This is a genomic window from Mesorhizobium hunchu (genome assembly GCF_040081975.1).
GTDB lineage: Bacteria > Pseudomonadota > Alphaproteobacteria > Rhizobiales > Rhizobiaceae > Mesorhizobium > Mesorhizobium hunchu.
This window is the reverse complement of sequence record NZ_JBEBMG010000002.1, coordinates 613,985-668,277: the sequence shown is the minus strand read 5'-3', so window position 1 is coordinate 668,277 and position 54,293 is coordinate 613,985. Positions and strand designations below refer to the sequence as shown.

Annotated in this window: 46 protein-coding genes, 1 tRNA gene, 1 pseudogene and 1 riboswitch (1 of these 49 cut by a window edge); of the genes and pseudogenes, 31 read left to right on the top strand and 17 right to left on the bottom strand. The window is 64.0% G+C overall.

What is annotated here, in order from left to right:
• The coding region (locus ABMA46_RS06715) for a hypothetical protein (protein WP_348998557.1) at positions 1 to 365 on the top strand (365 nt) is incomplete at its 5' end.
• A 14-nt stretch (positions 366 to 379) separates the two neighbouring features.
• Here ABMA46_RS06715 and ABMA46_RS06710 read toward each other — a convergent pair.
• Positions 380 to 742, bottom strand: a complete 363-nt coding sequence (locus tag ABMA46_RS06710; RefSeq protein ID WP_348998520.1) for a hypothetical protein — start codon at positions 740 to 742, stop codon at positions 380 to 382.
• Between the two features lie 222 nt (positions 743 to 964).
• Between ABMA46_RS06710 and ABMA46_RS06705 the strand changes: the two genes are divergently transcribed.
• The 13 genes and pseudogenes from ABMA46_RS06705 to ABMA46_RS06645 form a co-directional block, all read left to right on the top strand.
• Positions 965 to 1,843: a helix-turn-helix domain-containing protein gene (locus ABMA46_RS06705; RefSeq protein ID WP_348998519.1), complete on the top strand. Its 879-nt coding sequence runs from the start codon at positions 965 to 967 to the stop codon at positions 1,841 to 1,843.
• A gap of 151 nt (positions 1,844 to 1,994) precedes the next feature.
• Positions 1,995 to 4,193 (top strand): TonB-dependent siderophore receptor, encoded by a 2,199-nt coding sequence (locus ABMA46_RS06700; RefSeq protein ID WP_348998518.1) that lies wholly within the window; start codon positions 1,995 to 1,997, stop codon positions 4,191 to 4,193.
• A gap of 68 nt (positions 4,194 to 4,261) precedes the next feature.
• The gene (locus tag ABMA46_RS06695; RefSeq protein WP_348998517.1) at positions 4,262 to 5,050 is read left to right on the top strand and encodes an ATP-binding cassette domain-containing protein; all 789 of its coding nucleotides are present in this window, start codon (positions 4,262 to 4,264) and stop codon (positions 5,048 to 5,050) included.
• The gene (locus tag ABMA46_RS06690) at positions 5,047 to 5,925 is read left to right on the top strand and encodes an ABC transporter substrate-binding protein (protein ID WP_348998516.1); all 879 of its coding nucleotides are present in this window, start codon (positions 5,047 to 5,049) and stop codon (positions 5,923 to 5,925) included. The genes ABMA46_RS06695 and ABMA46_RS06690 overlap by 4 nt, the downstream gene beginning before the upstream one ends.
• A complete protein-coding gene (gene fhuB / locus ABMA46_RS06685) occupies positions 5,918 to 7,891 on the top strand; it encodes a Fe(3+)-hydroxamate ABC transporter permease FhuB (RefSeq protein ID WP_348998515.1) in 1,974 nt (657 codons plus the stop codon). The genes ABMA46_RS06690 and fhuB overlap by 8 nt, the downstream gene beginning before the upstream one ends.
• The gene (locus tag ABMA46_RS06680; protein WP_348998514.1) at positions 7,884 to 8,987 is read left to right on the top strand and encodes a DUF2218 domain-containing protein; all 1,104 of its coding nucleotides are present in this window, start codon (positions 7,884 to 7,886) and stop codon (positions 8,985 to 8,987) included. Before fhuB ends, ABMA46_RS06680 begins: the two co-directional genes overlap by 8 nt.
• A gap of 135 nt (positions 8,988 to 9,122) precedes the next feature.
• Positions 9,123 to 9,734 carry a hypothetical protein gene (locus ABMA46_RS06675; protein WP_348998513.1) on the top strand — a complete coding sequence of 204 codons (612 nt, stop codon included), beginning with the start codon at positions 9,123 to 9,125 and terminating at the stop codon, positions 9,732 to 9,734.
• A gap of 4 nt (positions 9,735 to 9,738) precedes the next feature.
• Positions 9,739 to 10,527: a cobalamin-binding protein gene (locus ABMA46_RS06670; RefSeq protein ID WP_348998555.1), complete on the top strand. Its 789-nt coding sequence runs from the start codon at positions 9,739 to 9,741 to the stop codon at positions 10,525 to 10,527.
• Between the two features lie 34 nt (positions 10,528 to 10,561).
• Positions 10,562 to 10,764: riboswitch (cobalamin riboswitch) on the top strand.
• Positions 10,722 to 11,225, top strand: a complete 504-nt coding sequence (locus tag ABMA46_RS06665) for a DUF1636 family protein (RefSeq protein WP_348998512.1) — start codon at positions 10,722 to 10,724, stop codon at positions 11,223 to 11,225. It overlaps the preceding riboswitch by 43 nt.
• Complete coding sequence (locus ABMA46_RS06660; RefSeq protein WP_348998511.1) at positions 11,222 to 12,007, top strand: ABC transporter ATP-binding protein; 786 nt, start codon at positions 11,222 to 11,224, stop codon at positions 12,005 to 12,007. The genes ABMA46_RS06665 and ABMA46_RS06660 overlap by 4 nt, the downstream gene beginning before the upstream one ends.
• A 19-nt stretch (positions 12,008 to 12,026) precedes the next feature.
• Entirely contained in the window at positions 12,027 to 12,977 is a 951-nt protein-coding gene (locus tag ABMA46_RS06655) for an ABC transporter substrate-binding protein (protein WP_348998510.1), read from the top strand.
• A 29-nt stretch (positions 12,978 to 13,006) separates the two neighbouring features.
• Positions 13,007 to 13,999, top strand: coding sequence for a FecCD family ABC transporter permease (locus ABMA46_RS06650; RefSeq protein ID WP_348998509.1), 993 nt, complete (start codon positions 13,007 to 13,009; stop codon positions 13,997 to 13,999).
• Between the two features lie 84 nt (positions 14,000 to 14,083).
• Positions 14,084 to 14,398: pseudogene (locus ABMA46_RS06645) on the top strand (homocysteine S-methyltransferase family protein); the annotation flags it as partial.
• Positions 14,399 to 15,546: 1,148 nt separating this feature from the next.
• On the opposite strand, the gene ABMA46_RS06640 reads toward ABMA46_RS06645, so the two are convergent.
• The 3 genes from ABMA46_RS06640 to ABMA46_RS06630 all read right to left on the bottom strand — a co-directional run bounded on the left by ABMA46_RS06640 (position 15,547) and on the right by ABMA46_RS06630 (position 20,942).
• Entirely contained in the window at positions 15,547 to 18,744 is a 3,198-nt protein-coding gene (locus ABMA46_RS06640; protein WP_348998508.1) for an efflux RND transporter permease subunit, read from the bottom strand.
• A 130-nt stretch (positions 18,745 to 18,874) separates the two neighbouring features.
• A complete protein-coding gene (locus ABMA46_RS06635; protein WP_348998554.1) occupies positions 18,875 to 20,086 on the bottom strand; it encodes an efflux RND transporter periplasmic adaptor subunit in 1,212 nt (403 codons plus the stop codon).
• Between the two features lie 49 nt (positions 20,087 to 20,135).
• Positions 20,136 to 20,942, bottom strand: a complete 807-nt coding sequence (locus ABMA46_RS06630; RefSeq protein WP_348998507.1) for an alpha/beta hydrolase — start codon at positions 20,940 to 20,942, stop codon at positions 20,136 to 20,138.
• Positions 20,943 to 21,161: 219 nt separating this feature from the next.
• Between ABMA46_RS06630 and ABMA46_RS06625 the strand changes: the two genes are divergently transcribed.
• Positions 21,162 to 22,079, top strand: coding sequence for a LysR family transcriptional regulator (locus ABMA46_RS06625; protein ID WP_348998506.1), 918 nt, complete (start codon positions 21,162 to 21,164; stop codon positions 22,077 to 22,079).
• Between the two features lie 677 nt (positions 22,080 to 22,756).
• On the opposite strand, the gene ABMA46_RS06620 is transcribed toward ABMA46_RS06625, so the two are convergent.
• The 6 genes from ABMA46_RS06620 to ABMA46_RS06595 all read right to left on the bottom strand — a co-directional run bounded on the left by ABMA46_RS06620 (position 22,757) and on the right by ABMA46_RS06595 (position 28,403).
• Positions 22,757 to 23,746 carry a substrate-binding domain-containing protein gene (locus ABMA46_RS06620; RefSeq protein WP_348998505.1) on the bottom strand — a complete coding sequence of 330 codons (990 nt, stop codon included), beginning with the start codon at positions 23,744 to 23,746 and terminating at the stop codon, positions 22,757 to 22,759.
• 59 nt (positions 23,747 to 23,805) lie between these two features.
• Positions 23,806 to 24,855, bottom strand: a complete 1,050-nt coding sequence (locus ABMA46_RS06615; protein ID WP_348998504.1) for an ABC transporter permease — start codon at positions 24,853 to 24,855, stop codon at positions 23,806 to 23,808.
• Positions 24,855 to 26,372, bottom strand: coding sequence for a sugar ABC transporter ATP-binding protein (locus ABMA46_RS06610; RefSeq protein WP_348998503.1), 1,518 nt, complete (start codon positions 26,370 to 26,372; stop codon positions 24,855 to 24,857). Before ABMA46_RS06610 ends, ABMA46_RS06615 begins: the two co-directional genes overlap by 1 nt.
• On the bottom strand, positions 26,369 to 27,367 hold the full coding sequence (locus ABMA46_RS06605; RefSeq protein WP_348998502.1) for a LacI family DNA-binding transcriptional regulator: 999 nt from the start codon (positions 27,365 to 27,367) through the stop codon (positions 26,369 to 26,371). Before ABMA46_RS06605 ends, ABMA46_RS06610 begins: the two co-directional genes overlap by 4 nt.
• A gap of 491 nt (positions 27,368 to 27,858) precedes the next feature.
• A tRNA-Glu gene (locus tag ABMA46_RS06600) sits at positions 27,859 to 27,933 on the bottom strand.
• 92 nt (positions 27,934 to 28,025) lie between these two features.
• Positions 28,026 to 28,403, bottom strand: coding sequence for a fimbrial protein (locus ABMA46_RS06595; protein ID WP_348998501.1), 378 nt, complete (start codon positions 28,401 to 28,403; stop codon positions 28,026 to 28,028).
• 24 nt (positions 28,404 to 28,427) lie between these two features.
• Here ABMA46_RS06595 and ABMA46_RS06590 point away from each other — a divergent pair, with 24 nt between their 5' ends.
• Together ABMA46_RS06590 and rpoH are read left to right on the top strand one after the other, a co-directional pair.
• Positions 28,428 to 29,465: an RluA family pseudouridine synthase gene (locus tag ABMA46_RS06590; protein ID WP_348998500.1), complete on the top strand. Its 1,038-nt coding sequence runs from the start codon at positions 28,428 to 28,430 to the stop codon at positions 29,463 to 29,465.
• A gap of 221 nt (positions 29,466 to 29,686) precedes the next feature.
• The gene (rpoH, locus tag ABMA46_RS06585; protein ID WP_348998499.1) at positions 29,687 to 30,598 is read left to right on the top strand and encodes an RNA polymerase sigma factor RpoH; all 912 of its coding nucleotides are present in this window, start codon (positions 29,687 to 29,689) and stop codon (positions 30,596 to 30,598) included.
• A gap of 234 nt (positions 30,599 to 30,832) precedes the next feature.
• On the opposite strand, the gene ABMA46_RS06580 is transcribed toward rpoH, so the two are convergent.
• The 3 genes from ABMA46_RS06580 to ABMA46_RS06570 all read right to left on the bottom strand — a co-directional run bounded on the left by ABMA46_RS06580 (position 30,833) and on the right by ABMA46_RS06570 (position 32,324).
• Positions 30,833 to 31,492 (bottom strand): peroxiredoxin, encoded by a 660-nt coding sequence (locus ABMA46_RS06580; protein ID WP_348998498.1) that lies wholly within the window; start codon positions 31,490 to 31,492, stop codon positions 30,833 to 30,835.
• A gap of 181 nt (positions 31,493 to 31,673) precedes the next feature.
• Positions 31,674 to 32,039: a cell division protein ZapA gene (locus ABMA46_RS06575; protein ID WP_348998497.1), complete on the bottom strand. Its 366-nt coding sequence runs from the start codon at positions 32,037 to 32,039 to the stop codon at positions 31,674 to 31,676.
• A 12-nt stretch (positions 32,040 to 32,051) separates the two neighbouring features.
• Positions 32,052 to 32,324, bottom strand: coding sequence for a DUF4164 domain-containing protein (locus ABMA46_RS06570; protein ID WP_348998496.1), 273 nt, complete (start codon positions 32,322 to 32,324; stop codon positions 32,052 to 32,054).
• A gap of 254 nt (positions 32,325 to 32,578) precedes the next feature.
• Here ABMA46_RS06570 and tkt point away from each other — a divergent pair, with 254 nt between their 5' ends.
• The 6 genes from tkt (at position 32,579) to ABMA46_RS06540 (ending at position 41,145) form a co-directional block, all read left to right on the top strand.
• Positions 32,579 to 34,567 carry a transketolase gene (gene tkt / locus ABMA46_RS06565; RefSeq protein ID WP_348998495.1) on the top strand — a complete coding sequence of 663 codons (1,989 nt, stop codon included), beginning with the start codon at positions 32,579 to 32,581 and terminating at the stop codon, positions 34,565 to 34,567.
• 191 nt (positions 34,568 to 34,758) lie between these two features.
• On the top strand, positions 34,759 to 35,769 hold the full coding sequence (gene gap, locus ABMA46_RS06560) for a type I glyceraldehyde-3-phosphate dehydrogenase (RefSeq protein WP_348998494.1): 1,011 nt from the start codon (positions 34,759 to 34,761) through the stop codon (positions 35,767 to 35,769).
• A 200-nt stretch (positions 35,770 to 35,969) separates the two neighbouring features.
• Positions 35,970 to 37,889, top strand: coding sequence for a potassium/proton antiporter (locus tag ABMA46_RS06555; RefSeq protein ID WP_348998493.1), 1,920 nt, complete (start codon positions 35,970 to 35,972; stop codon positions 37,887 to 37,889).
• Between the two features lie 113 nt (positions 37,890 to 38,002).
• Positions 38,003 to 39,199 (top strand): phosphoglycerate kinase, encoded by a 1,197-nt coding sequence (locus tag ABMA46_RS06550; RefSeq protein ID WP_348998492.1) that lies wholly within the window; start codon positions 38,003 to 38,005, stop codon positions 39,197 to 39,199.
• 148 nt (positions 39,200 to 39,347) lie between these two features.
• A complete protein-coding gene (locus ABMA46_RS06545) occupies positions 39,348 to 40,241 on the top strand; it encodes a fructose bisphosphate aldolase (RefSeq protein ID WP_348998491.1) in 894 nt (297 codons plus the stop codon).
• Positions 40,242 to 40,410: 169 nt separating this feature from the next.
• Positions 40,411 to 41,145 (top strand): DUF899 domain-containing protein, encoded by a 735-nt coding sequence (locus ABMA46_RS06540; protein WP_348998490.1) that lies wholly within the window; start codon positions 40,411 to 40,413, stop codon positions 41,143 to 41,145.
• A 60-nt stretch (positions 41,146 to 41,205) separates the two neighbouring features.
• Here ABMA46_RS06540 and ABMA46_RS06535 read toward each other — a convergent pair whose 3' ends face one another.
• Entirely contained in the window at positions 41,206 to 41,544 is a 339-nt protein-coding gene (locus tag ABMA46_RS06535; RefSeq protein ID WP_348998489.1) for a hypothetical protein, read from the bottom strand.
• 201 nt (positions 41,545 to 41,745) lie between these two features.
• On the opposite strand from ABMA46_RS06535, the gene ABMA46_RS06530 reads away from it, so the two are divergent.
• The 8 genes from ABMA46_RS06530 to ABMA46_RS06495 all read left to right on the top strand — a co-directional run bounded on the left by ABMA46_RS06530 (position 41,746) and on the right by ABMA46_RS06495 (position 52,716).
• Positions 41,746 to 45,417, top strand: coding sequence for a PAS-domain containing protein (locus tag ABMA46_RS06530; RefSeq protein ID WP_348998488.1), 3,672 nt, complete (start codon positions 41,746 to 41,748; stop codon positions 45,415 to 45,417).
• Between the two features lie 244 nt (positions 45,418 to 45,661).
• Positions 45,662 to 46,723: a phosphate ABC transporter substrate-binding protein PstS gene (gene pstS, locus ABMA46_RS06525; protein ID WP_348998487.1), complete on the top strand. Its 1,062-nt coding sequence runs from the start codon at positions 45,662 to 45,664 to the stop codon at positions 46,721 to 46,723.
• An 83-nt stretch (positions 46,724 to 46,806) separates the two neighbouring features.
• On the top strand, positions 46,807 to 47,784 hold the full coding sequence (gene pstC / locus ABMA46_RS06520) for a phosphate ABC transporter permease subunit PstC (protein WP_348998486.1): 978 nt from the start codon (positions 46,807 to 46,809) through the stop codon (positions 47,782 to 47,784).
• 14 nt (positions 47,785 to 47,798) lie between these two features.
• Positions 47,799 to 48,656, top strand: a complete 858-nt coding sequence (gene pstA / locus ABMA46_RS06515) for a phosphate ABC transporter permease PstA (protein ID WP_348998485.1) — start codon at positions 47,799 to 47,801, stop codon at positions 48,654 to 48,656.
• The gene (pstB, locus tag ABMA46_RS06510) at positions 48,653 to 49,459 is read left to right on the top strand and encodes a phosphate ABC transporter ATP-binding protein PstB (protein WP_348998484.1); all 807 of its coding nucleotides are present in this window, start codon (positions 48,653 to 48,655) and stop codon (positions 49,457 to 49,459) included. The genes pstA and pstB overlap by 4 nt, the downstream gene beginning before the upstream one ends.
• A gap of 29 nt (positions 49,460 to 49,488) precedes the next feature.
• A complete protein-coding gene (gene phoU, locus ABMA46_RS06505; RefSeq protein WP_348998483.1) occupies positions 49,489 to 50,184 on the top strand; it encodes a phosphate signaling complex protein PhoU in 696 nt (231 codons plus the stop codon).
• 17 nt (positions 50,185 to 50,201) lie between these two features.
• Positions 50,202 to 50,891: a phosphate regulon transcriptional regulator PhoB gene (phoB, locus tag ABMA46_RS06500; RefSeq protein WP_348998482.1), complete on the top strand. Its 690-nt coding sequence runs from the start codon at positions 50,202 to 50,204 to the stop codon at positions 50,889 to 50,891.
• 202 nt (positions 50,892 to 51,093) lie between these two features.
• Positions 51,094 to 52,716, top strand: a complete 1,623-nt coding sequence (locus ABMA46_RS06495) for a CHASE domain-containing protein (protein ID WP_348998481.1) — start codon at positions 51,094 to 51,096, stop codon at positions 52,714 to 52,716.
• Between the two features lie 131 nt (positions 52,717 to 52,847).
• On the opposite strand, the gene ABMA46_RS06490 is transcribed toward ABMA46_RS06495, so the two are convergent.
• The 3 genes from ABMA46_RS06490 to ABMA46_RS06480 all read right to left on the bottom strand — a co-directional run.
• On the bottom strand, positions 52,848 to 53,096 hold the full coding sequence (locus tag ABMA46_RS06490; RefSeq protein ID WP_348998480.1) for a YMGG-like glycine zipper-containing protein: 249 nt from the start codon (positions 53,094 to 53,096) through the stop codon (positions 52,848 to 52,850).
• Between the two features lie 83 nt (positions 53,097 to 53,179).
• Positions 53,180 to 53,527, bottom strand: coding sequence for a hypothetical protein (locus tag ABMA46_RS06485; RefSeq protein WP_348998479.1), 348 nt, complete (start codon positions 53,525 to 53,527; stop codon positions 53,180 to 53,182).
• A 92-nt stretch (positions 53,528 to 53,619) separates the two neighbouring features.
• On the bottom strand, positions 53,620 to 54,293 hold the 3' portion of the coding sequence (locus ABMA46_RS06480; protein ID WP_348998478.1) for a sensor histidine kinase. Its footprint extends 355 nt past the window's final position; the window shows 674 of its 1,029 coding nt (coding positions 356-1,029); the start codon falls outside the window, past its right edge — the gene reads right to left on this strand; it ends in the stop codon at positions 53,620 to 53,622.

The window sequence follows — 54,293 nt, the reverse complement described above, 5'->3', positions numbered from 1 at the left end:
ACAGTCCCGTGCGCCGCGCAATCTCCCGGATCGAATGTCCATCTCGCAGATGCCAGCGTCGGATAACGCTCAGTAACGCCATGTCTATCACTCCAATGTCCCCTGCAATCAGCCAGCAGGGGTGGGTTCAAACATGGGTCACTTCTCAATGGAAAAATCCCTCAATCCCGGGTCAGTTCTCGGCGGAAATCAACATGCCGGGCATTGTTGTTCGCGAAATAGAACGTCCTATCGCGGTTGCTGACGACGAACAGCTGAAGGAAGCACAGGATTGTCTTCGTGTAGCCGTTCCCCGGATCGTTCTTGTACTCGACGATCTGCTCCATGGCGCGTCGCGGGCTTATACCAAGGGTTTTTATGAGTAACGAAAATGATGAGATCAGAAATTTGCAGGAGACGTCAGTACTTTCTGCGCGGCGGGCGTGACCGTTCCTTCGTTCAGTCCCATGACATCTGCAAGGCTAAGCAAGCCGTTGGCGATACCGTTGGTCATGCGCGTACACCATGCTTCAGCTGCCTTCTCCACCGGAACGCCCATGAACTGGGCGGCTCCGGCCGGGTTGTCGCCGATACCTTGTTTGATGCAGGTCGCAATCGCGCTCTGACGCTCCGCATCGTCGGCCTTGAGAGCGGCCGCCATTTGCTGAAATTCCTGTTCGTCGGCCGCGATCTGTGCCCATGTCGGACCGGCCGACAGGCAGCCGAAAACAACAAGGCCGGCAGCAATCGATTTCTTGGACATAGCTTCCCCCACGCTCCCGAGCGTCCCTCATAGGGCGTTTGGGGTCAACCGATTGTCGTCATGATCCAAGAATTCCTTGACGCTTCATCCTCAAACGAACCAGGAATCTTTCCTGATTTCGAGGTAGGCAGTTCGACGGCCGCGGGCTGATGCGGATTGGCGGAACTCGCTCCGTATACGGACTTGCTGTAATCGTGCACGACGCACGGAAGGAACGGAAGCGTGAATTTCAACCCACGCATGGAAAGCCGCATCAGCGGATTCACGGTCGTCGGCGACCTGCGGTGGCGTGTCTGGAACGGCGTGGTCGCCGATCTGTGGGATGTCGCCTGCGATAGCTGCGCAGAAGGGTTCTACGTCTCGCCGGATCCGCGCCTGTTCGTTCTTCTGGAGTTGAAGGGAGCGAATGGCCGCTTCGAAGTCGGCTGTCCCGGTGAAAACGCCTGCCGCCTCGTCGCCAATTCGATGAGCTTCGTGCCGGCCGGCATGCGTCTGATCGCACGGGCTTCCGGTCTTTCCCGCATCCGGCATCTCGACCTGCATTTCTCCGAGAACGCAGTCAGGCAGCGCTTCGGCCGCGCGCTGGACCACGCGTTGCTGACGAGGCAACGCCTGAGGTTCGACGACGACCGGATTGCATCGGTCGCCAGGTTGATCGCCGACGAGTGCACGAATCCCGGCCCTCGCCATCAAAGATATGGTGAGGGGCTTGTCGACGCATTGCTGACACTGCTTTTCGATGTGCGGCCGGAACGCACGAAGCGGCGTGCCGAATTATCACGCCGTCAACTGGCGCGGGCCATCACCTTCCTCGAAGCGCATTGCTTTGAGACGATACGCTTGGCCGACCTCGCCGCTATGATCGACCTGTCGCAGACGCATTTCAGTCATGCCTTCAAGGCATCGACCGGAATGCCTCCGCACCGGTGGCAGATGCACTCGCGAATCCGCAAGGTCCAGACCATGCTGACGACGAGCGACATGACACTGATCGAAGTTGCGAACATCGCTGGCTTTGCCGACCAGGCGCATTTTACCCGCGTTTTCAAAAGCCTTGCCGGAATTACGCCCGCCGAATGGCGCCGCAAGAACCTGCCGTGACATTTCTGCACTGCCCGGTGGCTTTCGGGTGAAATCGGCCAAAAACAGACAAGGCGAGTCAAAAACGTCCAATCACCCGCACAAAACTTGATGTATTAAGTCAAGTTAATGGGCCGCTCCATCGGCCCGGGCGTTGCGGGGATCCATCGACATGAGACTGACCGACTACCGGATATTGCTGGCGACTGGCGCGGCAAGCGTCGTACTGCTCCAGACCCTGCCGGCCACGGCCCAGAGTGAAACCGAACTCTCCCCGGTGGTCGTCAATTCCGGCGCGGGCACCGGCGCCGAAGATGCCAGCGGCAAGGGTAAGGTCAAGGGCGTCGTCGCCAAGAAGACGACGACCGGCTCCAAGACCGCCACCGACATCACCGAGATACCGCAGTCGGTTTCGGTAGTCGGGCGCGAGGAAATCGACGCGCAGGGTGCGCAGAAAGCGGACGAGGCCCTGCGCTATACGGCCGGCGTCTTCACTCAACCCTTCGGTTCTGATACCGACACCAACTGGATGTTCATCCGCGGCTTCCAGGCAACGGCCGACGGCGCCTATCTCGATGGCCTGCAACTTTACAGCTACGCTTTCGGCGGCTTCTACGTCGATTCCTTCGGCCTCGAGAGGGTCGAGGTATTGAAGGGCCCCGCTTCCGTCCTCTACGGCGGCAGCAATCCGGGCGGCGTCATCAACTACGTCAGCAAGCGTCCGACATTCGAGCGTCGGCACTACGCGGAAGCCGGCGTCAACGATGCGGGAACGGCCTATCTCGGCTTCGATGTTCAGGACACCGCGAACAACGACACCGTCGCCTATCGCATGACCGGGAAGGTCGCTGGCGGCAACGGTTACACCGATTATCAGGATGGCTGGCGCGGCATCATTTCGCCGAGCATCACCTGGAAGCCCGACGAGCAGACCTCGCTCACCCTCCACGCGAACCTCACCTATATCGACGAGAACCATAACGGTGACAATTTCCTGCCCTACGAAGGCACGGTCGTGGATCGGGCCGTCGGTGGCGTGAACTACGGCCGGATCAAGCCGGGAACCAATCTTTCCGAGCCGGATATAGATTCCTACAAGCGCCAGCAGGGATCGATCGGCTACGAATTCGAGCATACGTTCGACAACGACTGGACCGTCCGTTCGAACGCGCGTTTCATCGGGACCAAGAACAAGGAAGTCTCGGTCTACGGCAGCGGTTGGGCACCCGGTCTCGCGCCAAACCAGTTGTCGCGCATCAACTGGGATGCCGACACGACCGCCAGGTCGTTCGCCATCGACAACCAGATCGAAGGCAAGGTCGAGACCGGCCCGATGGAGCATACGCTTCTGGCCGGACTCGAATACAAATACTACAATATCGACAACAAGCAGGCCTACAACCTGTTCGACGGAAACGCCAATCCGATCGATCCGTTCGATCCGGTCTATGGAACGCCGCTGTCGCCACGGGAACTGCAGACCAACGAGAACCTCACCCTCAAATCGCTCGGCGTCTATGTTCAAGACCAGATCCGCTTCGGCGACGGTTGGCTGACGACGCTCAACGGGCGCTATGACCGCGCATGGCTGGCGCTGGACAACGGTCCGACCTATTGGGGGACCAGTCCCGATCTCAGCACCAGCTACGGACAATTCTCTGGCCGCGCCGGCCTCGCCTACGAATTCGACAACGGCCTGACGCCCTATGCCAGCATTGCGACATTCTTCAACCCGATCGTCGGAAAGAACGGCGTGACCGGCGAACTGTTCGAGCCCGAGACCGGGACGCAGTACGAGGTGGGGCTGAAATACAGGCCGACCTTTGTTGACGGCCTCTTCACGTTGGCGCTGTTCGATTTGACCCGCCAGAACGTTCCCACCTACAGTGGCCCATTCACGCAAATTCAGACCGGCGAAATCCGCTCGCGCGGCTTCGAGGCGGAGGCCAAGATCAATGTCACGGAAGACTTCAGGCTGACGGGAGCGCTCACGGCCTACGACGTAGACATCACCAAGGCGGATCCCTACAGCGTGGCTACGGTCGGCAAGACACCCGCCATCGTTCCCGAAGTACAGGCCTCGCTCTCGGCGGACTACACGTTCCGGGGCGATGCCTGGTACGACGGCGTCTCGATCGGCGGCGGCCTGCGCTATATCGGCAAGAGCTGGGCCGACAACGAGAACACGCTGCCCGTCCCTGCGGTAACGTTGGCCGACCTCAAACTAGGCTATGAAAAGAACAATTGGGGCATCGACTTCAACGTCACCAACCTGTTCGACAAGACGTATGTTGCCGCCTGCCAGTCTCCCACGGCCTGCTATTACGGCGAAGGGCGCTCGTTCAAGCTGAAGTTGCACACCACCTGGTAGTCGGCGATCCACGGAGCTTCATTCGGGGACAGGCGACACTGTTCCCGAATTCGTTTTGAAAGTCTGCGATGTCGGATGACCGCACTCCCCTTTTCGAGCTGGAGGCCGTTTCGTTCCGGATCGGCGCGCGCGTCATCGTCCACCCGTTGACATTATCCCTGCGGCAGGGGCGTATCTACGGCCTTGTCGGCCCGAACGGCTCGGGCAAGAGCACGCTGGTCAAGATCATGGCGCGCCAGCAGGTGGCCTCGAGCGGATCCGTGACTGTGCTCGGCAAATCGCTGGCGGGTTTCGCCGACCGCGCGTTTTCGCGCCTCGTCGCCTACATGCCGCAGTTCACCCCGCCGGCGGACGGCCTCACGGTCCGCGAGCTGGTTTCGCTCGGCCGCTTCCCTTGGCACGGCGCGCTCGGCCGGTTCAGCGACGAAGACGCGGCGAAGGTCGAGCAGGCGCTCGACCAGACGGACCTGCGATCCTTCGCGGCGCGGACGGTTGACAGCCTGTCCGGCGGCGAGCGCCAGCGCGTCTGGCTGGCCATGATGCTGGCGCAGGACACGCGCTGCCTGCTCCTCGACGAGCCGACATCCGCCCTCGACGTCGCGCATCAGGTGGAAATCCTCGCGCTCGTCAGGGACCTGAGCCGCGAGCGCGAAATGGGCGTGGTCGTTGTGCTGCACGACATCAACATGGCGGCGCGCTATTGCGACGAGATCATCGCGCTGCGTGAGGGTGAACTGGTCGCGCAGGGGACGCCGGACGAAATCCTGGACGGCGCGGTGCTGGATCGCATCTACGGCCTGCCGATGGGCATATTGGCCCATCCGCGGACCGGCGCGCCGATCAGCTACGTCCTATGACCGGGCGAATCGACAGGCGCCGCCTGCTGTCGCTTGTCGGCGGCCTCCCCTTTCTGCCCGCCGGTGCGGCGGCGGCCGAGACGAAAGTCGCGGTGATCGACTGGGGCCTCTTGGAAACGGTGCTGGCGATCGGCGCGGTGCCGGCTGCAGCCACCGAACTCGTCCAGTTTCGCAAGATTGCTGTCGAGCCGACGGTGCCGGACGGCGTGACCGATCTCGGCCTGCGCGGCTCGCCGAACTTCGAGCTCCTGCGCATTATCGAGCCCGACCTGATCCTGATTTCCGGCTTCTACGAATATCAGCGCCCGTCGCTGGAGCGCATCGCCCCGGTCCTCTCGCTGCCGGTCTACGAGGCCGGCAAGCCGCCCTATCCGCTGGCGGTGGCCTCCACACTGGCGCTCGGCGAGCGGCTGGGCCGGACGACGGAATCTGGAACCTATGTGGACGAAACAGAGCGGCTTCTGCGCCGCGCGCGCGACACCCTCGCACCCGTGGCGCATCGCCCCTTCTTCGTCATCAGCCTGGGCGATTCCCGGCATTTCCGAGCCTTCGGCGCCGACGCCATGGCCGGCGACGTGCTCGGCCGGCTGGGACTCGACAATGCCTGGACCGAAGAGACCAGCTACAGCGCGGCGGCGCCGGTCGGCATCGAGGCGCTGGCCCGCGTGCCTCAGGCCTGTATCGTCGTGATCGGCCCGCTGCCGCCCGAAGTCCGGCGTGGCCTCGCCGGAAACGCTTTGTGGAACGCGCTGCCTGCAGTGCGCGAGCGACGGGCGATCTTCCTCGATCCGTTCAATCATTTCGGCGCCCTGCCTTCGGCACGGCGCTTCGCCAGACTGCTGGTCGACGGCGTGCACGGGCTGGCGCATGGCTGACCGTTCTTTCCTGCCCGCGGCATTCTGGGGGACGCTCGCGCTCGTCGCGGCCATGCTGTTCGGCCTGCGGCTGTATGATCTCTGGCCGGCGGCCGCGTCGAGCGCGGATGGCACGGATCTCTCCCGCGTCATCTTGGTCTACAGCTTCCTGCCGCGCGCGGCCGTGGCGCTCGTCGCGGGCGCGGCACTCGGCCTGTCCGGTCTGCTGCTCCAGCACGTCCTGCGCAATCCGCTCGCCGAGCCGTCGACGCTCGGCATCTCGGCCGGCGCCCAGCTCGCCATGGCGGCGGCGCAGATCTATGCGCACGGCCTGATGGAATTTTCCGCCGGCACGGTGGCTTTCGCCGGCGGCGTCGCCGCCGTGGCGCTGATCCTCGGCCTGACATGGCGGCGCGGTCTCGAACCCGTTGCGGTGGTGCTTGCGGGCATGATGGTCGCGCTGACAGCAAACTCGCTCAGCGCCGCCCTCATCCTGGCCAACGGCGAGTATCTCTTCTCGCTGTTCATCTGGGGCGGTGGCTCGCTCGTCCAACAAAGCTGGGAGCCGACGGTCTCGATTGGCCTCAGGCTGGTTCTGGGGCTGCTCGCGGCCGGACTGCTCCTGCGCCCGCTGGCGATCCTCGGCCTGGACGACCAGTCGGCGCGCAATCTCGGCGTTGCCGTCCATACCAGCAGGTTCCTCGTCATCGTGCTGGCCGTTTGGATAGCGACCACAGTGGTGGCGGAGGTCGGGATCATCGGCTTCGTCGGCCTCGCCGCGCCGGCGCTCGCCACGCTGTCCGGCGCGCGTTCGCTGCGCCAGAAACTGGTCGCGACACCGCTGGTCGGCGCCATCCTGCTGTGGCTGACCGACGGGCTGGTGCAGGTCTTCTCGGGACCGGGCGGCGAGCGCGTGCCAACGGGCGCCGCCACCGCGCTGCTTGGCGGACCGCTGCTCCTATGGCTGCTGCCGCGGCTGAAGATGTTCGAATGGCCCTCCATGGGCGCGCAAGCCGACACCGCAAGACGGTCGCCCAGACCGTGGTCCCTCATTCTCCTGACCGCAGCGGGCGTCGTGGCGGCAGCGGCCGTCGCCCTGTCGGTCGGCATCGGTCCGCGCGGCTGGCAGATCGCCTCGGGCGACGTGCTGCCGGATCTGCTCGAATGGCGCGCGCCGTGCGTCGCCGTGGCTGCGGCAACCGGCGCGATGCTGGGTGCGGCCGGCGTGGTCATCCAGCGCGTGACCGCAAACCCGCTGGCAAGCCCCGAGGTTCTCGGTGTCGGAGCCGGAGCCGGAGCCGGCCTTGCCATCGCGCTGATGCTTGGCGCCGCGCTGGGCCTGCAACTGGCGGCTTCGGCGACCGGCGCGCTCGCCGTGCTCCTCGTCATCCTCTCGATCGGCGCGCGCGGCGGCCTCGGTCCGGAACGGCTGCTGTTTGCCGGCATCGCCATGAACGCGCTGTGCAGCGCGGTGCTGACGGCCATGATTGCGCTCGGCAACCAGCAGTCCTACACGCTGCTGCGCTGGCTGAGCGGCTCGACCAACGACGCGGTCGCGTTCGACGCCTGCATCGCACTGTCCGGCGCGATCCTCCTCGTCGCTCCGCTTTTCCTCCTCACGCGCTGGCTCGACCTGCTGGCGCTCGGCGCACCGAGCGCAAAAGCGCTCGGGCTGAGCGTCGGCCCGTCCCGCCTCGTCGTCATCGGGCTTGCCGCATTGATGACAGCGCTCGCCGCGACCTATGTCGGCCCGCTGAGTTTCGTCGGCCTGATCGCGCCGCATCTCGCGCGCCTGCTCGGCCTCGGCCGCGCGCGCGAGCAACTTGCGGGAGCCGTAGCACTTGGCGCGTTGCTGATGGTCCTGGCCGACTGGCTTTCGCGCATTGCCGTCTTTCCATACCAGCTTCCGCTCGGTCTGTTCGCCTCGCTCGTCGGCGGACCGTATTTGATCTATCTGCTCGCAAAGGGAGTGCCGCGCCATGGCTGAGATGCCGCGAACCTTCACCGCCTCGGCAGAGGTGCGGCTGGCCTCTCCGAAGCCGGTGATGGAGCGCCTGTGCGCCCATTTCCGCGAATTCGGCGAGGTGACGGTGGATGGTCTGTGCAGCCGCATCGACACCGGCTTCGGCGTGGCCGGCCTGGAAGCCTGCAAGGGCTGCCTGAGGATTTCGGCCGAAGGCAAAGACGCGGTCGCTCTCGCCTATGTGAAGCTGGCGCTGGCGGAGCATCTGTTGACCTTCGCCATCGACGAGCGGCCTGAGATCGTCTGGCAGGGCGACGGCGCGGCGGGCTCGCCCCTGCCCTATTTCCGCCAGATGCGCGTCGTCCGCACGATGCAGGTGACGCCGCGAATGCGCCGCGTCACGCTGGCCGGCGACGACCTGCAGCGCTTCGCCTCGGGCGGCCTGCATGTGCGGCTTCTGTTTCCGAAGCGGCGCGGCGTGCCACCGGTCTGGCCGACGACCGGCGCCGATGGAAGGCCCTGCTGGCCCGAGACCGCCGACCGTCCGGACGTACGCATCTACACGATCCGAGCCATCGATGTGGCGAAAGGTGAGATCGACATCGATTTCGTCCTGCATGAGGGCGAGGCAATGCCGGGCGCCCGTTTCGCGGCCGATGCCCGGCTGGGCGATATCGTCGGCATGACCGGCCCGGGGGGCGGTAGCATTGGCGAGGCGGACTGGTATCTGCTCGCCGGCGACGAGACGGCGCTGCCGGCCATCGCCCGCATCCTGGAAGAACTGCCGGCCGGGGCGAAGGCGGTGGTGCGCATCGAGGTGGCGGATGCGGCCGAACGGCAGGACCTGCGCTCGGCCGCCAAACTCGACCTGCAATGGCTCTGCCGGGACGGCGCACCGGCCGGAACGACAGACAGGCTCGTACGGGCCGTGCGCGATGTGGCCATGCCCTCGGACGGCCGACCCGTTTTTGCGTGGACCGGATGTGAGCACGCAGCCTTCCGCTCGATCCGCAAATATCTGCGCGAGGACTGCCGCCTGAGCCGCAACGAGCACCTTGCCGTCGCCTACTGGCGCCGCGGCTTCTCCGGCGATACCGCGAGAAAGGAAGTCAGCCAGTAGCCTCGGCTGCCCACACCGCGCCTTGCCGATGACGGACTGGCCGTCGTCTTCACCACGCACGCGCCCGATCACGCCTATCAACTGGCCGACCGGACCCTCGTGCTGTTACGTGGCCGCCCGCCCGAGATCGGCATCATGCTGGCGGCGTTGAAACGCCAGGCAGGTCGCGATATGACTCGCGTCATGAACATCGCCGTGATGCATGATGGCTCCGCCAGCCTGCGCCAGGGCTGCTGGGTGGTCTTTGTCGCCGCCCTCAGCGTCGTGTTCAGCTTCGCGCTTGCCTGTGCCATGCCATTCGCGGCGATCGCAACCGTTGCCGCTGCCAACATGCCGCGGCGCGGCGCGCTAATGCTGACGGGCGTCGCATGGCTCACGAATCAGACGGTCGGCTACCTGGCGCTCGGCTATCCGAGGATATGGGACAGCTTTGCCTGGGGTGCGGCGATCGGCGTCGCGGCCGCGCTCGCAACCGGTGCCGTGTCCTTGTTAAGCGCCAGGATCCGGTCCGGGCCTCTGGTGCTCGTCGCGGGGTTTACGGTCGCGTTCGCCGTCTACGAACTCGCCCTGTTCTCGGCGACCGCAGTCTTGCCGTCCGGAGATGACGCATTCTCGCTTCCTGTCATCCTACAAATCCTCTGGCCGAACATGCTGGCGCTCGCGGCCCTGGCATCGCTTCACAAGCTTGCCCTCTCCATCGGTTTCCTTGCACGTCCGGAAGCCGGGCGTGACGGCGCTTACGCCTGAGCGGATGCGCTTTCCTCCCGAGCGCATCGTCTGCCTGACGGAAGAGACGGTGGAGACGCTCTATCTGCTGGGCGAGCAGGACCGCATTGTCGGGGTTTCCGGCTATGCCGTCCGCCCGCCGCAAGTCCGCCGCGAGAAGCCGCGCGTCTCGGCCTTCACCTCCGCCGATATTCCGAAAGTGCTGGCGCTCGAGCCGGACCTGGTTTTGACCTTCTCCGACCTTCAGGCCGACATCGCGGCCGAGCTTGTCCGCGCGGGCGTCGCGGTCCACGCCTTCAACCAGCGCGACATAGCCGGAATCTTCGCCATGATCCGCACGGTCGGCGCTCTCGTCGGAGCGGCCGAAAAGGCGGAGACGCTGGCGCGCAGCTATGAAGAACGGCTTCGCGGCATAGAGAAGTCGGTCCGGGGGCTACAGCGGCCCCGCGTCTACTTCGAGGAGTGGGACGAGCCGATGATCAGCGGTATCGGCTGGGTGTCGGAACTTGTTGGTATCGCAGGCGGCGACGACGTGTTTCCCGGCAAGGCGAAGGAGAGGGCTGCCAAGGACCGGATCGTTTCCTCGCTAGACGTGGTTGGCACCAGACCCGACATCGTCCTGGCCTCATGGTGCGGCAAGAAAGTGGTTCCCGAAAGGATTCGCTCCCGGCCCGGATGGGAGGCTATCCCGGCCGTCCGCAAAGGCCATACCGTCGAGATCAAGTCGCCGCTGATCTTGCAACCGGGACCGGCCGCCCTGACGGACGGGCTCGACGCGATCCTTGTCGCGCTCGGGACGTGGCGAGATCGGTAGCTCGCCGTCCGGATTGCCATTGGCCGCGGCAGATCCTATGGTCCCCACCGATGGTTCCCGGTCCGCAAGGCCCGGGATGAAAAGGGAACGCGGTGAGGCTCCAGAGCCAATGCCGCGGCTGCCCCCGCAACTGTGAGCGGTTAGCGACGTCCGACATGCCACTGGCTTCACGGCTGGGAAGGTAGGACCGAGCGGTGACCCGCGAGCCAGGAGACCTGCCATCGCGACGAGTTGACCGGACGGGGTGTTCCGGGAGGACGCTTCGAGAGCGGTTGCCACCGCGATCCGGACATCCTTCCGCCCCCATTTCGAGATGGCGGTTTGCAGTGGCGGCGACCAAGCACACTATTCACGTCTGCACCCGGTGCCGTGGTGGGAACGGTCAGCCTGGGTTGCTATTGCTGGGCCGGCTCCAAGACCTTCTTGCCGCCCGGACGACGTGCGATCTCGTTCTCGGCGGCGTTGGCTGCATGGCCGGCTGCGACCGTCCCTTGACAGTCGGCTTCTCGGCGCCGGGCAAGGCAAGCTACCTTTTTGGGGATATCGACCCGGACTTGCACGCGCAGGCGCTGCTGGAGTTTGCGGATCTTTATACCTCATTGTTGGGCGGCTGGTGCAACGAAGGTCAGCGCCCGGCGGGCCTTGCCGGCAAGATCATCGCACGCATACCCGCCCCCGCGGAGCACAGCCTCCAATGACAGCGGCCCTCGTCGAATGCGCTGATCTGGGCTTCCGGACGAAGGATGGACTGGAACTGGTCAGTTCGGTCGCATTGCAGGTTCACAAGAACGAACGCCTCGCCATTGTCGGCCCGAACGGTGCGGGTAAGAGCACCCTCCTGCGCATGCTGGCGGGTTTGCTGCGACCGACAAGCGGGGAGGTATGGCTGGATGGCAGACCTCTTCGTCGGCTGTCCCCTGCGGAACGGGCACTGCGTATCGCGGTGGTCGGCCAGAGCGACGTGCCAGACCCGCGGCTGGCCGTCATCGAATATGTCGAACTGGGTCGCGTGCCGCACCTAGGCCTCCGCGGAAGAAGCACGGACCGCGACATCGTCGTGGACTCGCTGCGGCGCACCGGCATGCTGAAGGTGCTCGGTCGCACCATCGGCTCCCTGTCGGGAGGCGAACGGCAGCGGGTGCAGCTTGCCCGGGCGCTGACCCAGGAGCCAAAAGTGCTTTTCCTGGACGAGCCCACCAATCACCTCGATCCGCGCGCCCGTGGCGAACTGGTCGAGCTGGTGGCCGGCCTGGACATAGCAGTTATCGCCGTCCTGCACGACCTGTCGCTCGTAGCGCCCTTCGCCACCCATGTCGCCATCATGGATGCCAGCCGGCTCAAGGCGTATGGCCCGCCGCGGCAGACGTTGAACGCCGCCCTTGTCCGCGATGTGTTCTCCATCGACGTGCTGCGGCTCCCGCATCCCGTGGAGGACCGCGAACTCACCGTCTTCGACATACCCCTTCGTCTTTCCCGCTAAACCTATAGGAGACCATTCAATGCTCAGGCGCGTCGCCTTCACGCTTATCCCGGCCCTTCTGGCCTTTCCGGCCTTCGCCTATCCGATTACGGTGGACAGTTGCGGTACGCCGCTGACCTTCGATGCCGCGCCGAAGCGGGCGGTCGTCCATGACATCAACATGTCCGAGATGGCCTTCGCCCTCGGGTTGCAGCCTTCCATGGTCGGCGTCACCGGCATCACCGGCTGGTACAAGCTCACGCCCGAGTTCATCAAGGAACAAGGTTCCATCCCGGAACTCGCGCCGAAATATCCGACGATGGAGAACCTTCTTTCCGCGAACCCGGACTTCTTCTTCGCCGGCTGGTACTACGGCATGAAGCCGGGCGGCGACGTCACGCCGGATACGCTTGCCCAGCATGGGATCAAGACGCTGGTGCTGACGGAGAGCTGCGTGCACTTGGACAAGAACCGGCCCGCCGCGTCGATGGACCTCCTCTACGGCGATATCGAAAAGCTCGGCAAGATCTTCGACAAGGAAACGGAAGCCGGAAAGCTGGTGTCGGGCTGGAAAACCGAACTTGCCGGCATCGAGGAAAAGGTCGGCGACCGCAAGGGCACACGGGTGTTCCTCTACGATTCCGGCGAGGACAAGCCGTTCACGGCGGGCAAGTTCGCCATGCCGACTGCGATGATCGAGGCGGCTGGCGGCGTCAACATCATGGCCGACATGGAGACGAGCTGGGGCAACACGGATTGGGAAACGGTCGCCACCCGCAATCCGCAGTTCCTCATCCTGCTCGACTACCAGGACGGCGGCGGCGCACAGAAGCTGATGGAGTTCCTCAAGGCGCACCCGGCCATGAAGGAGACGGATGCGGTGAAGAACGGGCGGTTCGTGCCGTTGCGCTATGAGGAGCTGACGCCCGGGCCGGCCAACATCGCCGCGATCGAGAAGATCGCCAAGGCGATGTATCCCGACGCCTTTTGAGATTGGCCTCCTCTTATTTCCGATCGGCGATGGCGGGCGGGGCGGCGGCGGTCGTCGCCCTCGCGCTTTTGTCGATAGCTTTCGGTTCGACGGTGATCCCGCTGCACGATGTGCTGAGGGCAATTGCCGGTGCCCTCGGACTCGGCGACGGACAAGGTTCCGGTCCGGTCGCGAGCATCGTCGTCGAACTGCGCCTGCCGCGCACGATCCTCGCCGTTCTGGTTGGCGCTGGCCTCGGTATCGTTGGGGCTCTGCTGCAGACGGTGACGCGCAACGATCTGGCCGATCCTTTCCTGTTCGGTTTGTCCTCGGGCGCGGCGGCCGGAGCCGTATCGGTGATAACCGTCTTCGGCGACCGGCTCGGCATCTGGACCTTGCCCGTCGCCGCCTTCAGCGGCGGCATCCTGGCGGCGCTGGTCGTGCTCGGACTCGTGTCGCGCATTCACAGCCAGGGGCCCGAGCGCCTCATTCTCGGCGGGCTGGCGGTTTCGTTCCTGTTCACCGCGCTGACGAACTATCTGGTGTTCGCTGGCGACCAGAGGGCCGCGCATTCGGTGCTGTTTTGGACCATGGGCGGCCTTGGTCTTGCGCGTTGGGACAATATAGGGCTTGCCCTTGTCGGCACCGCCAGCGTCGGCGGGTTCGCCCTGCGCAGCCACCGCAGCCTCGACGCACTGCTTGCCGGGGAAAGCACGGCCGAAAGCCTCGGCGTGCCGGTCGCGCGTCTTCGCTGGTCGACTTTCCTGGTTTCGGCTTTCGCCACGGCGCTGCTGGTGGCCGTCGCCGGCGTCATTGGCTTCGTCGGGCTGATGATACCGCATCTGTCCCGCCGCCTGGCAGGCGAGCTGCATTTCAGGCTGATCCTTGCCTGCGCGGTCTTCGGCGCGGTGATCGTGCTGGCCAGCGATCTGCTGGCGCGCACCTTGCTGCCGCCGCAGGAATTGCCGATCGGCATCGTCACCAGCTCTCTGGGCGCGGTGTTTGTCGTCTGGATGCTGCTGCGGCCGCGTCAGGAGCGGTAAGCCGACAAATCGTATATTGACATAAAGATGTCTTTATGTGGCTTGCTTCCGGTAATGCCGTGCCGGGAATGAGAAACGTCGCATATGTCTTCAGTCGATGAGCTCTTCGGGCCGGTCGCCGCCAAGCCGGACGGCTCCGAAATCCTTGCCGAGCTCCAGGCCGCCGCGCGTGAGCGAATCCTTGTCCTCGACGGGGCGATGGGCATGCAGATCCAGGGTCTCGGACTTCAGGAAGACCACTTCCGCAGCGACCGCTTCGTCGGCTGCGCCTGTCATCAGCAGGCCAACAACGACCTTCTGATCCTGGCTCAGCCGAAGGCTATCGAGGATATCCACTACGCCTACGTCAAGGCCGGCGCCGACATCATCGAGACAAACACCTTTTCCTCCACGCGCATTACGGCGTTGCTCGATCATTGGGCAGGTTGGCGGACGACCGCCCTGATCTACGCGGCCACCATGGCGCTGCTGGTCTGTCCGCTCGTTTGCCTTGCGCTGCCGGCGACCCGGACCATGCCGACAGCCATGCCCACAGAAAGAGGGAGCGGCGGAAAGGGACGGGTCTTCGGGTTGATCGCGGTGGCGATCGCGTTGAATGGTCTCGTGACCTTCGGGGTTCAGGCCGTTAGGATCGAACTCTTTCGGGCGCTGGGTGCCGATCTTGCAAAAGCGGTTGCGATTGCATCGCTCGTAAGTGCTGCCAAGGTCGGAGGGCGCATCATCGACCTCCTCGGCGGAAGCCGATGGGATGCTCTTTCGATCGCCGTGGTTTCGGGAGCGATCATTCCGTTGGGTTAATTACGGTCTGGAACGGTGGGGTCAGTCTCCTAGCAGTGGGAGGATATCTCGCGCTGTTCGGGATCGGTAGTGGCGCCTTTGCCGTTGCTCGAGCGACGATGCCGCTCGTATTCTATAGCAAAGCTGATTATGCGGTCGTGCTATCGGCCACGGCCTTACCGTTAACCTGGTGAATGCGTTGGCCGCATACCTGCCCTGATGGGCTTGGTGCGCGCCGGTTCCAGCGAACCTGATCCTAGATACTCCGAAAGTGCCCAGATAGGGCGCGGCCGATCTCGTCGGCGCTATGAAACTTAAAAAGTGGATATTCGGCTTCGGCGGGATGGGGAAGGCACCCGTCTCCTTGTTGGAGCGACGCTAAATATCTTGTCCCACTCTGGAAATCCGAGCTTCGAAACGACCGGCCCGGCTTAGACCCCACTCACGCCGAGAATCGGTCGCTGGATGTATGGCAGCATTTGGACAGCGACAGAGAAAGCGAAACGACCACAAAGAGTCCGCCTGCAGAACGGCAGCTTATCGCAAATCCCAGCCGGAACCAGCCAGGCCGCTAACGGCCCCCAAGCTTGCTTAAAAAGCGGACCAGAGTATCCGCATGCTTGGGGAATGGCAAGTTTCACGACCGCAAAAGAGCGTATAGACGTTTACAGGATGATCATTCGCAATCGTCCGGGTGCAACGGCATTAGATGGAATATGCCGTTGCACATGCTTGGTGGTCCGGTTGGCCCATTTTGAGGTCATTTCAGCCTATCGTTCCACGGCTGGGGCCAATGTGCCGTGGACCGCCATCGTCGACTGGCTGGACTGCTTGAGCGGGCGATTGCCGGTCAGCCGCCGCATGACCACATAGAAGACAGGTGTCAGGAAAATGCCCATTGCCGTCACGCCGATCATGCCGGCGAACACCGCAATGCCCATCGCCGAACGCATCTCGGCGCCAGCCCCGGTCGATAGTGCGAGCGGCACCACGCCCATTATGAAGGCCATCGAGGTCATCAGGATCGGCCGCAACCTGAGCCGGCTTGCCTCGATTGCCGCTTCCTTCGGCGTCAGTCCGGAGAATTCCAGTTCGCGTGCGAATTCCACAATGAGGATGGCGTTCTTGGCGGAGAGTCCGACGAGCACCATGAAGCCAATCTGCGTGAAGATATTGTTGTCGCCATGGGTGATCCAGACACCGACGAGTGCGGCGAGCAGCCCCGTCGGGACGATCATGATGATCGCCACGGGGAGGGCGAGACTTTCATATTGCGCCGCCAGAACGAGGAAGACCAGAAGCAACGCCAGGGGAAAGATGATGAGGCTCGAATTGCCGGCGATGATCTGCTGGTAGGTGAGATCGGTCCATTCGAACTCGATCCCCTTGGGCAGTGTTTCGGCGGCGATCTTCTCGACGGCGGCCTGCGCCTCGCCCGAAGAATAGCCGGGCGCCGGCCCGCCATTTATATCGGCCGAGAGGAAGCCGTTGTAGCGGTTGACGCGCTCCGGCCCGGCCGTCGGCTCGACCTTCATCAAGGCCGACAGGGGGATCATCTCCCCGGACCTGGAGCGCACTTCGAGCTTGGCGATATCGCCAGGCCGGGCGCGATAGGGCGCATCCGCCTGCGCGCGCACTGAGTACGTCCGACCGAACTGGTTGAAATCATTGACGTAGAGCGAGCCAAGATAGATCTGCAGCGTTTCGAACACGTCGGTGACGGCAACGCCGAGCTGATGCGCCTTCGTCCTGTCGAGATCGGCGTAAAGCTGCGGCACATTGATCTGATAGCTCGAGAAGAGCCCCGCCAGCGATGGCGTCTCATAGGCTTTTGCGAGAAACGCCTTGGTTGCGGCGTCCAGCGCCTTGTAGCCGAGGCCATTGCGGTCCTCGATCTGAAGTTTGAAACCGCCGATCGTGCCCAGCCCCTGCACCGGGGGCGGCGGAAACATCGCTATAAAGGCGTCCTGGAGTGCCGCGTATTTCTGGTTGAGCTGCATGGCGATCGCGCCGCCCGAAAGATCAGGGGAAGGGCGTTCGGAAAACGGCTTCAGCGTGACGAAGACGATGCCGGCATTGGAGCTGTTGGTGAAGCCGTTGATCGACAGGCCCGGAAAGGCGACGGCATGCTCGACGCCAGGCTGTTTCAGCGCGATTTCGCTCATCTTGCGGATAACGCTGTCGGTGCGGTCGAGCGTCGCCCCGTCGGGAAGCTGCGCGAAGCCGACCAGGTATTGCTTGTCCTGCGCCGGCACAAAACCGCCGGGCACGACCTGGAACAGGCCGACGGTTGCGGCGACAAGAGCGAGATAGACGCCCATTACCAGCGTCTTCCTCGACAGAAGTCGCCCCACGCCGCCGCCATAGGCTTTAGAACCCGCCCCGAAGGCACGGTTGAAGCCACGGAAGAACCAGCCGAACGGCAGCTCGATCGCGCGCGTGAGCCAATCTTTCGGTGCATTGTGAGGACGCAGGAGAAGAGCGGCGAGCGCCGGCGACAAGGTCAGCGAGTTGAAGGCCGAGATCACCGTGGAGATCGCGATCGTCAGAGCGAACTGGCGGTAGAACTGACCGCTCAGGCCCGAGATGAAGGCCAGCGGCACGAACACGGCGACAAGCACGAGCGCGATCGCGATGATCGGACCCGAGACCTCGCGCATGGCGCGGTACGCCGCCTCGCGCGGCGAATGGCCGTCTTCGATGTTGCGTTCGACATTTTCGACAACGACGATCGCGTCATCGACGACGATGCCGATCGCAAGCACAAGGCCGAACAGCGACAGAGCGTTGATGGAGAAGCCGAAGAGATGCATCACCGCGAAGGTGCCGATGACCGAAACCGGCACGGCGACCAGCGGGATAATCGAGGCGCGCCAGGTCTGCAGAAAAAGGATGACCACAAGAACGACGAGCACGATCGCCTCGAGAAGCGTATGCACGACGGCCTCGATGGAGGAACGGACGAATTCGGTCGTATCGTAGACGATGCTGTATTTGACGCCCTCCGGCATGGTTTGCTGGAGTTCGTCCATCGTCTTGCGGATATTGTCCGAAATCTGAATGGCATTGGAGTTCGGCGCCTGGAAGATGCCGATCGCGACCGCGGCCTTGTTGTCGAGCAGTGAGCGCAGCGAATAACTGGCCGCGCCGAGTTCGACGCGCGCCACATCGCGCAGGCGCGTGACCTGCCCGTCCGTGCCCGTCTTGACGATGATGTCGCCGAACTCCTCGGCCGTCTGCAGGCGGCCCTGCGCATTGACCGACAATTGCAGATCAAGACCGTCCGAACCCGGTGAGGCGCCAACGATGCCGGCCGCCGCCTGCACGTTCTGCTCGCGCACGGCGTTGACGACATCGCTGGCGGCGAGATCGAGCCTCGCGAGCTTTTCCGGATCGAGCCAGATGCGCATCGAATAGTCGCCCGAACCGAACACCTGGACATCGCCGACGCCCTCGATGCGCGCGATCCGGTCCTTGACGTTGAGGACCGCATAGTTGCGCAGATAGGTGATGTCGTAGCGGTCGTTGGGCGACAGAAGATGCACGACCATGGTCAAGTCGGGAGAGCTCTTGGTCGTGGTGATGCCGAGCTGGCGCACCTCTTCAGGCAGCCGCGGCTCGGCCTGGGCAACCCGGTTCTGGACAAGTTGCTGGTCCTTATCCGGATCCGTGCCGAGCTTGAAGGTGACCGTCAGCGTCATCTGGCCGTCGGTCGTCGTCTGACTGGACATATAGAGCATGTTCTCGACGCCGTTGATCGCTTCCTCGATAGGCGTGGCTACCGTCCCGGCGATCACCTTGGGATTGGCGCCGGGATATTGCGCCCGCACCACGATCGAGGGCGGCACGACTTCGGGATATTCCGAAATAGGCAAGGCGTAGAGGCCGAGCAGACCGGCCACGAGAATGAGCACCGACAGAACTCCGGCGAAGACCGGACGATCGATGAAGAACCTGGAAATGTTCATGTTGCGTCCCCTCATTGGGCATGCGGCGGGCATAGAAGCCCGCTCATGACCGGAAACCGGCCATGCTGATGTGTCGGGAATCCGAAGCGCTCCCGGATGCCGGCTGGAAGCCGGCCTGGAACTGGATCGGCTAGCGTTCGGCCACGTTCATGGCAGCCGGTTGTTCGACTGAAGCCATCGTGACCGGCTCCGGCGCAATGACCGCGCCGGGACGCACGCGCTGCAGGCCATTGACGACGATGCGTTCGCCGGGCTTCAGCCCCGTTTTGACGATACGCAGCCCGTTCGCCCATTCACCGAGAACGATCTGGCGGTAGTCGAGCTTGTTCTGCGGATCGACGACGAGGACGAACTTCTTGTCCTGATCCGTTCCGACGGCACGCTCGCTGATGAGAAGCTGCGGCTGCGGTTTCGGCTGACCAATACGCACCCTTACGAATTGCCCCGGCAGCAACGACCCGTCGGGATTGTCGAACACCGCGCGGAGCTGGACAGTGCCGCTCGCCGTGTCGACCCGATTGTCGATAAACTGCAGGTGACCGCGGACGGGTTCGCCGTTTCCTTCAACATCCATCTCGACGGGGATGCTGTCGGTCGCACGCGTTCCCGACGGATCGGACGATAGTTCGGACAGAATCCGGGTCACGACCTCCTCATTGACGTCGAAGCCTACATAGATGGGGTCCACGGAAACGAGCGCGCTGAGCACGGGCGACCCCGCGCCCGCGGCGACGAGATTGCCGACCGTCACCTGAAGCTTTCCGATCCGGCCGGATATCGGCGCCCGGATCTCGGTATAGCCGAGGTCGAGTTCCGCCGATTGAAGAGCCGCTTCGGCGGCATGGAGCGACGCCGTCGCCTCATGATAAGAGCTCGTTCGCTGGTCGAGATCGCTTTGGGAGACGGTGCGGCTTGCGACAAGCTTCTGGCCTCGGTCGAGCCCCAACTTGGCGAGTTCGACGCGCGCTTCGGCGGCCGACACCTGTGCCTTGGCTTGCGCGACCGTCGCCTCGAAGGGAGCGGGGTCAATCGTCACGAGCACATCACCCTTGTTGACAAGCGCGCCCTCGCGGAAATTGACCGACTGGATCGATCCAGGCACGCGCGACCGCAGGTCGACCCGGTCGATCGCTTCGAGCCTTCCGGAAAACTCCTGCCATGTGGTGACGTCCTGCAACTTGACCGTCGCAACCGACACCGGGATCGCGGCGGGTTCGGCGGCAACGCTTGCGTCTGCCTTGGCACCGCTGGATTTGTCGATGAGCGTGGTCGCGGCCACGAGCGACAAAACCACGCCCAGTCCGGCACCGGCAAGCAGCCGGCGGAAACGAAAATTCGTCATAGCAATCTCCTTTACGGCCCCCAGGCCGAATAATGGGGAAGCGGCTGGCTCATGAAGGCAGCGCTCCGGTCTGCTGGAAGAACGCGGCGAAATCGCCGCGGATTTTTTCCTCCCAGTCCTGCATGTTCCCTGCCTCGTCCGCATAAGCGGCCGGCCAACCGGTCGGGCCGCTCAGAACATGCTCACGCACAAGGACACCCGCCTCCCGCAAGCGCCGCGCATAGTTCAGGCTTTCGTCACGCATGGGGTCGTCCTCGGCCGTGATAACCAATGCCGGGGCGACCCCGGCAAGCCTTGTCGCCAGAGCCGGCGCCGCATAGGGGTGGCAGGCCTTGGGGGCGAAGCCCAGATAGCGGTTCCAGCCGTCGGCCAACTTGCATTGCCCCACGCCCAACTGCGTGGCGCGGAAGGACCGTGTCGCCATGCAAGGATCAAGCATCGGCGAAAGCAGGATCTGTCCGCGAAGCGCGCCCATTTGCTGGTCGCGCGCCATCAAGGCGACGCCTGCCGCCAGATTGCCGCCCGCTTCCTCTCCGGCCACGAAAATAAAGGATTTGCGGTCGGCCAGCTTCGCGCACCGCCGCTTAAGCGCCTCCAGCACGTCGAAAACAAAATTGAGCGGCGCCGGAAACGGGTTGGCGTTGGCCAGCGCATATTCGACGGAAACAACGATGGCGCCGGCGTCGGCCAGGCGCCCCGCAACGCGCGCCCCGCTTGCAATCGAGCCACCGAGGAACAGACCGCCGTGCAGATGCAGCACGAGCGGCGGCGTCTCCGGCAATTGATCGCCGACATAGACTCTCACGGGAACCGGTCCCGCTTCGTCGCAATCGAGGATCTCCTCTTTGAAGGTCATGCGCTCCAACCACTCTTGCCTGCACGAACCACGGTGCCGCTCAGTCGACGGCGGTGATACCGCACTGCACCTGACAACCGCCTGTCAGCAGGTTTTGCCCTGCGTTCCAACGAATCTCAGTTCGGTCGCGGATATGTGGGATTGTTCTTTGTTGGAAAAAGAAGCCTAATGTTGATAACACTGTTTCTGATTGTGAATAATCGGCAGTGGAAGCTTCCCATGGATCAGTTCGCGGCGATGCGCGCCTTCGTCAGGGTAGTGGAGACCGGCACCTTCACGCGGGCCGCGGACACGCTTTCCATGCCGAAGGCGACCGTCACCAAGCTCATACAGGGGCTGGAGGCGCATCTGCGCACCAAGCTCCTCAATCGCACGACCAGGCGTGTCCTCGTCACAACGGACGGCGCTCTCTACTACGAGCGTTCGAAGCGACTTATTGCCGACATCGACGAACTGGACGGCAGCATGGCGTCGTCGCAGGTCCTCCCCAAGGGGAAGTTGCGCGTCGAGATGTCGAGCGCGCTTGCGAGCATGATCCTGGTGCCGGCGCTATGCCGCTTTCACGAAATTTATCCGGACATCCAGATCGACCTTGGCGTCTCGGACCGGCAAATCGATATCCTTGCCGAGAATGTCGACTGCGCAATACGCGCCGGTCAGCTTTCCGATCAATCTCTGATCGCCCGCAGGATCGCCGAGATGAGCATCGTCACCTGCGCGGCGCCGTTGTATCTGGAAAAGTTCGGAGAGCCTCAAGACCCAAGGGACCTCAAAGAGGGCCATCACGTTGTCAGTTACTTCCGCCCGTCAAATGCACGACAGATCCCTTTCGTGTTCTGTCGTGGCGACGAGCGGATCGAAGTGACGGGTCACTGCGCCGTATCGGTCGACGAAGGGATGACCTATCTGGCCGCTGCCCGGGCCGGGCTCGGTGTCGTCCAGGTCCCGACCTTCATGGTCCGGGATGCGATCGGCAAGGGGGAGCTTCGTCCGATTTTGAGCGACTGGCATCGCGACCCAATGCCTCTCTACGTCGTCTATCCACCAAACCGTCATCTCGGCAACAAGCTGCGCGTCTTCGTCGATTGGGCCGCAAATCTCTTTGCCGGCTCCGGCATTGATCGAGCTGATGCCTGATCTGCGCGACTTGACGGGAATTTCCGCCGCAGGAGCAGCCGGCCGGAACGAAAGTCGGCATTTCGCTTCCGCGGTCCACAAGCACCAGGCTGCAGCCGATCACTTTGAACTGCGCCTCGAACCAGACGGAGTGCTGGCGCGCGACCGTTGTCCTGGGCGGATGAAGGTCAACACTAGCCACTGCCAGGTTCCCGACGTCGCAGTTGTCGGCGCTATGTTCGACGATGTTCCCTTGCGGCGTACGTTCGTCTTGGCGGTTGGCCCACGGGCCACTTAGGGCCAAGATCTGCGCTCATCGAATGTCAGCTTCCTGAGCTCTACGGACTCGAACAGGACGGTCCTCTCCCGGCCCCGCCTCAGTCAGCTCACTATGAGCTTCGATAGCCCGAAAACGGCAATGAACCTTCTCGCTTTCGGGGCAGACGGCTTGGGTGACGAACTCCTGCGCGGTACGGTGACGATCTCGGTCATCACCGTACCGGGCCTAAGGCGAGTGGTGTGTCGCCGCCCCATATAAAGACGAAGCCGAAGCTCGTAGCTCGTTCATACAGATACATCCAGCGCCTTTGACTGCTGCCCGAATCGTAGATGAGGCTATTGAAAACACTCTCGGATTGATTGATCCAAAAGCATGTGCCAGGCGGCCGATGCCGCCTGGCACCAACAGGAAATCCGCTTTAGTTGCCCATCATCTGCTTGGCATTTTCCGGCGTGACGGCCGTCGTGTCGACCGTAACGGTAGCCGGCACCGACGTGGCGCAATCGAGCAGGATCGATTTTGCCATGTCGATCGCTTCCTTGGCGCCGGTGGGGTAGACGAAGGTGGCCGCCCAGTCGCCCTTGGCGACGGCTTCGATGCCGCCGGCCGGACCGGGAAGACCATCCGTGCCGATAACCTTCACCTCCTTGCCCGCACCCTTGGCCGCCAGCAGCGCGCCGGCCGCCATCATGTCGTTCGATGCATAGACCATCTTGATGTCGGGATGCGCCTGAAGCATGGCGGCGAACGCCGTCTGGGCTTTGTCCGGCAGCCAGTCGGCCGCCTGTTCCGCGACGATCTGGATCTTCGAGTTGCCCTTTACACCATCCTTGAAGCCGTTGAGGCGCTCGACGGCCGGCGTCGAGCTCGGCAGGCCTTCCAGGACCGCTGCCTCGCCGCCGTCCGGCAACAGCGTCTTGGCGGTGTATTCGCCCGCAGCCTGCGCGATCTTGTAATTGTCGCCGCCGATGAAGGCCGTGTAATCCTTACCGGGGTCGCCATTCGTCTTGCGGTCGAGCTCGATCACCGGAATGCCGGCGTCCATCGCCCGCTTGACGGCCGGTGTCAGCGGCGCGGCCTCGAATGGCGAGATCAGCAGCACGTCCACCTTCTGGGTAATGAAGTTGTCCACCTGTGAGGTTTGCGTGTTCACGTTGCCGGCGCCGTCGGCGATCTGCAGCGTGAACTGCGGGACTTTCTTCGCCTCGGCCGTCAGCTCGTCATTGACGTGCTGCCGGTAGGGTTCGGCGTTATTGGCCTGCGAGAAGCCGATGATGAATTCACCGTCCTTCGAACAGGCCTTCACCAGCGGATCGGCCGCATAGGCGCAGGTGGCAAAGCCGATGCAGGATCCTGCCAGCAGCGCGAGCCGCGCCGCATGGCCAACTCTTCTGTCTTTCCAGTCCATTGTCTTCTCCTCCAATTGGCCTCCCGGGCCTGGGTGTGGTTCAGTCCTGTCGCCACCTCCTATCGACCCAATCCCTCGCGGCGACGGACGAGAGATTGAAGCATCGCCGCCAGCACGATGATCGCGGCGGTTGCGAGCAACTGCATGGCGGGCGTGATGTTGTTGAGCTGAAGGATGTTGGCGAGCGCGCCGAGCATGATCGTGCCGGCGACGGTGCCGACCATCGATCCGGAGCCGCCGAACAGGCTTGTGCCGCCGATGACGACGGCGGCGATGGCCGTCAATTCATAACCCGCGCCGTCGTTGGCGCTGCCGAAGTTGAACTGGCCGGCATGGACGATGCCGGCCAGCGCCGAAGCGAAACCTGTGATGGCGTAGACCGAGATCTTGATGGCGGAAACGGGAACGCCGGAGATTCGGGCCGCACGATCGTTGCCGCCGACGGCGAAGACATACCGGCCGAAGCGCGTGGTGTTGAGAACCACCGTCGCGATGCCGGCGAAGACGATGAAGACGATCGTTGCCACAGGCACGACGTTGTCGAAAAGACGTTCGCCGAGCACGGCGAAGATGGGAGGCGCCAGCCCGGGGCCGTCGCCGTACGAGATGTTGATGTACTGGTTGTCCGAGACGACCAGCGCCAGCCCGCGCGCCGCCTGCAGGCCGGCCAGCGTGACGATGAAGGGTTCAAGCCTGAAACGGCTCGAGATCACGCCCTGGACCAGGCCGAACGCCGTCCCCATCAGCAGCACCGCCAGCAGCGTGGTCAGCAGGCCGAAACCGCCCGACACCATCATCGTCGCCGTCACCACGCTGGAAAGCCCGAGCACGGCGCCGACGGAAAGGTCGATACCCGCCGTGATGATGACGAAGGTCATGCCGATGGCGATGATGCCGGTTTCCGAGACCGCCCGGATGATGTTGGCGATATTGTCGGGCGCCAGGAACAGGATGGCGCCATGCCGCCTGGGAGAGAAGATCACCCCGCCGATGACCACCAGCACAAGGCCGATCAGGCTTTGGAAGCGGACGATGATCGCCAGCGGATCGCTGCGCCTGGCCTGCTGGGCGGCCGCTGCATTCGCGGATGGTGTCTGTTGTTCGGACATCAAGCCTCCCTGCCGTTGGCGGCGGCGAGCACGGTGTGCTCGTCCACGCCGCCGGAGAATTCCGCCACGCTGCGGCCGGCCCGCAACACGACGATGCGATCGCACAGGCCGATCAGTTCAGGCATCTCGCTCGATGCAACCAATATGCCGAGACCTTGCGAGGCCAGCAGCCGCAAGCGCGCGTAGATTTCCCCCTTGGCGCCGACATCGACGCCGCGGGTGGGCTCGTCCAGCAGGAGCAGGCGCGGTTTTCCGAGCACTTCCTTGGCGAGGACGACCTTCTGCTGGTTACCGCCCGATAGCGCCCCGACGGCGATGTCGGGATTGCGCGGCCTGATGTCGAACTGGCCGAAGGACTCCTTGACGGCCTCGTCCTGTCTCTTTCGGGACATGAAACCGCTCGGCGATATGCGGCGGATGATCGACATCACCAGATTGACGCCGACGGCCATGCGCAGCATCAGGCCGCTGCCGCGCCGATCATCGGTCACGAAGGCGATGCCGGCCCTGCGGGCGGCGGCGATCGACTTTAGCGTCGCAGGCTTGCCGCTGACCGCAATGTCGCCGTGCCAGCGGCCCGCAAGGCCCGTGCCATAGAGGGCGCTGAGCAATTCGGTGCGGCCCGCGCCCATGATCCCGGCAAGGCCGACGATCTCGCCCTCGTGGATGTCGAAACTCACGCTCTCGGGCGGTTGCCAGCCGGCGGCCGGCCGCGTCGGCCTGAAGCCCGCGTCGCGCAGATGGAGCAAAGGCTTGCCCACGGTCGCCGCGCGTCGCGGGTACAGTTCATCCAGCGGCCGGCCGACAAGCAGCCGCACCAGCTCCGCCTGCGGCGCGTCCGGCGCAGTGACGCCGGCGACGCGCCCATCGCGCATGACGGTGACGCGATGGGCGATATGAGGCACCTCTTCCAGCCGGTGCGAGATGTAGATGATCCCGACGCCGCTGGCGCTCAGCCGCCGCATGATTGCGAACAGACGCTCGACTTCGCCGACTGTCAGCGCCGCGGTCGGTTCGTCCATGATGAGGACCTTGGTGGCATAGGACAACGCCTTGACGATGGCCACCACCTGCCTTTGGCCGACGGAAAGATCCGCAACCGGGCGCGCGGGGTCGATCCCGAGGTCGATCGCCTCGAGCCGTTTGCGGGCTTCGGTGCGCATGCGCTGCGTATCGAGCATTCCGCCGGGCCGCATCAGTTCACGGCCAAGGAAGAGGTTGGAGGCGACGTCGAGGCTGGGAACCAGGTCCAATTCCTGGAAGATGGTTGCAATACCCGCGGCCTGCGCGTCGCGAGGCGATGCAAAACGCATGGAAGCGCCGTCAAGCCGAATGACGCCTGCGTCAGGCATATGCACGCCCGAAAGCAGGTTCATCAGCGTCGATTTGCCGGCACCGTTCTCGCCGAGCAACGCATGAATCTCGCCGGCCTTCAGGTCGAAGTCGACGCCGCGCAATGCCTGGACGCCACCGAAATGCTTGACGGCTCCGGTCACAGACAGCAGGGGCTCGCTCATGCCGGCGCTCCACATGATCCGCGTACCCGAAGGCTTGGCGCAAGGCGCAGGGTGCGCCGCGCGCCGTCCGGCTTAGCGATGCGTTCGATCAGGAGCTCCGCGGCCTGCTGGCCGATGTCGTTGCACGGCTGCGCCACCAGGGTAAGGCGAGGCTCGAAATAGTCCGCCCATTCGAAATCGTCGATGCCGAGGACGGACAGATCCACCGGGACGCGCAACTGCCGCTCCCGCGCCGCGCGCATGACGCCGATCATGGTCAGGTTGTTGTTGGCGATAATCGCCGTCGGCGGAACGGGAAGCGACAAAAGCCGGTGAGTCGAAACCGATGCCTGGGCCGTGCCGGTGTTGCTGTCGCTGATATAGGCGGCCGGCACGTCCAGTCCGCGCGCAGCCATCGCCGCCTTGAATGCGTCCACACGCTCGATGGTCGTTGCGAAGCCAGGTTGTCCCGCGATGAAGCCCACGCGCTCGTGCCCGGCCTCGGCAACATGCGCCACCAACGCTTCGACGGCCGCTACATTGTCCAGCCCGATCTGATCGAAGCGGCTGTCCGAGAGGCGGTCGACAAGGACGCACGGAACGCCCTTTTCCAGCATATAGTCGAGTGAGCTCCGCGCTTCGCGGGATGGAGCAAGGATGATCCCGTCGACGCGCCTCTGATGCAACTGGCGGATGACCGCCAGTTCGCGCTCCGGATCTTCCTGGGTGTCGCAGAGGAAGACCGTCAGGCCGCGGCGCGAGCACTCAGCTTCGACGGCACAGATGATGTCGCTGAAATAGGGATTGGATATGGCCGATATGGCCAATCCGACAGTTCCGGTCGACGCCATTTTTAACGACCGGGCCACCGTGTTGGGAATATATCCAACCTCGGCGACGACGTCCTCCACACGCCTGACCTTGGCGGGCGACACATAGCGCGTCTTGTTGATGACGTGAGAAACGGTCGAGACCGACACGCCGGCCATTCTGGCGACTTGGGCAATAGTGGTCATCGGCGCAGCCAACCTGACGGCGGCGACGCGACACGGCGTGCGACCAAATTTTCCTCCCAGCCGAGCCAATCTCCAACCTCTGGAAGCTGGGAAATCGCCCGAATGTCAGACGCTAGCGTTGTCGATACGTTTGCGCAAACGTTTTTTTGGTCATCTGTTGCCCTCAGAAACGACCGGCAGCATGGTGCAGCGTGCCTGATCAGGCAGCGTAGCAAAGATGGATTGCCGACAGGGGTAGCGGGGATCTTTTCCACGATCGAGCGGACGAAGGGCAGGTTGGCCGGGATGTCGGTGTTCTGTAGCGCCTGCAGGTGAGAAGTTGGGGTCGTTTGCGGGAGAGGGCGCGCGCGAGGCGGACCAGCAGTTGCTTGCCGACGACGGCATTGCTCATGTCGAGGGACAGAAACGGAACAGGCGGTCCCGAACCATCTCTTTGACGTTTGGGAAAAATCGCAAATCGTAAAAGGAAATCAATGCGATGGAAAAGCGGTTGGTACGCCCTAGGGGAATCGAACCCCTGTTTGCGCCGTGAGAGGGCGCCGTCCTGACCGCTAGACGAAGGGCGCAGCCGAGAGGCGCCATATAGGCTGAGGATTTCTAAAATGCAACAGGGCGTGTGCGCAGGGCGTGCATGTCGCACAGCTTGCGTGGGAGCGCCTCAGTTGCGGACCGCGAACTGCCCGATGATGCGCCCTGCCGCCATGTCGTAGACGAAGATGGTCCGGCTGCCGTCGGCCAGTTCGGCGTCGATCGACAGCCGGTTGCCCGAGAGCGACTGCGAGACGATCTTCGATCCGACGGGAAGGACGATGTCGCCGGCGAGCGGCGCGCCGGCGGGAACGGGGATCTCGCTCGCGGCGGGGGGTGGGGGCGCCGCCTTTTGCCGCTTGTAGACAAGGGCGCCGACCACCACCATAAGGGCCAGGAACAGGAGGCCGAGATTGATCCCCATGAAGCGCACCATTTTGCGGCGCACCTTCTCCAGATCGGGGTCGAGCGGCTTGTCCTCTTCTTCGTCGGCATATGGCCGGGGCATGGCGTCTCCAGCGGTTCCTGAAAGATGAGCGCTCATAACGAAGAGACGGACGAATTGATAGGGGCCTCGCGGCAGCTGACGGCGGATGCCGCCGCAGCCGGCCAGCGGCTCGACCAATGGCTGGCGGGACGGCTCGGGCCGGACCTGTCGCGCAGCCGCATCCAGGCGCTGATCCGCCAGGGCGCCGTGCAGGTCGGCGGGCAGGTTGTCACCGAGGCGAAGCACAAGCTCGCCTCGGGCGATACCGTCACTCTCGATGTGCCCGAACCCGAACCCGCCGAGCCGCAGGGCGAGGCGATCCCGCTCGATATCCTCTACGAGGACGATGCGCTGATCGTCGTCAACAAGCCGGCGGGGCTGGTGGTGCATCCCGGTGCCGGCAACTGGACGGGAACGCTGGTCAATGCGCTGATCCATCATTGCGGCGACAGCCTGTCCGGCATCGGCGGCGTCAGGCGACCGGGCATCGTGCATCGCCTCGACAAGGACACGTCCGGCGTCATGGTCGTGGCCAAGACCGACCATGCGCATCGCGTCCTGTCGGAGGCGTTCGCCGATCACGGCCGCACAGGCGATCTCAGGCGCGCCTATGTCGCGCTCGTCTGGGGCATTCCTGCGCGTCCTTCGGGAACGATCGACGCGCCGCTCGGACGGGCTTCCGACAGGGTGCGCCGCGCCGTCGTGCCGGCGACGCGCGACGACGCCCGCCATGCGGTGACGCACTATGCGGTAGAGGAATGGTTCGGCGAGGGGCAGGCCAAATACGCGACCGCTAGCCTGGTCGAATGCCGGCTGGAAACCGGCCGCACCCATCAGATCCGGGTGCATATGGCCCATATCGGCCATCCGCTGGTCGGCGACAGGGATTACGGCCAGGCTTTCCGCAGCAAGGCCAACCGTCTGCCGGAGCCTGAGGCGACGACCGTGCGCGAGTTTCCCCGCCAGGCGTTGCATGCCAGGCTCCTTGAATTCTCGCATCCTGATACCCATATCGCGATGAGGTTCGAGGCGCCGATGCCAGGGGATATGGAAAATCTCGTCGACGCCTTCCGAAACATCTGAACCGCATCAATGAAGCCGACCCGCCAAAAATCCTTATCCGACGCGCAAAAAACCTGACTGGTATTGTTCACTTTGGCGTGACAAACTGTTCTGCCTTGAACAAAAGCTGTCTTTTCTGGTTTTGCTCCTGTATAAATCGATCCTGCGAACGTGCGCTTCGGCGTTCGCGTCATATGCCCGCCGTGTTTCGGGGGCACGCTCATGAGAGGAGGGCGCACCTTATGGCCCAGTCACTACCAAGCATCGTTTCCGGAGAAGGGGGTCTCACCCGCTACCTGGAAGAAATCCGCCGCTTTCCCATGCTGCAGCCGCAGGAAGAGTACATGCTCGCCAAGCGGTACCAGGAGCATGACGACACCAACGCGGCGCACAAGCTCGTCACCAGCCATCTGAGGCTCGTGGCCAAGATCGCCATGGGCTATCGCGGCTACGGCCTGCCGATCGGCGAGGTGATCTCGGAAGGCAATGTCGGCCTCATGCAGGCCGTGAAGAAATTCGAGCCGGAGCGTGGTTTCCGGCTGGCCACCTATGCCATGTGGTGGATCAAGGCCTCGATCCAGGAATACATCCTGCGCTCGTGGAGCCTGGTCAAGATGGGCACGACCGCCAACCAGAAGCGCCTGTTCTTCAACCTCAGGAAGGTGAAGGGCAAAATCCAGGCGCTCGACGACGGCGACCTCAAGCCTGACCAGATCGCCGAGATCGCCACCCGCCTCAACGTCTCCGAAGCGGAAGTGGTGTCGATGAACCGCCGCCTGTCGGGCGACGCCTCGCTCAACGCGCCGATCCGCGCCACCGAGGGCGAGAGCGGCGAGTGGCAGGACTGGCTGGTGGACGACAGCGACAGCCAGGAAGATATGCTGGTCGAGCAGGACGAACTGGAGAACCGCCGCAAGATGCTGGCGGGCGCCATGTCCGTGCTGAACGATCGCGAGCGGCGCATCTTCGAGGCGCGCCGCCTGTCCGAGGATCCGCTGACGCTGGAAGACCTGTCGTCCGAGTTCGACATTTCGCGCGAGCGCGTGCGCCAGATCGAGGTGCGCGCCTTCGAGAAGGTGCAGGACGCGGTCAAGGCCGCCGCCAAGCGGCAGGCGCAGGCGCTGCGCACCATAGAGGCGCAGCCGGCGGCCTAGGGCTGGTCGATCTGCATGAATGCAAAGCGGCGCCGTTTCACGGCGCCGCTTTTTTGCGGGCGAAGACGCGATCTCTGTGAGTCGCTTCATCCGATCGTCATCCCGGCCAAGCGAGCTTGCGAGCGCCGAGCCGGGATCCAGTCCGGAACATCACGCGGGTCACGGAATGGATCCCGGACAACCGCTTTCCGCTTCGCTCCAAGCGGCTTCCGGGATGACGGAAAGCGACGAGCCTTAAGCGCTCGGCTGTTTGGCCTTGCGGATGTAGGGCAGGATCGTCTCGAAGGCGCCGAAGCGCTTCACCGCATCCTCGTCCGAGACCGAGCCGGCGATGACGACGTCCTCGCCCGGCTTCCAGTCCGCCGGCGTCGAGACCGGGAATTTGGCGGTGAGCTGGATGGAATCGATGGCGCGCAGGATTTCCTGGAAATTACGGCCGGTCGACATCGGATAGGTGAGGATCAGCTTGATCTTCTTGTCGGGGCCGATGACGAAGACCGAGCGCACCGTGGCGTTGTCGGCAGGGGTGCGGCCCTCGGAGGTGTCGCCGGCGCTGGCGGGCAGCATGTCGTAGAGCTTGGCCACCTTGAGGTCCTTGTCGCCGATCATCGGATAGTTGACGGCGTGGCCGGTCGCCTTCTGGATGTCGCCTTTCCATTTGACATGGCTCTCGACCGGATCGACCGAGATGCCGATGATCTTGGCGTTGCGCTTGTCGAACTCGCCCTTGAGGCCGGCCATGGTGCCGAGTTCGGTGGTGCAGATCGGCGTGAAATCCTTGGGATGCGAGAACAGCACGGCCCAGCCGTCGCCGATCCAGTCATGGAAGTGGATCGGCCCGTCAGTGCTGTCGGCGGTGAAATCGGGGGCGGTGTCGTTGATGCGAAGGCTCATGACGCGTTCCTTGTCTGGCGTTGCGCGGACGCTCGATGCCGTCCGCTTTCGGCGGTATTCTATCTTTTCTCAAAATGGGGCCGGAAGGAAGCGGCCACAGGTAATTCGACCATTGCCGAAACATCATTCCGGCACCGGGCAGGAAAAGAGAAGGAATTTGCGATGCCGGAAGAGCCGGCCGTCAGGCTTTGCGGACCGCCAGCGTCGCGGCCAGATCTTCCATGCGCTGAGCCACGGCGCCGAGCGCGCCTGTCAGCGCGGCATCGTTCTTGTCGGCCTTGGTCAGCGCGTCGTCGCGGGTCTTGCGCAGCGTCTGCACCTCGGTTTCCATGCCCTTGATGCGCTTCTGCAGTTCGCTCAGCTCGTCCATGACCATAATGCCGGCCATGACGGTCAGGCGCTGATCGCCAATCTCGCCGAAGGACTCCTTGAGATGCGAGACATAGCGGTCGAACCGCTCGGCCAGGTCGGTCAGATGCTCTTCCTGGCCTTCGTCGCAGGCCATCCGGTACTGCTTGCCGTCGATGGATACGGTGACCTGCGCCATGCAGAAAACTCCCTAGCGGTCCAGGACCGCGCGAATGGTTTCCATCGCCGTCACCAGCCGGCGGGAGACCTCCTTGTTGGCCTCCTCCAGCCGCTCGGCGCGGGCCTCGGAATTGTCCAGTTCCTGGGCGAGCCGCGAACGATCCGCATTCATGCGCTGCACCTCGGCCTCGGCCTCGGAATAATCGCGCTCGTGCTCGAGCCGCCCCGCGACCGCGTTTTCCAGCCCTTCCATGGCCTTGCCCAGCCGGGCGATGACTTCCTTGAGCGTGGTTTCCCCGGTCATGGCCTTAAAATCCTGTCCCTGCCCATCACCGAATCGTGCGCATTCAACGTCTTAGTTCGCAAAACATTAGGCGGCGGTTGAATGGCCCGTCAATAAAGGCGTCGCGACTGTCCCCCGCTAACGGCAAAGTGAGGACGCAAGATGAGCGTTCATAACGGTTTAAACGATTTAAATCGATTTAGGTTTTATTGACTCAGCCGTGCCGCCTGCTATGTGTCGCAGCATCTTTCCCGAACCGTCTGCCAGGAGGAACCATGGTTTCGCGCGAACAACATGACCGGATGGCCAATGCCATCCGCTTCCTTTCGATGGATGCGGTCGAGAAGGCGAATTCCGGCCATCCCGGTCTGCCGATGGGCTGCGCCGACGTCGCTACCGTCCTGTTCACCCGGTTCCTGAAATTCGACGCGAAGAATCCTCACTGGGCCGACCGCGACCGCTTCATCCTGTCGGCGGGCCATGGCTCGATGCTGCTCTATTCGCTCCTCTACCTTACCGGCTATGAGGACATGACCATCGACCAGATCAAGAATTTCCGCCAGCTCGGGTCGAAGACCGCCGGTCATCCCGAATACGGCCACGCAACCGGCATCGAGACCACCACCGGTCCGCTCGGCCAGGGCATTGCCAATTCGGTCGGCTTCGCGCTCGGCGAGCGCATCATGAACGCGGCCTTCGGTGACGACCTCGTCAACCACTTCACCTATGTGCTGGCGGGCGACGGCTGCCTGATGGAGGGCGTCTCGCAGGAGGCCATCTCGCTGGCCGGGCACCTGAAGCTCAACAAGCTGATCGTGTTCTGGGACAACAACAACATCTCCATCGACGGTCCCGTCTCGATGGCCGACAATACCGACCAGGTCGCTCGCTTCCAGGCGTCGGGCTGGAACGCCAGCCATGTCGACGGCATGGACCCCGAGGCGATCGCCTACGCCATCGAGGCGGCGCACCATTCGCAGAAGCCGACGATGATCGCCTGCAAGACCACCATCGGCTTCGGCGCGCCGACCAAGGCCGGCACCAACAAGGCGCACGGCTCGCCGCTCGGCGCCGAGGAAATCGCCGGTGCGCGCAAGTTCTTCGGCTGGGACTCCCCGCCCTTCGAGATTCCGTCCGAAATCCTTTCGGCGTGGCGCGATGCCGGCAAGGCCGGCGCCAAGGCCCGGACCGACTGGGAGGGCCGACTCGCCAAATCCGACAAGAAGGCCGAGTTCGAGCGCCGCATGTCCGGCAAGCTGGTCAAGGGTTTTGACGGCGTGATCGCCGACTACAAGAAGAAGCTGGCCGAGGACAAGCCGAAGGTTGCCACCCGCAAGTCGTCGGAAATGGCGCTGGAGGTCATCAACGGCTTCCTGCCCGAGACGATCGGCGGCTCCGCCGACCTGACCGGCTCCAACAACACCAAGACCAGCCAGACGAAGAACATCACGCCCGACGACTACGGCCAGCGCTACGTCCACTACGGCATCCGCGAGCACGGCATGGCCGCCGCCATCAACGGCTTGACGCTGCATGGCGGCGTTATTGCCTATGGCGGCACGTTCCTGTGCTTCTCCGACTATGCGCGGCCGTCGATGCGGCTGGCCTCGCTGATGGGCATCCGCTCGATCTTCGTCATGACCCATGATTCCATCGGCCTCGGCGAGGACGGCCCGACGCACCAGCCGGTCGAGCATCTCGCGGCGCTGCGCGCCATCCCCAACCACAACGTCATGCGCCCCGCCGACGCGACCGAGGCGGCCGAATGCTGGCAGATCGCGCTGGAAAGCGAAAAGACGCCGTCGACCTTGGCGCTGACCCGCCAGAACCTGCCGGCGCTGCGCACCGAATTCGTGAAGGAGAACCTGTGCGCGAAGGGCGCCTACGAACTGGCAGGCGCCGAAGGCGGCGAGGCGGCGGTGACCATTTTCGCCACCGGCTCCGAAGTCGAGATCGCGCTCGGCGCCCGCAAGCTCCTGCAGGGGCACGGCCATCCGACGCGGGTGGTCTCGGTTCCCTGCTTCGAGCTGTTTGCCGCGCAGGACGAAGCCTATCGCGAGAAGACCCTCGGCAAGGCGGGCCTGAAGATGGCCATCGAGGCCGGCATCCGCGAGGGCTGGGACGCGCTGATCGGCGCCGACGGCATCTTCATCGGCATGAAGGGTTTCGGCGCGTCCGGCACGATCGAGCAACTCTATCCGCATTTCGGCATCACCGCCGAGGCTGCGGCAGAGGCGGCGGAGAAGCGGCTGCATGCAAAGTAAAGGTCGCGGGCGCGTTCCGACGGGCCTCGTGGCCGGCTCGGGACGCGTCCCTGGCTCAACTCACGCAGGGATAAATCGATTTAGATTGCGGATGACAGCGGCTGGATTCCTGCACGCTTCGCCGCTATGACAAGCCCGGACTTCACCGGAGCCGAACGGCTTCAGGGACCGGACCTCCCAGGGAGAAAGACATGACCGTCAAAGTTGCCATCAACGGATTCGGCCGTATCGGCCGCAACATCCTGCGCGCCATCTACGAAAGCGGCCGCAAGGACATCGACATCGTGGCCGTCAACGACCTCGGCCCGGTCGAGACCAACGCGCATCTGCTGCGCTACGACAGCGTGCACGGCCGCTTCCCGCACGAGGTGGCGGTCGACGGCGACACGATCTCGATCGGTTCGGGCAAGATCAAGGTCACCGCCGTCAAGGATCCGTCGCAGCTTCCCTGGAAGGACCTCGGCGTGGACATCGCGCTGGAATGCACCGGCATCTTCACCTCCAAGGAGAAGGCCTCCGCGCATCTGGCCGCCGGCGCCAAGCGCGTCATCGTGTCGGCGCCCGCCGACGGCGCCGACCTTACCGTGGTCTACGGCATCAACCACGACCAGTTGTCGAAGGATCATATCGTCATCTCCAACGGTTCGTGCACCACGAACTGCCTGGCGCCGATGGCCAAGGTCATGCACGACCTCGTCGGCATCGAGAAGGGCATGATGACGACCGTGCACTCCTACACCGGCGACCAGCCGACGCTGGACACGATGCACAAGGACCTCTACCGCGCCCGCGGCGCGGCGCTGTCGCAGATTCCGACCTCGACGGGCGCGGCAAAGGCGATCGGCCTGGTGCTGCCGGAGCTCAAGGGCAAGCTGGACGGCATCTCGATCCGCGTGCCGACCCCGAACGTGTCGCTGGTCGATCTCAAATTCGTGGCCAAGCGCCCGACGACGGTGCAGGAGGTCAACGACGCGCTGATCGCCGCCTCCGACGGCAGGCTGAAGGGCGTGATGACCTATACGCGCCATCCGCTGGTTTCGTCGGACCTGAACCATGATCCGCATTCGGCGACCATCCTGCTCGACCAGACCAAGGTGATGGACGGCAACTTCGTCAACATCCTCGGCTGGTACGACAACGAGTGGGGCTTCTCCAATCGCATGGCCGACGTCACGGCGGTGTTCGCCAAGACGATCGCCTGACCGGTCGGGATTTCGCGCATCCGAAACGCCCGGCAGCGCCGGGCGTTTTCTTTTGACGAAACGAGCGGCGGACAGACGGTCCTGCCCGGCAAAAATGCCGCGCAAGGCCATAAAAAACATCGGTCCGCCTTGCAGCGGCCATGCCTTGGCCCCACTCTAGGGTAAAGCCAAAAGTCTTGGACTGAGGGGGACAATAGCGCATGGAGAATGCGATCTATCTCGTGACGCTTGTCGGCACAGGCCTTGTGGTCGCCGCCGCGTTTTCGAGCCTGATCGCCTTTCGCTTCGGCGCTCCGTTGCTGCTGCTCTTCCTGTGCATCGGCCTGGCGTCCGGCGCGGACGGTCTGGGCATCCAGTTCGACAATGCGCGGGTGGCCTATTTCATCGGATCGCTGGCGCTGGCCGTCATCCTGTTCGATTCCGGTTTCGGCACGCCGCTCAAGGCGTTGCGCCAGGCGGCCGGCCCGGCGGTCTCGCTCGCCACCGTCGGCGTGGTGATGACGACGGGCCTGTTCGGCGTCGCGGCCTATTACCTGCTCGATCTGGACTGGCTGGAATCCTTCCTGCTCGGTGCTTCCGTGGCCTCGACCGACGCCGCGGCGGTGTTCTTCCTGCTGCGCGCCGGCGAGATCAACCTGCGCGAGCGCGTGCGCTCGGTGCTGGAAGTCGAATCTGGCTCCAACGATCCGATCGCCATCTTCCTCACCATCACGCTGGTGGAGGTCATCGCGATCGGCGCGCATCCCGAGACCAAGATGCTGGCCACGGACCTGGTGCTCGGCTTCCTCATCAACATGGGGCTGGGTGCGCTGATCGGCGTGCTCGGCGGCCTGGGCATCGTGCGGCTGGTGGAGCGGCTGCAACTCGATGCCGGCCTGTTGCCGATCTTCGTGCTGACGCTGTCGCTGATGGTTTTCGCGGCGGCGGGCGCGGCCGGCGGCTCGGGCTTCCTGGCGGTCTATATCGCCGGCATGATCGCCGGCAATTCCGACATCCGCGCCGTCACCATCCTCAAGCGTTTCCAGGACGGCATGTCGTGGCTGGCGCAGATCATCATGTTCCTGGTGCTCGGCCTTTTCGCAACGCCCTCGCAGTTTCCGGAAATCCTGCTTCCGGCCGTCGGTCTCGGCCTTATCCTGATCTTCGTGGCGCGGCCGGTCGCGGTCTGGCTGTGCCTGATGCCGTTCCGGCTGCCGCGTCCCGAGGTCGCTTTCGTGTCCTGGGTCGGGCTGCGCGGCGCGGTCTCGATCCTGCTTGCGATCACCCCGGTGCTGGGCGGCCTCGAGCACGGGCGGCTGATCTTCAACGCCGCGTTCATCATCGTGCTGGTCTCGCTGGTCGTGCAGGGTTGGACGATCGGCCCGCTGGCCCGCCGGCTCGGGCTGATCGTGCCGGCGCGCATCGGTCCGCTGGACAAGGTCGAGCTCGAACTGCCGGGCTCCGCACATCACGAACTGCTGGCCTACCGCGTCGTCGCGGGAAGTCCGGTGGCGCGGGGCGAGCGTATTCCACGCTGGGCGCGCCCGTCGCTGGTGGTCCGCGACGGGCGTTCGATGCGCTTCCCCGAGAGAGGCAGGCTGCAGGCTGGCGACAACGTCTACATCTTCGTGCCGGACCGCTATCCGCGTCTTCTCGACCGCCTGTTCGCCTCGCGTGCGGTGGTCGATCCGGAGGACGCCGATTTCTTCGGCGCCTTCGCCGTCGATCCGGCCCGGCCGGCAGAGGAATTGGAGGCCGCGTACGGGACCGGCCTCGACGAGGAAGACAGGAAGCTGGCGGTCGGCGAACTGGTCGCGCAGCGGCTCGACGGCAAGCCCGAATATGCCGACCGCGTTTCACTGGGTCCGGTCGAACTGATCGTGCGCGACGTCGACGACAAGGGGCGCATCACGTCGCTCGGCCTGTCCTTCGAGCCGACCGCCCCGGTGGCGCGCGTGCCTGTGTTCCTCTCCGCCGGCGAACTCTGGGATGCCGTGCGGGACCTGGTGCGCAGATGGCGCGGATCTGCCAAGGGCGCGCCTGAGCCAGCGGCCGCCGGCACGGCCGCGGCAGCATTGGACGAGGGTTCGTCTCCACCCGAAACGGACGCGCATGCGCAGGGAGCCTCCGGCAACGCCTGAGCTTGGCCCGGCACGGGCCCCTGCGGCATTTTCTTCTTTTGCCGTTGCGTCGCCGCCCTTGCATCGGGCGCGGCGCAGGGTAAGGTCCGCCCGTTTCACAACAGGGGTACGACATGGCCGCCTTCAGGACACTCGACGATATCGGTGACGTCAAGGGCAAGCGCGTGCTGCTGCGCGTCGATCTCAACGTGCCGGTCGCCGACAGCAAGGTCAGCGACACCACGCGTATCGAACGCGTCGTGCCCACGATCGACGAGCTTTCGAAAAAGAGCGCCAAGGTGATCCTGCTGGCGCATTTCGGCCGGCCGAAGGGCGCGCCGGCTGCGGAATTCTCGCTCGATCCGATCGCCGCCGCCGTCGAGGCCATCATCGGCAAACCGGTGGCCTTCGCCGCCGATTGCGTCGGCAAGGAAGCCGCCGCCGCGGTGGCGAAGATGACGAACGGCGACATCCTGCTCCTCGAAAACACCCGCTTCCACAAGGGCGAGGAAAAGAACGACCCGGCCTTTGCCGAGCAACTGGCGGCCAATGGCGATCTTTATGTCAACGACGCCTTTTCCGCGGCGCATCGGGCGCATGCCTCGACGGAAGGGCTGGCGCATCTCCTGCCTGCCTTCGCCGGCCGCACCATGCAGGCGGAACTGGGAGCGCTGGAGAAGGGCCTCGGCAATCCGGTCAAGCCGGTGATCGCCATCGTCGGCGGCGCCAAGGTCTCGACCAAGATCGACCTGTTGATGAACCTGGTCAAAAAGGTCGATGCGCTGGTCATCGGCGGCGGCATGGCCAATACGTTCCTGGCCGCACGCGGCACCGATGTCGGCAAGTCACTTTGCGAGCATGACCTTGCCGGGACCGCCAAGCAGATCATGATCGAGGCGGCCGAGGCGGGCTGCGCCATCATCCTGCCTTCCGATGCCGTCGTCGCGCGCGAGTTCAAGGCAGGCGCCGCCAGCGAGACGGTTGCCGTCGATCAGGTGCCCGCGGACGCGATGATCCTCGATGTCGGTCCGAAGACCGTCGAGGCCGTCAACCAGTGGATCGACCGCGCCGCCACGCTGGTCTGGAACGGCCCGCTCGGCGCCTTCGAGATCGCGCCCTTCGACGCGGCGACCGTCTCGGCGGCCAGGCACGCGGCTTCGCGCACCAGGGCAGGCAAGCTCGTCTCCGTCGCCGGCGGCGGCGATACGGTGGCGGCGCTGAACCATGCCGGCGTGGCCGACGACTTCACCTATGTTTCGACCGCAGGCGGCGCCTTCCTCGAATGGATGGAGGGCAAGCCGTTGCCCGGCGTCGAGGTGCTCAAGGCCTGATCGCCATCTTCGGCTTGCCTGTTGCGCGGCGGGGTGAAACACTTCCACATCGCAAGTGATGTCTTTCAATCGGTTCAGGGACTTTGGCTGCATTCCATCGCAAAAATTCTTCTGTTATGCGCCCTGACGGAGAATCCGGGAGAATGAAATGAACAAGGACATGGCCGCGCAGGCCGCACACAAGGACGGCTTCATCGCGGCGCTCGACCAGTCGGGTGGCTCCACGCCGAAGGCGCTCAAGCTTTACGGCGTCGATGAAAGCGCCTGGTCCAGCGAGGCGCAGATGTTCGACCTCGTCCACAAGATGCGCACGCGCATCATCAAGTCACCGGCCTTCACCGGCGACAAGATCATGGGCGCCATCCTGTTCGAGCAGACGATGGACCGCGACATCGACGGTACGCCGACCGCCCAGTACCTGTGGGAGAAGCGCCATGTCGTGCCCTTCCTGAAGATCGACAAGGGCCTGACTGAGGCGAAGGACGGCGTGAAGCTGATGAAACCGATGCCGGATCTCGACGCGTTGCTGGAGCGCGCCGTCGCGAAGGGGATATTCGGCACCAAGGAACGCTCGGTGATCGACGCGGCGAACCCGAAGGGCATCGCGGCGATCGTGGACCAGCAGTTCGACGTCGCCAGACAGGTCCTGTCGCATGGCCTCGTCCCGATCGTCGAACCGGAGGTGACGATCTCGATCCCCGACAAGGCGGAAGCGGAAGACATCCTGCTGGCGGAAATCAGGAAGCATCTCGACGGCGTGCCGGCGGGCAAGCAGATCATGCTGAAGCTGACCCTGCCGACGAAGGCCAACCTCTACAAGCCGCTGACCGAAGATCCCCGCGTCATGCGTGTGGTGGCGCTCTCCGGCGGCTATTCCCGCGACGAGGCGAACGCCAAGCTGAAGCAGAACGACGGCATGATCGCCTCCTTCTCGCGCGCGCTGACCGAGGGCCTGTCGGTCAATCAGAGCGACGACCAGTTCAACACCGCCCTCGGTAATGCGATCGACAGCATATTCGAGGCGTCGAGCGTCAAAGGATAATCAGTGCAGATAGCCGGCACCGCGCGGCTCTCGGCACAGATAAAAAAACATCCATTCGGCCCGGGCCTCGCGCCCGGGCTTTTTTCGTCTCTCGTGTTTTTCGTGGCAGGATGTGTCGGCTGGCGGCTTTCCCGAACGTCCTTGGGGCGTCGACAAAGGAGAACGGCCCATGCCCCGTCCGAAAACGGTTTCGCAGGAAGAGTGGTTCGAAGCGCACAAGGCGCACCTCGCGCGCGAGAAGGAACTCACGCATCTGCGCGAGAAAATCGCCGCCGAACGGCGCGAATTGCCTTGGCTGAAGATTCGCAAGGACTACGTCTTCGAGACGGAGCGCGGGCCGGAAAAGCTGCCGGACCTGTTCAAGGGGAAAAGCCAGCTCATCGTCTATCATTTCATGTTTGCGCCCAATGCGGACTACCGCTGCGAAGGCTGCTCCTTCCTCGCCGACCATATCGACGGCGCCGACCGGCATCTCAGGCACAACGACGTGTCGCTCGTCGTCGTCTCGCGTGCGCCGCTCTCCGAACTGCTCCCCTACAAGCATCGCATGGGCTGGACGTTCGACTGGGTGTCGTCCTTCGCCAGCGATTTCAATTTCGACATGCAGGTCTCCTTCACCGACCGGCAGATCGCCGAAGGCGAGACCGTCTACAATTTCGAGAAGCGGCCGCTGACCTCCCGCGACCTGCCGGGCGCCACCGTCTTCACGATCGGCGACGACGGTTGCGTCTATCTCACCTTCACGACGCGCGCGCGGGGCGGCGAGCCGCTGATCACCACCTACGACTATCTCGACTTGACGCCGAAAGGCCGGCAGGAAGACCAGCGCGGCCTGATGACATGGGTGCGGCTGCACGACGAATATGACGACGCGGACGGGGCGGAAGCGGGCTGTTGCCATTGAGCCTCGAAACCGGAACCGGCATGTCTGCCGCTGCGGTCCGGCTGTCGCCCGACGCAGCGGCTATTCGCAGACGACGTGAATGCGGCCGCTGGAATTCACCGCATCGCGGCAGGCCAGCGGCTTGGCGGGGACCTGAGGCGGCGGCGCGGAGGCGCGCCGCCTGCTTTTCCTGGGTGATACGGACCCGCGCGAGCGTGTCACCGAGGGAGCGGGCGTGGTTGGGAAAACCTGCAGGCCGCTTTGCACGGGAGGCGTCGCCGGCGGCGCCGGGTCTCTTTTCCAGAACCGTCCGACATCGAGCGGCCGCGCAACCGTCACCGAGCCGTCGTCGGTGCGCGAGCATGCGGCCTGCGCGGTGAGCGCCATGCCGGCCAGCACTGTCAACACCATCTTGCGCAAACGTAAAGCTCCCCCTGTTTACGGATACGGTTTTTCTACGTCACGATTGAGCCATTCTGGTGGCAAACCCTTCGTAAGAAGCCGATGACATTCGATGTCCGGTAAAGGTTCGTCGTTGTTAAGGTTAGTCGATCGTTAACGCCTCTCGTGCACAGTCGCCGGCGGGCCGCGGAGGGGTCCTGTTCCGGACGGGTGGGGATAGTGAAGGCGAGCAGCAAGGCATTGGGCGGGCGTGGTCAGGCAGAGCGGATGATGGCCGCGCTCAATGCCATGAACGAAGCGCTCTGCTATTACGATTCGAACGACGTTCTTGTCTTCCACAACGAGGCGATGCTGGACATGTATGCCGGCATCGCGGACGTCATTCACCCGGGCTCGCGTTTCGCCGACATGATCGACGCCGGTCTTTCGCGCGGCCTTTGGGACCTGAAGGGGGCGAGCGCGGCCGAGTGGAGCGGCGCCATTCTGGGAAAGCGCCGCGCCGGCCGGCAATTCACCACGACGATCCATTTCGCGGACGGCCGCAGCATCATGCACCGGGAGATGCGCGACGTGGAAGGCGGTACCATCTCCGTCTGCACGGACGTGACCGAGCAGCAGGCGCGCCAGACGGAACTGGTATCGGCCGCGGAGCGATCGAACGAGTTTCTCTCCGATCTCCAGCGCACGATCGACGTGGTGGACATGGGCATCGTCATCCTCGATGCCGACCTGAACGCCGAGCTCATAAACCGCGCTTTCTACGATATCTGGAAGGTCACGCCCGAGCAGGTCGGCGTCGGCGACCCGTTCCGCGCCTTGATGGACGTCAATCGCCACAAGGGAATCTACGACGTCGTGGACGAGGGATGGGACGGCTACGTGTCCGCGCGGCTCGACGAAATCCGCGCCGGAACCGTGGCGCCTCGTCAGTTCAGTCGCGCCGACGGCTGCGTCATGATCTATGCCGTGACCGCGCTTTCCGGCGGCAAGCGCCTCGTCTCCTATTACGACGTCACGGAGATGAAGCGGCATGAGGCCGAACTGGCGGCGGCGCTGGAGAAGGCCAAGCTGGCCGAGGCCGTCATCAACAGCCTGCCCAGCCCGGTGTTCGTCAAGGACGCGGACCTGAATTTCGTTCTCGCCAACAAGGCCTTCGCCGATCTCGTCGGCACGACGCCGGACCGGATACCGGGACAGAACGACGCCAGTCTTCTGCCTGTCCACGAACGGCAGATGTTCGAGCCCTCGGAACGCAAGGTACTCGATACCGGCGAGATTCTCGAAGTGGAATCGACCTACACTTCCGGTCCTGTTTCCGGCGCCCGCATCGTTCGGAAGAACAGGCTCGAAACGTCCAGCGGCAAGGTGTATCTCGCGGCGTCGATTTTCGACGTCAGCGAATTGAAACGCCGTGAAGTCGAAGCCGAGGAAGCGCGCCGCCAACTCGCCAGCGTGCTGGAATCGCTGCCGGCCGGCGTCATCATCTACGACCGTGACGACAGGTTCGTTCTGGCGAACCGCAGGCTGCAGGAATCGCTGCCCGCTCTCGAAAAGGCGTGGCGGCCTGGCGCCACGTTGCGCGAGGCGATGGAGAACGCCCATGCCGCCGGCTATTTCCGCGAGATCGGTGACCCGCAGACCGACGCGCTCTACGATACCGATCCACAGGCCTGGGTGGCCCGGCAGATCGAGAACTACCATGCCCGCAGGCGGGTCTCCGAAAGGCTCGGTCCGGACGGGCGCTGGTATCAGGTCTACGACACGCGCACGCAGGACGGCACGTTCATCGGCGTCAGGGTCGATATCACCGAGCTGAAGAACCGCGAGACGGCGCTCAGGGAATCGATGCGCGAAAACGAGGTGTTCCGCTCGCTCATCGACAACGTGCCGGTCTCGATCTACGCCAAGCGCTCGGACCTGCGCCAGTTCTACGTCAACAAGGGCTGGTGCGAGCTGACGGGAATCTCCAAGGAAGAGGCGACCGGCAAGACCGATATCGAGATATTCGGGCCTGACGGCGAAGCCCTCGTCGAGGGCGATCTCGCGGTTCTGCGGACCGGCGAGACGCAGGAGATCGAAGAGACCGTCACCTCAACCGACGGCTCCGTCCGTCACCAGTTCGCCCGCAAGGGGGCCATGATCGCGTCGGACGGATCGCTCTACCTGATCGGCTCGACCACCGACATCACGCTTCTCAAGCAGCGCGAGGCGGAGCTGAAGGAAGCGCAGCAGCGCGCGGTGCTGGCCGACCGGGCCAAATCGGAATTTTTGGCCAATATGAGCCACGAGATCAGGACGCCGATGAACGGCGTGCTCGGCATGGCCGAGCTGCTCGCCAAGTCCGAGCTCGATCCCAAGCAGAAGACCTTTACCGACATCATCGTGAAGTCGGGCAACGCGCTTTTGACGATCATCAACGACATATTGGATTTCTCCAAGATCGACGCCGGCCAGCTCGTGCTCGACCCGGCGCCGTTCAACCTCGCCGAGGCGATCGAGGACGTGGCGACGCTCGTCTCCACGCGCGCCAAGGAAAAGGACCTGGAGTTGATCGTGCGGGTCGAGCCGGGCCTCGACAAGATGTTCGTCGGCGATGTCGGCCGGATCCGCCAGATCGTCACCAATCTTCTCGGCAACGCGGTGAAGTTCACCGACAAGGGTCATGTGCTGGTCGATGTCCGCGGCGACAAGCTGCCGAACGCCACGCGGCTCACGGTCTCCGTCACCGATACGGGCATCGGCATTCCCGAAGACAAGCTGAAGCTGGTGTTCGAAAAATTCAGCCAGGTGGACACCTCGTCCACCCGTCGCCACGAAGGCACCGGGCTGGGGCTGGCCATCACCTCACGCCTTGTCGACCTGATGGGCGGCAAGATCGGCGTCGAGAGCGAGGACGGCAAGGGATCGACCTTCTGGTTCACCATCACCCTGCCGAGCGCGGAGCAGCAGGAAAGGCGCAAGGCCATGCCGATCGACGTCACCGGGGCGCGCGTGCTCATCGTGGACGACAACGCCGTCAACCGCTCCATCCTGAGCGAACAGATGGCGTCGTGGGGGTTCGATTCCTGCGCGGCGGAAAGCGGCGCGGAAGGATTGAAAGTGTTGTTCGCGGCAGCGGCCTACGGAGTGGCGGTCGATTGCATCGTGCTCGACTACCAGATGCCCAACATGACCGGCGCCGAAATGGCGCGGATCGTGCGCGGCACGGAAGGGCTCGCCGATACGCCGATCATCATGCTGACGTCCGTCGACCAGTCGCTCGGCGGTGCCAGCTACCGCGATCTCGGCATCGACGCGCAGCTCATCAAGCCGGCGCGCTCGTCGGCCCTGCTGGAAACGCTGGTCTCCACCATCCAGCGCCATCATGCGAAGACCCGGCCGGCACCGGAGGAGATGATCGTCATCGACCACGAGCAGGCCGCGCCGGCGAAAGACACGGCCGCGCCGCCCGAAGGTCCGGCTGTTTCAGCCGCGGCGGCACCGGCCGGCGCGCACGGCGTCGACATACTGGTCGCCGAGGACAACGAGGTGAACCAGCTCGTGTTCACACAGATCCTCGAAGAGACCGGCTGCAGTTTCGAGATCGTCGGCAACGGCCGCAAAGCGCTGGAGGCCTGTTTCAAGCTGAAGCCGCGCATGATCCTGATGGACGTCTCGATGCCGGAGATGAACGGGCTTGAGGCGACCGGCGAAATCCGCCGGCGCGAGGCAATCGAGGGCGCGCATGTTCCCATCATCGGCGTGACGGCGCACGCGCTGAAGGGCGACCGCGAGCGCTGCCTGGACGCCGGCATGGACGATTACCTGCCCAAGCCGATCAGCCCCAAGGCGCTGTCTGAAAAAGTCGCGCGCTGGCTGGGCGAGGCGGCTGGCGCGAAACGCCGCGCCTGACAGGCCGTTTCCCGGGCAAAGTATTTCATTCCGAGCGAGAATTCTCGCTGGACGCCGGCCTGCGCAGGCAAGCCGCTGATTCACAACATCTCCTGACGCTCGCGTTTCAACACGACGCCGTTGCCGCATAAGAACCGTTATCGGACCGACACGGAACTGTCATGCGACTGTAACAAACGGTGGCTATGGCCTCGCTCGGGCGCTGGCAAAAGCGCCAAAGACCAGTCCGACAGGAGCAGGCTCAATGAGACATTTCCTCCGCGCGTCGGTCGTTGCGATCGCAATGGCCACGGCGTCAACCCTCACCCTTTCCGCCGCCTATGCCGCCGACATCACGGGCGCCGGCTCGACCTTCGTCTACCCGATCCTCGCCAAGTGGGCCGATGCCTACAAGAAGGAGACAGGCACCGGCCTCAACTACCAGTCGATCGGTTCCGGCGGCGGCATCAAGCAGATCAAGGCGAAGACCGTGACTTTCGGCGCCACCGACGCGCCGCTCTCCGGCGAAGACCTTGAGGCTACCGGCCTTGTGCAGTTCCCGGTCGTGATGGGCGGCATCGTGCCGGTCGTCAACATCGAGGGCGTCGAGCCGGGCTCGCTGGTTCTCGACGGCGCGACGCTGGCCGACATCTTCCTCGGCAAGATCACCAACTGGAACGACGAGGCCATCGCCAAACTGAACCCCGACGCCAAGCTGCCCGACCTCGCCATCGCCGTGGTCCATCGGTCTGACGGTTCGGGCACGACCTTCAACTTCGCCAACTACCTGGCCGCTACCAACGGCGAGTGGAAGGACAAGGTCGGCGTCGCCACCGCTCTGGAATGGCCGGTCGGTATCGGCGCCAAGGGCAATGAAGGCGTCGCCAACAACGTCGCGCAGACGCAGGGCTCGATCGGCTACGTCGAGTACGCCTACGCCAAGCAGAACAAGCTGATCTTCACCGACATGATCAACAGGGACGGCAAGAAGGTCGATCCGACCCTGGCTTCGTTCTCGGCCGCCGCCTCGAACGCCGACTGGAACTCGGTTCCGGGCTATGGCGTGATCCTCGGCAACCAGCCGGGCGCCGACTCCTGGCCGATCACGGCTTCGACGTGGGTTGTCCTCTACAAGACCCCCGACGACGCCGCCACCACCGGCGAAGCCCTCAAGTTCTTCGACTGGGCCTACAACAAGGGCGGCGAGATGGCTTCCGGTCTCGACTACGTCGCGATCCCGGACGGTGTCGTCAACAGCATCGAGGACACCTGGGCCAAGAACATCGTGGGCGCCGACGGCAAGCCGCTCTTCGCCGCCACGAACTGAGACCGAACGGGTGCGCGGGGCCGGTGTTGCCGACCCCGCGGCTCTCTTGAACGCCTGATCGAACCCGGACGGGAATTGGCTGGATGACGCTTGTAGCCACCGCGCAATCCATGCGCGACAGAGAGGCGACCGTACGCCGCTTCGCGCTTACCGACACGATCTTCCATAATACGGCCAAGGGTGCGGCGATCCTCGTCCTGCTGATCCTGAGCGGCGTCGCGATCTCGCTGGTCGCCGGCTCGTGGGAAGCCCTGTCCAAATTCGGGCCGGCCTTCCTGACCACGGAAAGCTGGAATCCCGTTACCGAGAATTTCGGCGCGCTGGCGCCGATCTACGGCACCGTCGTCACCTCTGCCGTCGCCATCCTGATCGCCGTGCCGATCGGCATCGGCATCGCCATTTTCCTGACGGAGTTGTGCCCGCGTCCGCTCAGGCGGCCCATCGGCATCGCCGTCGAGCTTCTGGCGGGCATTCCTTCCATCATCTACGGCATCTGGGGCCTGTTCGTCTTTGCGCCGTTCCTGCAGACGACGGTCCAGCCTTTCCTGATCGCCCTCTTCAAGAACATCCCTGTGCTGAACTCGGTGTTCGCCGGCCCGCCCTACGGCATCGGCATGCTGACCTCGGCGCTGATCCTGGCGATCATGGTGTTGCCCTTCATCACCTCCATCACCAAGGACGTGTTCGACACGGTGCCGTCCGTGCTGAAGGAATCGGCCTACGGCATCGGCTGCACGACATGGGAGGTGATGCGCCGCATCGTCGTTCCCTACACCCGCGTCGGCATCATGGGCGGCGTCATGCTCGGCCTCGGCCGCGCGCTGGGCGAAACGATGGCGGTAACCTTCGTGATCGGCAACGCGCACCGCATCTCGGCCTCGCTGCTGGCTCCGGGGACCACCATCTCGGCGACGATCGCCAACGAATTCACGGAAGCCGACGGCGACCTTTACACCTCCTCGCTGGTCGCCCTCGGCCTCATCCTGTTCGTCCTCACCTTCCTCATCCTCGCTCTGGCGCGCTACATGCTGATGCGGATTGAGCGCAAGGCCGGCGCCTGAGAGAGAAGACCGACATGACCGTCGCCGCCGCAACCTCCCTTCACAGCCGCCGCAAGGTGCGCAATTCGGCGATGATGACGCTCTGCGTCGTCGCCGCCGGCATCGGCCTCGCCTGGCTTGCCCTCATCCTCGGCGCGCTGGTCTGGAAAGGGCTGGCCGGCGTCAATCTCGCCGTCTTCACTGAAATGACTCCGCCTCCGGGCGATGCGGGCGGCCTGCTCAACGCCATCTACGGCTCGGTCGTCATGACGGTCATCGCCGTGGCCGTCGGCACGCCGGTCGGCGTCATGGCCGGCACCTACATGGCCGAGTACGGGCGCTTCTCGAAGCTGACCACGGTCGTGCGCTTCATCAACGATATCCTGCTGTCGGCGCCCTCGATTATCATCGGCCTGTTCGTCTACGAACTGGTGGTGCGCCCGATGGGCCATTTCTCGGCGCTCGCCGGCGCGGTGGCGCTGGCGATCCTAGTCATACCGGTGGTGGTGCGCACCACCGAGGACATGCTGAACCTGGTGCCCAACACGCTGCGCGAGGCCGGTACGGCGATCGGCGCGCCGCGCTGGATCGTCATCCGCTCGGTCGCCTACCGCGCCGCGCTGTCGGGCATCGTCACCGGCATCCTTTTGTCGATCGCCCGCATCTCGGGCGAGACGGCGCCGCTGCTCTTCACCGCGCTCAACAACCAGTTCTGGTCGAGCAATCTCAATGCTCCGATGGCCAGCCTGCCCGTGACCATCTTCCAGTTCGCGCTCAGCCCCTATGAGGAATGGCAGCAGCTCGCCTGGACCGGAGCGCTTATCATCACCCTGACGGTGCTGGGCCTTTCGATCTTCGCCCGCAGCCTCACCGGACGCAGAGAGGACAGATGAAACCGATGTTGTCCACCGAACTCGACGTGGCCGCCGAACCGGCCGCCGAGACCGCCAAGATCGAGGTCAGGCACCTCAATTTCCATTACGGCCAGTCGAAGGCGCTGAAGGACATTTCGCTGTCCCTGCCGGCGCGCTCTGTCACCGCCTTCATCGGTCCGTCGGGCTGCGGCAAGTCGACCCTGCTCAGGTGCTTCAACCGCATCTATGAGCTCTATCCGCGCCAGAGCGCCGACGGCGAGATCCTGCTCGACGGCCGCAATATCCTCGACCGCTCGCAGGACCTCAACCTGTTGCGCACCCGCATCGGCATGGTGTTCCAGAAGCCGACGCCGTTCCCGATGTCGATCTACGAGAATATCGCCTTTGGCGTGAGGCTCTACGAGAAACTGCCGAAGTCCGAGATGGACGGGCGCGTGGAACATGCCCTGAAGCGCGCTGCGCTGTGGACCGAGGTCAAGGACAAGCTCGACGCCAGCGGCCTGTCGCTTTCGGGCGGCCAGCAGCAGCGCCTGTGCATCGCCCGCACGGTCGCGGTCAAGCCCGAGGTGATCCTGCTGGACGAGCCGGCCTCGGCCCTCGATCCGCTGTCGACGGCCAAGATCGAGGAACTGATCGACGAACTGAAGGACGACTACACGATCGTCATCGTCACCCACAACATGCAGCAGGCGGCGCGCGTCTCCTCCAAGACCGCCTTCATGTATCTCGGCGAGCTGATCGAGTTCGACAAGACCGAGAAGATCTTCACCTCGCCGCGCGAGAAGCGCACTCAGGACTACATCACCGGCCGGTTCGGCTGAGCGGCGGCACCGGATAACGGGGAAGGCAGATGGCTGAACATACGGTTGCATCCTTCGACGACGATCTGCGCGAGATCGGGCAGATCATCGACGGGATGGGCGAACTGGCCGGCACGATGGTCGGCGGCGCGACGAAGGCGCTTTTGTCGGCGGATGTCGCGCTGGCGCAGCGCGTCGTCTCCGACGACATCGTCATGGACGAGCGCCAGCGCGAGCTGGATTCCCGCGCCATCACGCTGATCGCCCGGCGCCAGCCGATGGCCGACGACCTGCGCTCGGTGCTGGGGGCGATCCGCATGGCCGGCGATCTGGAGCGGATCGGCGACCTTGCCAAGAACATTGCCAAGCGGGTCGGCGCCGTCGGCGAGAACGCCGTGCCGCGCGACCTGTCCCATTCGATCGAGGGCATGGCCCATCTGGTGCTCGAACAGGTCGACGACGTCATCCGCGACTATGCAGCGGGTGACGCCGCCGCGCTTACCCGGCTGCGCGCCAGCGACGAGAGCATCGACGCGCGCTATACGGCTGTCTTCCGCGAACTCCTGACCTACATGATGGAGGACCCGCGCAACATAACCGCCTGCACGCATCTTTTGTTCTGCGCCAAGAACCTGGAGCGCATCGGCGACCACGTGACCAACATCGCCGAAAATGCGTATTATATCCTGACAGGCGAACAGTTGCCGCCCAATCGTCCCAAGCGGGACGAGACGGCGGCGGCCTGAGGCAAGGTTTGGAACCGATGATCGCACCGCGCGTCATGGTGGTCGAGGACGAGGAGCCGCTCGGCGTGCTCCTGCGCTACAATCTCGAATCGGAGGGCTATCAGGTCGAGGTCGTCACGCGTGGCGACGAGGCCGAGGTGCGGCTGCAGGAAAGCACGCCCGACCTGCTGGTCCTGGACTGGATGGTGCCGGCGGTGTCGGGCATCGAGCTTTGCCGGCGCCTCAGGATGCGGCCGCAGACGGAGCGCCTGCCGATCATCATGCTGACGGCGCGCGGCGAGGAAAGCGACCGCGTGCGTGGCCTGCAGACGGGCGCCGACGACTATCTGGTCAAGCCGTTCTCGACGCCGGAATTCATGGCGCGCGTCAAGGCGCTGCTGCGCCGCGCGAAGCCGGAAGTGCTGTCGTCCGTGCTGAAGGTGGGCGACATCATGCTCGACCGCGAGCAGCACCGGGTCTACCGCAAGAAAAGCGAGATCAGGCTCGGCCCGACCGAGTTCCGGCTGCTCGAATTCATGATGCGGCATCCCGGCCGCGTCTTCTCGCGCAGCCAGCTTCTCGACAATGTCTGGGGCGAGACGATCTATATCGACGAGCGGACCGTTGACGTGCATGTCGGGCGGCTGCGCAAGGCGGTCAACACCGGCAGGATGCCCGATGTCATCCGCACCATTCGCGGCGCCGGCTACGCCATCCGAGAAGATTAAGCCGCGACGCCTGGCGCGCGCAGCGCTTCCTCGACGATGGTTACCGCACGCCTGCCGCGCATCTCTGGCGCTCGGCGGATCTTCGTCCGGTATCGCCTATGGTCAGCATGACCTGCGGATATCGCTGTCCCAATATCCAGCCATTGTGTTGACGCGCCAGATTGCTAAGAAGGGCGTAGCCTTTAGCGGACCACGCCGATAATTGAAGAAGTTGTTGCCCATCGCAGCGTTTGTGGCTGTCGCCCTGGTGAGCCTCGCCATGGCCGGTTTCGCCTTTTTCGCCTCGCAGGAGGCGGCGCGCATCAAGTTCGCCGCCACGGCTGACGATACGCTGAACCGCATAGAGAGCCGCGTCGATCTCCATCTGTCGCTGCTGCGGGCGACGCAGGCGCTGTTCGACGCCCGCAACGGCAAAATCAGGCAGAGCGAGTTCAAGGCGTTCTTCGATGCGCTGGACGTCGACGGCAATTTCGCCGGCCTGCGCGGCATCGGCTTCCTGAGATTGGTCAAGGCCGGAAATGAAGCCGTGGCGGAACGCGAGATGCGCGACGACCAGGGCCTCGACCGATCCATCTACCCGGCATCGACCCTGGCGTGGCGCGCGCCCATCGTGCTCTTCGAGCCGCTGGACGACGCGACCCGAACCGCCATCGGTTACGACATGATGAGCGATCCTGTGCGCCGGGCGGCGATCCAGAAGGCCATGGTCGACGATGAGCAGCACGCCAGCGGATTGACGATGCTGGGCAAGAACACCGGCACGGGGCAGGGATATCCAGGCTTTATGGTGTTCGTGCGCCTGACCGTATCGACCGCGCCGGACGTCGTGGACACCAAGACCACCGTCACGAGCGGATTCCTGTATGCCGCGTTCCGCGCCAAGGAACTGTTCGAGGCGGCCCTTCGGCGCGCGCCGTTGCTGCCGGTGAATATCGAGGTCTATGACGGGCGCGTCGATCCCGACAATCTCATGTTCCGTTCGCAAACACCGCCGACGAATGCGTTCGGCGACAAACTCCTGGCGACGCGGCAGATGACGGTGGCCGGGCGCGAATGGACGATCCTGTTCAGGCCGACCAGTGCGTTTTCGGCGCCGTCGTCGCGGATCGTTCCCATCATGCTCGGCATTTTCGGCCTGCTGCTGGCCAGCGCGATCGCGCTGGTGTCGCGCTATCAGGAGCGGGCCTACGATGCTGTCGCGCAATTGCACGAAAGCTCGGAAAAGAGCCTGCTCGAAAAGGATCTGATGCTTCAGGAAATGAAGCATCGCATCAAGAATTCGATCACCCGGGTGCTGGCTATCGCGCGCCAGACGGCGGCAGGCTCGAAAGATATAGACGAGTTCTCCAACTCCTTCGCGGCGCGGCTTCAGGCGATGGCCGCTTCGCAGGACATGCTGACGCGATCGCGCTGGCAGAAAGCCGATCTCAGCGATCTGTTGCGGATCGAACTCGGCCAGGTGTTCGGCAAGGAGCTGCCCGAAAACCTGTTGTCGGGACCGCAGGTGCTGCTCGACGAAACCACCACCCAGGCGCTCGGCCTGACCTTCCATGAGTTGGCCACCAACGCGCTCAAATATGGCGAGGCGGCGAAGTCGATCGATGCGCTGAACGTGTCATGGCGGCTGGAAGGGCTGGGACGGCACCGAACGCTTGCCCTCGACTGGAAAGAAAGAGGCCAGACGGATCTGGAAGCGCCTTCGAGGACGGGTTTCGGCACCAAGCTGATCGACATGAACATCACGCGCGAATTGCGTGGCACCATCAATCGCGACTTCCGGCCCGGCGGGCTGAGCGTCGCCATCCGGATTCCCCTGTCGGCCTGAACCCGCACCGTTTCACCGATGCCGCGTCGATATGCGTTCATTGTTAGTCGGCAACAGGGTAAGCGATACTATGGACGCAAAAAGGGGATCGGCTGGCCGATGCCCTGTTCTTACCGACGATCAACCGGGTGTCAGTTGCAGCGGGCCGTATAGATGCGACCGGTGCGCGGGCTGCGATACTGACAGTAGCCGTTGCGCAGGTTGCGGACCAGAAGGCCGGATCCCGCACCCACTGCGGCGCCGATGGCCGCGCCCTTCCAGCCGCCGATCGCGCCGCCGATCAGCGCTCCGGCGCCGGTGCCGACGCTGACATCCTGTTCCGTCGTGGTGCAGCCACTCAATGCCGCCACCGCCGCCACGGCCAACATAAGCTTGCGCATGAAGAACTCCTCTCGCTTTAAAAATCCCTCGCTTGACGGGACGGGCCAGCCGCCGGCGCAAGCTCAAGCCATACGTCGCATTTTTATCGTTTCAAGCCAACATGGTCTTTTTCGAAACCCGGCTCCGCAGACGCCACGACAAGGCTGTCACCGTCAACCGAACCCGGACGCTCGACCGAAGCCTCGATGCGGCCGTCCGGGCTGATGTCCCAGACGATTTCCCCGTCTTCCTCTTCCAGCGCGGGATCGACGGCAACGCATGTGCCGAAGACGCGCTCTCGCCGGCCCGCCATGTCGTCGAGCACGAAGGGACGGGTATCCGCGCATTCCTGAGCCGTCTCGAAGACGGGGACAGGGGCGGGAAGTTCCTTGCAACTGGAAAGGTCGTTGGAGCAACCGATGACCAGCAGGATGGCGGCGACGTGTTCCATGACTTGGAATCCTTTCTCGCCGCCAGAAACGGAGATGGCACGAGAAAGGTTCCGTCGGGAGATAGGGCAGCAATACCTGCTTCGAGACGCGCTCAGTCGGTCTCGAAATTGCCGTGTGGTACGGTGAGCCGGTACTGGAGCCGGTCGTCGTTGATGTCGAGCGCTGCGTTGCCGTTGAGCGAAGCGGGGACGACCCGTTCCAGTGCGATGGAACCGAAGCGCTTCGCGCCGTTGCCGCGGGAGTCTTTTTCGATGCGTTCGCTCCAGATGAGCGACAGGGCCGGCGCCTCGTCGTCGTCGCTTCCCAGGTCCGCCGATACGTCGACGAATCCGTCGGGGTGGGACAAGGCGCCGTAACTGACCGAATTCACCGCCAGTTCGTGCAGCGCAAGGCCGATGTGGAGAGCGGCATTCGGATTGAGGAAGGGATTGACGCCTTCGAAGCGAAGGCTGTGTGCGGAATCGGCGCTGTAGCGACCCACTTGGCCTTCCACAAGCTCTCTGAGCGCGGCGCCGCGCCAGTTGGACGAGGTCACCAGGTCCTGCGAAGCCGCCAGCGACTGGAGCCTGCCGCGAAAACGCGCCAGGAAATCGGCGATGGTCTCGGAATAGCGGCCGGTCTGCGAAGCGATGCTCTGGATGATGGCGAGCAGATTCTTCGACCGGTGGCTGAGCTCGCGCAGCAGGGCGCGCAAAGCCTGTTCGCGGCGCTTCTGCTCCGTGGTCTCGATCTTGGTGGTCATGACCCCCTGGACGTCGCCTTCGG

Bases quoted from the DNA above. Each gene is read 5' to 3' on its own strand.
- ABMA46_RS06710 (WP_348998520.1), bottom strand. From the start codon at position 742: ATGTCCAAGAAATCGATTGCTGCCGGCCTTGTTGTTTTCGGCTGCCTG.
- ABMA46_RS06700 (WP_348998518.1), top strand. From the start codon at position 1,995: ATGAGACTGACCGACTACCGGATATTGCTGGCGACTGGCGCGGCAAGC.
- ABMA46_RS06695 (WP_348998517.1), top strand. From the start codon at position 4,262: ATGTCGGATGACCGCACTCCCCTTTTCGAGCTGGAGGCCGTTTCGTTC.
- ABMA46_RS06690 (WP_348998516.1), top strand. From the start codon at position 5,047: ATGACCGGGCGAATCGACAGGCGCCGCCTGCTGTCGCTTGTCGGCGGC.
- fhuB (WP_348998515.1), top strand. From the start codon at position 5,918: ATGGCTGACCGTTCTTTCCTGCCCGCGGCATTCTGGGGGACGCTCGCG.
- ABMA46_RS06680 (WP_348998514.1), top strand. From the start codon at position 7,884: ATGGCTGAGATGCCGCGAACCTTCACCGCCTCGGCAGAGGTGCGGCTG.
- ABMA46_RS06675 (WP_348998513.1), top strand. From the start codon at position 9,123: ATGCTGGCGGCGTTGAAACGCCAGGCAGGTCGCGATATGACTCGCGTC.
- ABMA46_RS06670 (WP_348998555.1), top strand. From the start codon at position 9,739: ATGCGCTTTCCTCCCGAGCGCATCGTCTGCCTGACGGAAGAGACGGTG.
- ABMA46_RS06660 (WP_348998511.1), top strand. From the start codon at position 11,222: ATGACAGCGGCCCTCGTCGAATGCGCTGATCTGGGCTTCCGGACGAAG.
- ABMA46_RS06655 (WP_348998510.1), top strand. From the start codon at position 12,027: ATGCTCAGGCGCGTCGCCTTCACGCTTATCCCGGCCCTTCTGGCCTTT.
- ABMA46_RS06650 (WP_348998509.1), top strand. From the start codon at position 13,007: ATGGCGGGCGGGGCGGCGGCGGTCGTCGCCCTCGCGCTTTTGTCGATA.
- ABMA46_RS06640 (WP_348998508.1), bottom strand. From the start codon at position 18,744: ATGAACATTTCCAGGTTCTTCATCGATCGTCCGGTCTTCGCCGGAGTT.
- ABMA46_RS06635 (WP_348998554.1), bottom strand. From the start codon at position 20,086: ATGACGAATTTTCGTTTCCGCCGGCTGCTTGCCGGTGCCGGACTGGGC.
- ABMA46_RS06630 (WP_348998507.1), bottom strand. From the start codon at position 20,942: ATGACCTTCAAAGAGGAGATCCTCGATTGCGACGAAGCGGGACCGGTT.
- ABMA46_RS06625 (WP_348998506.1), top strand. From the start codon at position 21,162: ATGGATCAGTTCGCGGCGATGCGCGCCTTCGTCAGGGTAGTGGAGACC.
- ABMA46_RS06620 (WP_348998505.1), bottom strand. From the start codon at position 23,746: ATGGACTGGAAAGACAGAAGAGTTGGCCATGCGGCGCGGCTCGCGCTG.
- ABMA46_RS06615 (WP_348998504.1), bottom strand. From the start codon at position 24,855: ATGTCCGAACAACAGACACCATCCGCGAATGCAGCGGCCGCCCAGCAG.
- ABMA46_RS06610 (WP_348998503.1), bottom strand. From the start codon at position 26,372: ATGAGCGAGCCCCTGCTGTCTGTGACCGGAGCCGTCAAGCATTTCGGT.
- ABMA46_RS06605 (WP_348998502.1), bottom strand. From the start codon at position 27,367: ATGACCACTATTGCCCAAGTCGCCAGAATGGCCGGCGTGTCGGTCTCG.
- ABMA46_RS06595 (WP_348998501.1), bottom strand. From the start codon at position 28,403: ATGCCCCGGCCATATGCCGACGAAGAAGAGGACAAGCCGCTCGACCCC.
- ABMA46_RS06590 (WP_348998500.1), top strand. From the start codon at position 28,428: ATGAGCGCTCATAACGAAGAGACGGACGAATTGATAGGGGCCTCGCGG.
- rpoH (WP_348998499.1), top strand. From the start codon at position 29,687: ATGGCCCAGTCACTACCAAGCATCGTTTCCGGAGAAGGGGGTCTCACC.
- ABMA46_RS06580 (WP_348998498.1), bottom strand. From the start codon at position 31,492: ATGAGCCTTCGCATCAACGACACCGCCCCCGATTTCACCGCCGACAGC.
- ABMA46_RS06575 (WP_348998497.1), bottom strand. From the start codon at position 32,039: ATGGCGCAGGTCACCGTATCCATCGACGGCAAGCAGTACCGGATGGCC.
- ABMA46_RS06570 (WP_348998496.1), bottom strand. From the start codon at position 32,324: ATGACCGGGGAAACCACGCTCAAGGAAGTCATCGCCCGGCTGGGCAAG.
- tkt (WP_348998495.1), top strand. From the start codon at position 32,579: ATGGTTTCGCGCGAACAACATGACCGGATGGCCAATGCCATCCGCTTC.
- gap (WP_348998494.1), top strand. From the start codon at position 34,759: ATGACCGTCAAAGTTGCCATCAACGGATTCGGCCGTATCGGCCGCAAC.
- ABMA46_RS06555 (WP_348998493.1), top strand. From the start codon at position 35,970: ATGGAGAATGCGATCTATCTCGTGACGCTTGTCGGCACAGGCCTTGTG.
- ABMA46_RS06550 (WP_348998492.1), top strand. From the start codon at position 38,003: ATGGCCGCCTTCAGGACACTCGACGATATCGGTGACGTCAAGGGCAAG.
- ABMA46_RS06545 (WP_348998491.1), top strand. From the start codon at position 39,348: ATGAACAAGGACATGGCCGCGCAGGCCGCACACAAGGACGGCTTCATC.
- ABMA46_RS06540 (WP_348998490.1), top strand. From the start codon at position 40,411: ATGCCCCGTCCGAAAACGGTTTCGCAGGAAGAGTGGTTCGAAGCGCAC.
- pstS (WP_348998487.1), top strand. From the start codon at position 45,662: ATGAGACATTTCCTCCGCGCGTCGGTCGTTGCGATCGCAATGGCCACG.
- pstC (WP_348998486.1), top strand. From the start codon at position 46,807: ATGACGCTTGTAGCCACCGCGCAATCCATGCGCGACAGAGAGGCGACC.
- pstA (WP_348998485.1), top strand. From the start codon at position 47,799: ATGACCGTCGCCGCCGCAACCTCCCTTCACAGCCGCCGCAAGGTGCGC.
- pstB (WP_348998484.1), top strand. From the start codon at position 48,653: ATGAAACCGATGTTGTCCACCGAACTCGACGTGGCCGCCGAACCGGCC.
- phoU (WP_348998483.1), top strand. From the start codon at position 49,489: ATGGCTGAACATACGGTTGCATCCTTCGACGACGATCTGCGCGAGATC.
- phoB (WP_348998482.1), top strand. From the start codon at position 50,202: ATGATCGCACCGCGCGTCATGGTGGTCGAGGACGAGGAGCCGCTCGGC.
- ABMA46_RS06490 (WP_348998480.1), bottom strand. From the start codon at position 53,096: ATGCGCAAGCTTATGTTGGCCGTGGCGGCGGTGGCGGCATTGAGTGGC.
- ABMA46_RS06485 (WP_348998479.1), bottom strand. From the start codon at position 53,527: ATGGAACACGTCGCCGCCATCCTGCTGGTCATCGGTTGCTCCAACGAC.